Annotated in this window: 55 protein-coding genes and 3 pseudogenes (1 of these 58 running past the window's edge); 30 read left to right on the plus strand and 28 right to left on the minus strand. The window is 69.7% G+C overall.

The annotated features are described in order from the left end of the window. Positions 1–907, minus strand: partial view of an FAD-binding and (Fe-S)-binding domain-containing protein gene (locus ACFU95_RS12005; RefSeq protein ID WP_383825490.1) — the beginning only. The gene continues 2,027 nt to the left of window position 1, outside the view; 907 of the gene's 2,934 nt are visible here — the first part of the coding sequence; its start codon is at positions 905–907; its stop codon lies off the left edge, out of view. A gap of 182 nt (positions 908–1,089) precedes the next feature. Between ACFU95_RS12005 and serC the strand changes: the two genes are divergently transcribed. Further along, complete coding sequence (gene serC, locus ACFU95_RS12010; RefSeq protein WP_383825493.1) at positions 1,090–2,208, plus strand: phosphoserine transaminase; 1,119 nt, start codon at positions 1,090–1,092, stop codon at positions 2,206–2,208. Between the two features lie 65 nt (positions 2,209–2,273). On the opposite strand, the gene ACFU95_RS12015 is transcribed toward serC, so the two are convergent. The 3 genes from ACFU95_RS12015 to ACFU95_RS12025 all read right to left on the minus strand — a co-directional run bounded on the left by ACFU95_RS12015 (position 2,274) and on the right by ACFU95_RS12025 (position 4,483). Continuing rightward, positions 2,274–3,176: a hypothetical protein gene (locus ACFU95_RS12015; protein WP_383825496.1), complete on the minus strand. Its 903-nt coding sequence runs from the start codon at positions 3,174–3,176 to the stop codon at positions 2,274–2,276. Positions 3,177–3,437: 261 nt separating this feature from the next. Further along, complete coding sequence (locus tag ACFU95_RS12020) at positions 3,438–3,617, minus strand: DUF397 domain-containing protein (RefSeq protein ID WP_383825499.1); 180 nt, start codon at positions 3,615–3,617, stop codon at positions 3,438–3,440. Continuing rightward, the gene (locus tag ACFU95_RS12025; protein WP_383825501.1) at positions 3,614–4,483 is read right to left on the minus strand and encodes a helix-turn-helix transcriptional regulator; all 870 of its coding nucleotides are present in this window, start codon (positions 4,481–4,483) and stop codon (positions 3,614–3,616) included. Before ACFU95_RS12025 ends, ACFU95_RS12020 begins: the two co-directional genes overlap by 4 nt. 189 nt (positions 4,484–4,672) lie before the next feature. Here ACFU95_RS12025 and ACFU95_RS12030 point away from each other — a divergent pair, with 189 nt between their 5' ends. Then, entirely contained in the window at positions 4,673–5,098 is a 426-nt protein-coding gene (locus ACFU95_RS12030) for an ATP-binding protein (RefSeq protein WP_383825504.1), read from the plus strand. After that, positions 5,079–5,360, plus strand: coding sequence for a hypothetical protein (locus tag ACFU95_RS12035; RefSeq protein WP_383825507.1), 282 nt, complete (start codon positions 5,079–5,081; stop codon positions 5,358–5,360). The genes ACFU95_RS12030 and ACFU95_RS12035 overlap by 20 nt, the downstream gene beginning before the upstream one ends. On the opposite strand, the gene ACFU95_RS12040 is transcribed toward ACFU95_RS12035, so the two are convergent. Together ACFU95_RS12040 and ACFU95_RS12045 are read right to left on the minus strand one after the other, a co-directional pair. Beyond that, positions 5,350–6,198, minus strand: coding sequence for a helix-turn-helix domain-containing protein (locus ACFU95_RS12040; RefSeq protein ID WP_383825509.1), 849 nt, complete (start codon positions 6,196–6,198; stop codon positions 5,350–5,352). The two genes, ACFU95_RS12035 and ACFU95_RS12040, sit on opposite strands and share 11 nt — an antisense overlap. Positions 6,199–6,216: 18 nt before the next feature. Then, complete coding sequence (locus tag ACFU95_RS12045) at positions 6,217–6,984, minus strand: DUF6879 family protein (protein WP_383825511.1); 768 nt, start codon at positions 6,982–6,984, stop codon at positions 6,217–6,219. Positions 6,985–7,159: 175 nt separating this feature from the next. Between ACFU95_RS12045 and ACFU95_RS12050 the strand changes: the two genes are divergently transcribed. The 3 genes from ACFU95_RS12050 (at position 7,160) to ACFU95_RS12060 (ending at position 8,227) form a co-directional block, all read left to right on the plus strand. After that, on the plus strand, positions 7,160–7,348 hold the full coding sequence (locus ACFU95_RS12050; protein WP_383825513.1) for a hypothetical protein: 189 nt from the start codon (positions 7,160–7,162) through the stop codon (positions 7,346–7,348). A 55-nt stretch (positions 7,349–7,403) separates the two neighbouring features. After that, the gene (locus ACFU95_RS12055) at positions 7,404–7,637 is read left to right on the plus strand and encodes a DUF397 domain-containing protein (protein WP_383825516.1); all 234 of its coding nucleotides are present in this window, start codon (positions 7,404–7,406) and stop codon (positions 7,635–7,637) included. Positions 7,638–7,756: 119 nt separating this feature from the next. Continuing rightward, complete coding sequence (locus tag ACFU95_RS12060; protein WP_383825518.1) at positions 7,757–8,227, plus strand: hypothetical protein; 471 nt, start codon at positions 7,757–7,759, stop codon at positions 8,225–8,227. Between the two features lie 84 nt (positions 8,228–8,311). Here the strand turns inward: ACFU95_RS12060 and ACFU95_RS12065 are convergent, their stop codons facing one another. Beyond that, a complete protein-coding gene (locus ACFU95_RS12065; protein ID WP_383825521.1) occupies positions 8,312–8,890 on the minus strand; it encodes a TetR/AcrR family transcriptional regulator in 579 nt (192 codons plus the stop codon). A 67-nt stretch (positions 8,891–8,957) separates the two neighbouring features. Here ACFU95_RS12065 and ACFU95_RS12070 point away from each other — a divergent pair, with 67 nt between their 5' ends. After that, entirely contained in the window at positions 8,958–9,572 is a 615-nt protein-coding gene (locus tag ACFU95_RS12070; protein ID WP_383825524.1) for a dihydrofolate reductase family protein, read from the plus strand. A gap of 48 nt (positions 9,573–9,620) precedes the next feature. Here ACFU95_RS12070 and ACFU95_RS12075 read toward each other — a convergent pair whose 3' ends face one another. From ACFU95_RS12075 to ACFU95_RS12085, 3 genes are all read right to left on the minus strand, one after another. Continuing rightward, positions 9,621–11,156, minus strand: coding sequence for a cellulase family glycosylhydrolase (locus tag ACFU95_RS12075; RefSeq protein ID WP_383825526.1), 1,536 nt, complete (start codon positions 11,154–11,156; stop codon positions 9,621–9,623). Between the two features lie 163 nt (positions 11,157–11,319). Continuing rightward, positions 11,320–12,147 (minus strand): ABC transporter permease, encoded by an 828-nt coding sequence (locus tag ACFU95_RS12080; protein ID WP_383825529.1) that lies wholly within the window; start codon positions 12,145–12,147, stop codon positions 11,320–11,322. Beyond that, positions 12,144–13,142, minus strand: a complete 999-nt coding sequence (locus ACFU95_RS12085; RefSeq protein ID WP_383825532.1) for an ATP-binding cassette domain-containing protein — start codon at positions 13,140–13,142, stop codon at positions 12,144–12,146. Before ACFU95_RS12085 ends, ACFU95_RS12080 begins: the two co-directional genes overlap by 4 nt. Positions 13,143–13,231: 89 nt before the next feature. On the opposite strand from ACFU95_RS12085, the gene ACFU95_RS12090 reads away from it, so the two are divergent. Continuing rightward, positions 13,232–14,041, plus strand: a complete 810-nt coding sequence (locus ACFU95_RS12090; protein WP_383825535.1) for a TetR/AcrR family transcriptional regulator — start codon at positions 13,232–13,234, stop codon at positions 14,039–14,041. A 49-nt stretch (positions 14,042–14,090) separates the two neighbouring features. On the opposite strand, the gene ACFU95_RS12095 is transcribed toward ACFU95_RS12090, so the two are convergent. From ACFU95_RS12095 to ACFU95_RS12105, 3 genes are all read right to left on the minus strand, one after another. Beyond that, complete coding sequence (locus tag ACFU95_RS12095) at positions 14,091–14,636, minus strand: hypothetical protein (protein ID WP_383825538.1); 546 nt, start codon at positions 14,634–14,636, stop codon at positions 14,091–14,093. Then, a complete protein-coding gene (locus ACFU95_RS12100; RefSeq protein ID WP_383825541.1) occupies positions 14,633–15,259 on the minus strand; it encodes a hypothetical protein in 627 nt (208 codons plus the stop codon). Before ACFU95_RS12100 ends, ACFU95_RS12095 begins: the two co-directional genes overlap by 4 nt. A gap of 117 nt (positions 15,260–15,376) precedes the next feature. Continuing rightward, on the minus strand, positions 15,377–16,357 hold the full coding sequence (locus ACFU95_RS12105; protein WP_383825544.1) for a WD40 repeat domain-containing protein: 981 nt from the start codon (positions 16,355–16,357) through the stop codon (positions 15,377–15,379). A gap of 125 nt (positions 16,358–16,482) precedes the next feature. Here ACFU95_RS12105 and ACFU95_RS12110 point away from each other — a divergent pair, with 125 nt between their 5' ends. Next, positions 16,483–17,175 (plus strand): SGNH/GDSL hydrolase family protein, encoded by a 693-nt coding sequence (locus ACFU95_RS12110; protein ID WP_383825547.1) that lies wholly within the window; start codon positions 16,483–16,485, stop codon positions 17,173–17,175. Here the strand turns inward: ACFU95_RS12110 and ACFU95_RS12115 are convergent. Further along, positions 17,151–17,912, minus strand: coding sequence for an aminoglycoside adenylyltransferase family protein (locus tag ACFU95_RS12115; protein WP_383825550.1), 762 nt, complete (start codon positions 17,910–17,912; stop codon positions 17,151–17,153). The genes ACFU95_RS12110 and ACFU95_RS12115 overlap by 25 nt on opposite strands. A gap of 91 nt (positions 17,913–18,003) precedes the next feature. On the opposite strand from ACFU95_RS12115, the gene ACFU95_RS12120 reads away from it, so the two are divergent. Next, positions 18,004–18,588 carry a Uma2 family endonuclease gene (locus ACFU95_RS12120; RefSeq protein ID WP_383825552.1) on the plus strand — a complete coding sequence of 195 codons (585 nt, stop codon included), beginning with the start codon at positions 18,004–18,006 and terminating at the stop codon, positions 18,586–18,588. Between the two features lie 16 nt (positions 18,589–18,604). Further along, positions 18,605–19,255, plus strand: coding sequence for a 1,4-alpha-glucan branching protein (locus tag ACFU95_RS12125; RefSeq protein ID WP_383825555.1), 651 nt, complete (start codon positions 18,605–18,607; stop codon positions 19,253–19,255). On the opposite strand, the gene ACFU95_RS12130 is transcribed toward ACFU95_RS12125, so the two are convergent. Continuing rightward, entirely contained in the window at positions 19,252–20,184 is a 933-nt protein-coding gene (locus ACFU95_RS12130; RefSeq protein WP_383825558.1) for a nuclear transport factor 2 family protein, read from the minus strand. The genes ACFU95_RS12125 and ACFU95_RS12130 overlap by 4 nt on opposite strands. Before the next feature lie 126 nt (positions 20,185–20,310). On the opposite strand from ACFU95_RS12130, the gene ACFU95_RS12135 reads away from it, so the two are divergent. Further along, positions 20,311–21,303 (plus strand): aldo/keto reductase, encoded by a 993-nt coding sequence (locus ACFU95_RS12135; RefSeq protein WP_383825560.1) that lies wholly within the window; start codon positions 20,311–20,313, stop codon positions 21,301–21,303. Positions 21,304–21,531: 228 nt separating this feature from the next. Here ACFU95_RS12135 and thpR read toward each other — a convergent pair whose 3' ends face one another. Continuing rightward, positions 21,532–22,104: an RNA 2',3'-cyclic phosphodiesterase gene (gene thpR / locus ACFU95_RS12140; RefSeq protein ID WP_383825563.1), complete on the minus strand. Its 573-nt coding sequence runs from the start codon at positions 22,102–22,104 to the stop codon at positions 21,532–21,534. A gap of 26 nt (positions 22,105–22,130) precedes the next feature. On the opposite strand from thpR, the gene ACFU95_RS12145 reads away from it, so the two are divergent. Beyond that, the gene (locus tag ACFU95_RS12145) at positions 22,131–22,649 is read left to right on the plus strand and encodes a GNAT family N-acetyltransferase (RefSeq protein ID WP_383825566.1); all 519 of its coding nucleotides are present in this window, start codon (positions 22,131–22,133) and stop codon (positions 22,647–22,649) included. Positions 22,650–22,711: 62 nt separating this feature from the next. On the opposite strand, the gene ACFU95_RS12150 is transcribed toward ACFU95_RS12145, so the two are convergent. Next, on the minus strand, positions 22,712–23,995 hold the full coding sequence (locus ACFU95_RS12150) for an MFS transporter (protein ID WP_383825569.1): 1,284 nt from the start codon (positions 23,993–23,995) through the stop codon (positions 22,712–22,714). A gap of 108 nt (positions 23,996–24,103) precedes the next feature. Beyond that, a complete protein-coding gene (locus ACFU95_RS12155; protein WP_048581218.1) occupies positions 24,104–24,541 on the minus strand; it encodes a MarR family winged helix-turn-helix transcriptional regulator in 438 nt (145 codons plus the stop codon). A 166-nt stretch (positions 24,542–24,707) separates the two neighbouring features. Here ACFU95_RS12155 and ACFU95_RS12160 point away from each other — a divergent pair, with 166 nt between their 5' ends. After that, positions 24,708–24,890, plus strand: coding sequence for a ribbon-helix-helix protein, CopG family (locus ACFU95_RS12160; RefSeq protein WP_048581217.1), 183 nt, complete (start codon positions 24,708–24,710; stop codon positions 24,888–24,890). A gap of 9 nt (positions 24,891–24,899) precedes the next feature. Here ACFU95_RS12160 and ACFU95_RS12165 read toward each other — a convergent pair whose 3' ends face one another. Continuing rightward, positions 24,900–26,300 carry an NCS2 family permease gene (locus ACFU95_RS12165; protein ID WP_383825573.1) on the minus strand — a complete coding sequence of 467 codons (1,401 nt, stop codon included), beginning with the start codon at positions 26,298–26,300 and terminating at the stop codon, positions 24,900–24,902. A 127-nt stretch (positions 26,301–26,427) separates the two neighbouring features. Here ACFU95_RS12165 and ACFU95_RS12170 point away from each other — a divergent pair, with 127 nt between their 5' ends. Beyond that, complete coding sequence (locus ACFU95_RS12170; protein ID WP_383825576.1) at positions 26,428–26,724, plus strand: DUF2530 domain-containing protein; 297 nt, start codon at positions 26,428–26,430, stop codon at positions 26,722–26,724. 114 nt (positions 26,725–26,838) lie between these two features. Next, on the plus strand, positions 26,839–29,235 hold the full coding sequence (locus ACFU95_RS12175; RefSeq protein ID WP_383825579.1) for a cation-translocating P-type ATPase: 2,397 nt from the start codon (positions 26,839–26,841) through the stop codon (positions 29,233–29,235). Between the two features lie 21 nt (positions 29,236–29,256). Here the strand turns inward: ACFU95_RS12175 and ACFU95_RS12180 are convergent, their stop codons facing one another. Then, entirely contained in the window at positions 29,257–30,168 is a 912-nt protein-coding gene (locus ACFU95_RS12180) for a hypothetical protein (RefSeq protein ID WP_383825582.1), read from the minus strand. A gap of 205 nt (positions 30,169–30,373) precedes the next feature. After that, a complete protein-coding gene (locus tag ACFU95_RS12185; RefSeq protein WP_383825585.1) occupies positions 30,374–31,153 on the minus strand; it encodes a calcium-binding protein in 780 nt (259 codons plus the stop codon). 167 nt (positions 31,154–31,320) lie between these two features. On the opposite strand from ACFU95_RS12185, the gene ACFU95_RS12190 reads away from it, so the two are divergent. Then, a complete protein-coding gene (locus ACFU95_RS12190; RefSeq protein ID WP_383825588.1) occupies positions 31,321–31,557 on the plus strand; it encodes a hypothetical protein in 237 nt (78 codons plus the stop codon). 15 nt (positions 31,558–31,572) lie between these two features. Here the strand turns inward: ACFU95_RS12190 and ACFU95_RS12195 are convergent, their stop codons facing one another. Both ACFU95_RS12195 and ACFU95_RS12200 read right to left on the minus strand, forming a co-directional pair. Next, positions 31,573–34,737 (minus strand): sacsin N-terminal ATP-binding-like domain-containing protein, encoded by a 3,165-nt coding sequence (locus ACFU95_RS12195; RefSeq protein WP_383825590.1) that lies wholly within the window; start codon positions 34,735–34,737, stop codon positions 31,573–31,575. Positions 34,738–35,096: 359 nt separating this feature from the next. Further along, complete coding sequence (locus ACFU95_RS12200) at positions 35,097–37,733, minus strand: FG-GAP-like repeat-containing protein (protein WP_383825593.1); 2,637 nt, start codon at positions 37,731–37,733, stop codon at positions 35,097–35,099. Positions 37,734–38,166: 433 nt separating this feature from the next. Here ACFU95_RS12200 and ACFU95_RS12205 point away from each other — a divergent pair. Next, positions 38,167–38,382, plus strand: a pseudogene (locus ACFU95_RS12205) (ATP-binding protein); the annotation flags it as partial. A gap of 81 nt (positions 38,383–38,463) precedes the next feature. On the opposite strand, the gene ACFU95_RS12210 reads toward ACFU95_RS12205, so the two are convergent. Beyond that, a complete protein-coding gene (locus tag ACFU95_RS12210) occupies positions 38,464–39,078 on the minus strand; it encodes a TetR/AcrR family transcriptional regulator (RefSeq protein ID WP_383825596.1) in 615 nt (204 codons plus the stop codon). 102 nt (positions 39,079–39,180) lie between these two features. Between ACFU95_RS12210 and ACFU95_RS12215 the strand changes: the two genes are divergently transcribed. Then, positions 39,181–40,362 (plus strand): cytochrome P450, encoded by a 1,182-nt coding sequence (locus ACFU95_RS12215; RefSeq protein WP_383825599.1) that lies wholly within the window; start codon positions 39,181–39,183, stop codon positions 40,360–40,362. A gap of 255 nt (positions 40,363–40,617) precedes the next feature. Next, positions 40,618–40,917 (plus strand): annotated as a pseudogene (locus ACFU95_RS12220) (ATP-binding protein); the annotation flags it as partial. Here ACFU95_RS12220 and ACFU95_RS12225 read toward each other — a convergent pair. Both ACFU95_RS12225 and ACFU95_RS12230 read right to left on the minus strand, forming a co-directional pair. Then, positions 40,898–41,107: a DUF397 domain-containing protein gene (locus tag ACFU95_RS12225; protein WP_383825602.1), complete on the minus strand. Its 210-nt coding sequence runs from the start codon at positions 41,105–41,107 to the stop codon at positions 40,898–40,900. The pseudogene ACFU95_RS12220 and the gene ACFU95_RS12225 sit on opposite strands and share 20 nt — an antisense overlap. Continuing rightward, positions 41,104–41,979 carry a helix-turn-helix domain-containing protein gene (locus ACFU95_RS12230; protein WP_383825605.1) on the minus strand — a complete coding sequence of 292 codons (876 nt, stop codon included), beginning with the start codon at positions 41,977–41,979 and terminating at the stop codon, positions 41,104–41,106. Before ACFU95_RS12230 ends, ACFU95_RS12225 begins: the two co-directional genes overlap by 4 nt. 155 nt (positions 41,980–42,134) lie before the next feature. Here ACFU95_RS12230 and ACFU95_RS12235 point away from each other — a divergent pair, with 155 nt between their 5' ends. From ACFU95_RS12235 to ACFU95_RS12250, 4 genes are all read left to right on the plus strand, one after another. Beyond that, on the plus strand, positions 42,135–42,629 hold the full coding sequence (locus ACFU95_RS12235; RefSeq protein ID WP_383825608.1) for an ATP-binding protein: 495 nt from the start codon (positions 42,135–42,137) through the stop codon (positions 42,627–42,629). A 257-nt stretch (positions 42,630–42,886) separates the two neighbouring features. Then, positions 42,887–43,684: a helix-turn-helix domain-containing protein gene (locus ACFU95_RS12240; RefSeq protein WP_383825653.1), complete on the plus strand. Its 798-nt coding sequence runs from the start codon at positions 42,887–42,889 to the stop codon at positions 43,682–43,684. Between the two features lie 52 nt (positions 43,685–43,736). Then, on the plus strand, positions 43,737–44,366 hold the full coding sequence (locus tag ACFU95_RS12245; protein ID WP_383825611.1) for a Uma2 family endonuclease: 630 nt from the start codon (positions 43,737–43,739) through the stop codon (positions 44,364–44,366). Positions 44,367–44,403: 37 nt separating this feature from the next. After that, positions 44,404–44,952 carry a Uma2 family endonuclease gene (locus ACFU95_RS12250; protein ID WP_383825656.1) on the plus strand — a complete coding sequence of 183 codons (549 nt, stop codon included), beginning with the start codon at positions 44,404–44,406 and terminating at the stop codon, positions 44,950–44,952. A 57-nt stretch (positions 44,953–45,009) separates the two neighbouring features. Here the strand turns inward: ACFU95_RS12250 and ACFU95_RS12255 are convergent, their stop codons facing one another. After that, positions 45,010–45,936 (minus strand): DUF3027 domain-containing protein, encoded by a 927-nt coding sequence (locus ACFU95_RS12255; RefSeq protein WP_383825614.1) that lies wholly within the window; start codon positions 45,934–45,936, stop codon positions 45,010–45,012. Positions 45,937–46,295: 359 nt separating this feature from the next. Here ACFU95_RS12255 and ACFU95_RS12260 point away from each other — a divergent pair, with 359 nt between their 5' ends. The 4 genes from ACFU95_RS12260 (at position 46,296) to ACFU95_RS12275 (ending at position 49,835) form a co-directional block, all read left to right on the plus strand. Next, positions 46,296–47,723 (plus strand): MFS transporter, encoded by a 1,428-nt coding sequence (locus tag ACFU95_RS12260; RefSeq protein WP_383825617.1) that lies wholly within the window; start codon positions 46,296–46,298, stop codon positions 47,721–47,723. A gap of 93 nt (positions 47,724–47,816) precedes the next feature. After that, positions 47,817–48,314 (plus strand): DUF2771 domain-containing protein, encoded by a 498-nt coding sequence (locus ACFU95_RS12265; RefSeq protein WP_383825621.1) that lies wholly within the window; start codon positions 47,817–47,819, stop codon positions 48,312–48,314. Then, positions 48,284–48,985 carry a futalosine hydrolase gene (locus ACFU95_RS12270; protein ID WP_383825624.1) on the plus strand — a complete coding sequence of 234 codons (702 nt, stop codon included), beginning with the start codon at positions 48,284–48,286 and terminating at the stop codon, positions 48,983–48,985. Before ACFU95_RS12265 ends, ACFU95_RS12270 begins: the two co-directional genes overlap by 31 nt. Continuing rightward, positions 48,975–49,835 carry a 1,4-dihydroxy-6-naphthoate synthase gene (locus tag ACFU95_RS12275; protein WP_383825627.1) on the plus strand — a complete coding sequence of 287 codons (861 nt, stop codon included), beginning with the start codon at positions 48,975–48,977 and terminating at the stop codon, positions 49,833–49,835. The genes ACFU95_RS12270 and ACFU95_RS12275 overlap by 11 nt, the downstream gene beginning before the upstream one ends. A gap of 78 nt (positions 49,836–49,913) precedes the next feature. Here the strand turns inward: ACFU95_RS12275 and ACFU95_RS12280 are convergent, their stop codons facing one another. Beyond that, positions 49,914–50,297: a cold-shock protein gene (locus ACFU95_RS12280; RefSeq protein WP_383825630.1), complete on the minus strand. Its 384-nt coding sequence runs from the start codon at positions 50,295–50,297 to the stop codon at positions 49,914–49,916. Positions 50,298–50,462: 165 nt separating this feature from the next. Between ACFU95_RS12280 and ACFU95_RS12285 the strand changes: the two genes are divergently transcribed. Together ACFU95_RS12285 and ACFU95_RS12290 are read left to right on the plus strand one after the other, a co-directional pair. Continuing rightward, complete coding sequence (locus tag ACFU95_RS12285; protein WP_383825633.1) at positions 50,463–50,714, plus strand: hypothetical protein; 252 nt, start codon at positions 50,463–50,465, stop codon at positions 50,712–50,714. 40 nt (positions 50,715–50,754) lie between these two features. Next, positions 50,755–50,939: pseudogene (locus tag ACFU95_RS12290) on the plus strand (IS5/IS1182 family transposase); the annotation flags it as partial.

Genomic DNA, 50,939 nt, shown 5'->3' on the forward strand with positions numbered 1-50,939 from the left:
CGACGAACAGCCAGGCGCCGCCCGGCGGCAGCGAGTGCGGCGAGGGCACCAGGTCGGCCGCCATGCCCTCCACCGTCAGCGGCCCGTACGGCAGCAGCCCCCCGGCCGCCTCCGCCGCCGCGTTCTCGTCGGCGTACGCCAGCACGGCGAGCGCACGCGCGCGTGGCGCCCGAACCAGCCGTACGGCCGCCTCGGTGAGGATTCCGAGGGTGCCCTCGCTCCCGCAGAAGGAGCGGGCGACATCGGCGCCGTTCTCGGCCAGCAGGGCGTCGAGCGCGTATCCGGAGATACGGCGGGGCAGTTCGGGGAAGCCGGTCCGCAGCCGGGCCAGATCCCCTTCCACCAGGTCCCGCAGCCCCTCCGGCGCACCGGCCCACCTCTGCCCGAGCCGCAGCCGTGCCCCGCGCGCGGTGATCACGTCCAGTTCCCGCACGCTGTCCGCGGTCGTCCCCCACGCCACCGAGTGCGAGCCGCACGAGTTGTTGCCGATCATCCCGCCGAGCGTGCAGCGGCTGTGGGTGGAGGGGTCGGGGCCGAAGCGGAGCCCGTGCGGGGCGGCGACGCCCTGGAGACGGTCGAGGACGACGCCGGGCTGGACGACGGCGGTGCGGGTCTCCGGGTCCAGGGACACGATCCGGTTCATATGGCGGGTGAAGTCCAGGACGACCCCGGTGCCGGTGGCCTGTCCCGCGATGGAGGTACCTCCACCCCGTGCCACGACCGGCACCATGTGGTCGCGGCACACCTCCAGTACGGCCGCGACGTCGTCGGCGTCATGTGGCGCCACCACACCCAACGGGACGCGCCGGTAGTTGGACGCGTCCATGGTCGTCAACGCCCGGGAGGTGACGTCGAACCCGACCTCGCCCCGGACAACGGTACGCAGCGCAGCTTCTAGATCCCTCATGCCTCCAGCAAACCAGCCGACGCCCGGCATTCCAGCCCGTCCGGCGTTTGAGGACAAGGCCCCTTCAGGGCCGGAGCGGGGGCCTGGGGGCGGCAGCCCCCAGCTCCGACGCCAGCCGAAACGCCGTCTCACCCGACGGACGAGGTTTCACCGAGGTTTCCCGAAACAGCTACGCTCCCTTCGTGGCTGAGATCCAGATTCCCGCTGACATCAAGCCCGCCGACGGACGTTTCGGCGCGGGCCCCTCCAAGGTGCGGACGGAAGCGCTGGACGCGCTGGCCGCCACCGGAACCTCCCTTCTCGGTACCTCCCACCGCCAGGCCCCGGTCAAGAACCTGGTCGGCCAGGTGCGCGAGGGCATCAGCGAGCTGTTCCAGCTCCCCGAGGGCTACGAGGTCGTCCTCGGCAACGGCGGCTCGACGGCGTTCTGGGACGTCGCGACGCACGGCCTGATCGAGAACAAGTCGCAGCACCTGAACTTCGGCGAGTTCAGCTCGAAGTTCGCGAAGGCCGCCAAGCTGGCGCCCTGGCTGGCCGAGCCCACGGTCATCGCCGGCGACCCCGGCACGCACCCGCTGCCGGAGGCCGAGGCGGGCGTCGACGTCTACGCCTTCACGCACAACGAGACCTCGACCGGTGTCGCCATGCCGATCAAGCGCGTGGCGGGCGCGGACGAGGGCTCCCTGGTCCTGGTCGACGCCACGTCGGGCGCCGGCGGCCTCCCGGTCGACGTCTCCGAGACCGACGTCTACTACTTCGCCCCGCAGAAGTCCTTCGCCTCCGACGGCGGCCTGTGGATCGGCGTCTTCTCCCCGGCGGCGATCGAGCGCGCCGAGCGCGTCCACGCGTCCGGCCGCCACGTCCCGGAGTTCTTCTCGCTGCCCACGGCGATCGACAACTCCCGCAAGAACCAGACGTACAACACCCCGGCCCTGTCCACCCTCTTCCTGCTGAACCAGCAGCTGGAGTGGATCAACGGCCAGGGCGGCCTCGCGTGGTCGACGGCCCGTACGAAGGACTCCTCGACGCGTCTGTACAGCTGGGCGGAGGAGTCCAAGCACGCCACCCCGTTCGTCACCGACCCGGCCAAGCGCTCCCAGGTCATCGGCACGATCGACTTCTCCGACGAGATCGACGCCGCCGCGATCGCCAAGGTCCTGCGCGCCAACGGCATCGTCGACACCGAGCCCTACCGCAAGCTCGGCCGCAACCAGCTCCGCGTCGCGATGTTCCCGGCGATCGACCCGGCGGACGTCGAGGCGCTGACGAAGTGCATCGACTACGTGATCGAGAAGCTGTAACGGCATCTCCTACAACCACGAAGGGCGCCCGGCGAGCATGAGCCGGGCGCCCTTCGCATGGCCGCCTACGCCTCGGCGAACAGCTGCTCGGCGGTCTCCACGGTCAGGGAGCGGTCGAACCATGTCCCCAGCAGCTCCAGGTCGACGCAGGCCATGACCCGCTCCCGGTCGGAGTCGGAGACTTCGACGCCCCGCACATCCAGAGCCCGAAGAATGTCCTCGGCCTTCCCCTCGGCCTTCCCCTCGGCCTTCCCCTTCGCCTCACCGTCGCCGTGGACCCGGATCCACGCCTCCTCCATCACGCTGCCGAAGCCGGGGAAGTTCGGGGTGTACACGGCCATCAGTTTCCTCCAATGATCGCGGACCGGACCTTCGTCCAGACCGGCCTCGATGAATTCCGCCCATTCCGCATTGGGCCCCAGCACCGGCGCCACCGCGTCCAGTATGGCAAGGATGCCCGGGTCCTTGGCGTTGATGAGGATGGAGAAGGTGGTGAGGGCCAGGTCCTTCGCCGCCTCCTCCGGGTCGGTGATCGCACGAATGCCGATCGGACCCAGGACCAAGGGGAATACCTCCATGCTCGTATGGAAACGGCGCCCGATGCGGATGGGCTCCGCCGCCCACGCCGCCGTCTTCTTGTCCCGGCACACCACCAACAGAATCGGTGGCAACCGGTACTTGGCATACATGTGCGCCAAGTAGTACGCCCAACTGTTGTGCTTGTCCGGGTCCGGCTGACTCTGCGACTCGACAGCGAGCAGAAACCCACCCTCGTCGTCGGCCGTACGGACCCGGAAGAAGCTGTCCACCCGGCGCTCCAGGGGCCTGATCTCGGTGAGATCTGTGTCGAGCGGCTCGATCGAGCTGTACTCGGGGAACTCGACGCCCGTCTCCGGCACGAGGCGGGCCAAGAGATCCGGCTCCTGACGGAAGATCCGATGCGTGGCGTCATGCTGCGAACTGACCATGCGACGGAACGTAATCGGACGAACACATGTATCGCGGCCGTTCGACCGCATGATCAGCCGTACGAGTGAACATGCCGCTGGCAATTTCCAGCTGAAGGCTGAGCGATCAGTCGCCGTACAGCTCACCACCGGCGCCCCACCGAACCCAAAGCCCGCCGAACCACCCACCTCCAGGAGTTGAGCGGGGTCGCCCCCGGCGTAGAACAGCGAAGGGCGCCCCGGCGGATCACCGCGGGGCGCCCTTCGTCGTGTGCGGGACGACTACACAATCCGCTGGAGAAACTCCTGCCAGCTATCGCGGGAGACGATGAGCAGGGGACCATCCTGCTGCTTGCTGTCGCGGACGGCTCGGCCGCCGGGGGCGGTGTCGGCGACCTCGACGCAGGCGTTCTCCGCGCCCGAGTACGAGGACTTCCAGAAGGGGCTAACAACCTCGGTCACGATGTGTCTTCCTTCAAGCTCCGCAGTATGCCTCGGATGAGCTTCGCGCTCGCGTCCGGTGTCAATGCTGACGATCGTAGTAGGTCGAACGTATTGGCGTAAGCGGCAAGGTCCTCGGCCCCTTCAAGGACAGATGTGCCTCGCAGATTGTCCATGGCGACCGCTTCGACCGTCGGCTCCTCGTCGAAGCTGAAGGAGTAGAAAGCGCAGGAATAGCCCGCCAGTACGCCCGCACTGACCGGCAGTACCTGCACGGTGACGTTCTTCCGCTTCCCGACTTCAAGGATCGCGGACAGTTGCTCCCGGTGAATCTCAACACTCACCAGCGGTTGCGTGAGAACCGCTTCCCAGAGGATGGCCGTGTACGAGGCTCCACCCTCTTCGATCTTCGCCTGCCTCCCCATGCGGACCTTCACCAACTCGGCCGCTCGTTCCGGCTCGATGTAGTGAGGGCTGGCGGCGACAACCGCCTCTGCATAAGCGGGAGTTTGCAGGAGCCCCGGCACCATGATCGGCTGCCACTCGCGGATGTGAGTAGCGTCGTCCTCCAACGCGATGTGATCGACGTAGTCCGGCCTCAGATGCTCGGCATGCTCCAGCCACCAGCCCCGGTTCTTGGAGTGCTTGGCCAACTCCTCCAGCTTGTCCCGCACTTCTGAATCCGTGATGCCGTAGGCGTCCAGCAGCAGCCGCACCTCGATGACGCGTGGCGTGGCGTGCCCACTCTCGACACGGCTGATGCGTGCCTGACTTGACGCGATGATCTCGGCGGCCTGCGGCTGGTCGAGCTTGGCGGCCTGCCGGTACTGCTTGAGCGCCGTACCCAGTCGCCTGCTGCGCACTGTCGGCCGTCCACCTGTAGGCATGGGCCCTCCCCTCTCCTGCGGCAACACTGCCACACCCGGGATTAAACCCACGCGCATATCACTCGATCGAGCGCCATCCGTGCATGTATTCATCGATCCAGGTTGCATCGATGCCGAATCCAAGCCTAGCTTCGTAAGGCGCCCAGCAGAGCGCATCCTTGACGACACGTCAGGAGGTACGGCACCCCCATGCCCGAAACCGAAACCTTCCGCATCCCCAAGCACAGGCGACACGTGTCCACCGCTCGCCAACGCATCCGCAAAGCCCTCGTGAACTGGGGGATCACCGACGAACCCGCCGACAGCGTCTGCCTGTTGGCGAACGAACTCGTCACCAACGCCGTGACGCACTGCCGGATCTCCTACGCCCAGGTCGAGGTCACGCTCACCCTCCAGAACACGGAACTCGTGCTGGAAGTCCACGACCCGGACAGGGACCGGCTCCCTCGGCCACGCGATTCCGGACCGGACGAGGAAGGCGGACGCGGGCTCGCGCTGGTGGAGGAGTTGGCCGACACCTGGGGGCACCGGCAGGAGCCGTACGCGAAGTGTGTGTGGGCCCGGTTCACGCTCACCGAGACACTGGAGAGGGCTCATGTTCCGGCGGGTTTATGACGCGGTCGCCCGACTGCTCAGCCGCCCTGCGGTGGACGAACGGGACCTCGCGGGCGAGGTGAGGGCGCCGGACCCGTACGTATGGCGGCTACCGAACCCTCGTGACGCCCGGTGGCACCGCTGGGCCAAGCGGTGCCGCGCGGCCGGCTATCGACTGCCGTTTCCGCAGGACGAGGAGTGCTGGCCGGCCGCCCTCCCCTCGCGGAGGTCGCTCTGGGAGACGTCCGACGACGTGGTACGGCCGTACGTCCTCAGACCTTGATGCTGCGGCGGACTCGGGCGATTACCTGCTGGGCGTCGGTGCCGTACACGGCCGACTCGGCGAAGGTGTCCCAGACGCGGCGGTAGAGGGCGATCGTTTCAGCGTCGTCGAGCCAGAGTTCGGCGTGCCAGTCCTCGACGGTGACCAAGCGATCATCCAGGATCCAGAACGCACCTCCCGGCGGTAGAGGCAGTGCAGCATCCAGCGGCACGATGCCGAGGTGGATGGTGTCCATGCCCACCACGCCGAGAAGGCGGTCGAGTTGAGCTACCAAAACCTCCGGGGGGCACACCTTCGCCCGCAGCGCCCCCTCCCACATGAGCACCTTCAACTGCCTGCCCGGCAGGTACAGCCACTCCTGCCGCTTCATACGGGCTCGCACAGCGTCCTCCGCGTCCCGTGGAGAGCGTCGGAATTCCGCATAGCGCTCGAAGAGGTTCCTGGCATAGTCCGCAGTCTGAAGCATGCCGTTGACGACGTGGTTGTTCCACACGTGCAGGGTCCGAGATTCGTTGACGAGGGTGTTCCAGTTCTCCTGCACAGGCGCATGCCCCGCCGCCAGCTGGCGCCGCCAGGAACGGATGTGACTCTCGAAACCTTTCAGGCGAGCGCGCAGTTCCGGGAACACCGCTGGCTGCCCTACGACCTCAGCCCATGCCCGGAGGTCGTCATCCGTAGGGGTCTGCCTGCCGTTCTCCAGCTTGCTGATCTTCGACTGCGGCCACCCCAGCCGTCGGGCCAGTTCGGTACCGGTGAGCCGGCCATCAGGGCTCTCGACGCGCAGTTCCCTGAGCCTTCGGCCCAGTTCTTCGCGTGCCCTCTGATAGTCCGTGCTCACCGGTACCCATTCATGCTCCTATGCGCCGCTGTGCATCTCCGCCGTGAACTGCTGCCACGGTACGGCGTGGTGCCAAGCAGCATCCCGGATCATGGCGCAGCGCACCACCTCTGCCGGTTCCGTGATGAGATCGACATGGGTGAGCTGGTCGTCGTCATCGAACTGGAGGAGTGCGATGAGGCGGCTGTCGAACAGCCAGAAGTCCTCGGCGGGGAGGCAGAGCCGTTCCGCGTCGGCACGCCACATGTTGCGGATGTCCTCACCTGTCGCGATGTTCCACCTGGCGCCGTCGAGAAGGTAGCGCTGACCGGTGGTGGCGGGCTGGTCCACAATGCGCACCCGCTCGACACGCTTCCCCTGTGCCGTCTGCGCGCGCATCGTGTCGCGGAACGCCCTGACAGGCGCGCCTTCCGGCCAGTCCTCGACGACGCTCCCGGTCTCGATGAAGCTCTCCCAACGGTCACTGGCTTCATCACTCGCGTACCGCCGCCGGGTCTCCAACCGCCATGCGGTGTGCTCGAACTTGCTGAACAAGCCGCTGAACTCATCCAGATCGATCGTCCGCACCTTGCGCGTCCGCACCTTCGGCGCCCAGTCCACCAGCAGCTCACGAGGCACCACGACCGCGACCTCTCCCTCCGAGAGGTGCTGGAGCTGCGCCACATCAGCGGCGTCCGTCAGCGCAGGACCGTGCACGATGATCTCTCCGCTGTCCAAGTCCTCGTGCAGGGACGGGCATCCGTCACCGTCACTCCCGGTCCCGTTGAAGCGCAACCTACGTGCCATATGACAACTCCCTTGCTCCTCGACGACGTTGCGCACCCAGCCTGTCGCTCCCCCTGAGTGAATGTCCATGCATCCAGAGTGACAGCGCGAGAATAACGGCGAATATTCCACCCCTCGCTCCCCTCCCCCTCCCTACGGTCATCCCCGAAGCCACACCACCCCGGGGAGGCGACCCATGACAACGCAGTTACCCACCGGCTTCGACGCCTGGCTGCTCGACTGTGCCCCCGCCACCGGCTGCGACGTCTGCGCCGCGAACTGGCGGCAGCTTCTCGCCTGCGAGCAGTCCGGTGACATGGCGCAGGCCAGGCGTCACGCCACCGAGATCCGGGACCACACCTCGGGCGTGCACGGACGTGCATAGGGCGAGTGTCGGTCCCCTCCCCGAACTCCACCAGCCGAGCAGGAAGGTGCAAGCAATGCTGAACGGAATCGACCTGTACGCGCTCGACCTCTCCGCCGCCTCGTTCGTCAAGGCATGCGGCGGCAACACCCACCCCGACGGCGAGTCATGCGTGACCCTGGCCCAAATCGGCGCCGATGCCTGGGCCCTGGGCGACAGCAAGCGGCCGGAGGCACCACCGCTGCGCTTCACGTCGGCCGAGCTGCACGCGGCCGGCATCGACCCGGCCCGCTTCGACCTGCCCGCCTGAGGCCCCTCTCCCCTCCCCAGCCGGTCCTGGAACGGCGTACCCCCGACCAGCACCCGACCAGGACCGGCTGCCGCCCCCTCCCCGATCCGCACGTGCGCGCACACCGAACTGGACACCCCGTGCACCACCACGCCTACCTGTGGACGGGCCCCAAGGCCCGCTTCGACCAGGAAGCACTGAGACGCCCGCCCCACCCGGACCCTCCACCCGCAGGAAGCCGACCGGAACTGGTTCAGCGCTACCGCGAAGTGGCCGCGCAGTTCCCGACGTCGGACCTGCCGCCGCTGGAAACGGCGTACTGGCTCGTCAAGCCACGGGCACTGGTGCGTGGCACGTGGCCGGATCCGAGTGCGGCGACGGCGTGGCTCAGTGACCGGTTGACCGAGTACGCACCTCGGTTCGCATCCCCGACCCAGCGCGAGGCCCGTCGCCTCACCGGCCTCACCGCCTCCGCCGCCGAGCGACTGGCATCCGGCGGCGACGTGGCACTCGGCTTCTACCTCGAACGCCCCTCGTACCTGAGCCTGGCCGTGGTGAAGTGCGCCCCGGGACGCGGACTCCGCGACCTCCCGTGCCCGCTGGACAGATGACGGGACACCGCGCGTCGCAACCATCGCCGAGGTCCTGCGCGCCCACCTCTCATGTCATGAACCAGCACAGCAGGGCCCAGTCACCTACTCCCCCGCCACAATGCGCTCCACCGCGGCCGTCACCAGTTGTTCGCGCTCCGCCTCCGTGAAGACGTCCGGCAGGGTGAGCTGCTCGACGATCAGCCAGTTCAGCGTCAGTATGAGCAGTTTGACGGCCGTGGCGTCGCCGGGGAGGCCGGATGCCTCGTGATAGGCGACGTTGGCGTCGACATCGGCCCGGACCCGCTCGGTGAGGACCTTGCGCAGTTCGGGGCGGCGGGTGGCCTCCAGGCGGAGCTCCAGCAGGGCGAGGTAGCCGGTGCGGAAAGAGGCGATGCGGCCGACGAGTTCGCGCATCAGCTCGGCGTAGGTCTCCCGGTCGCGGCCGGCCTCCCGCTGGCGGGCGATCGTGGCCTCGTCGGGCTGGAGTCGCTCGTAGACCCGGGCACCGACCTGGGTGAACAGGTCGTCACGGCTGGCGAAGTAGTTGGACGCCGTCCCGGCGGGAACGGAGGCCCCGGCGTCCACGGCCCGGAAAGTCAGGCCGCGTGCGCCCTCCTGGGCCAGCACCTCGATCGCCGCGTCAACGAGGGCCGCGCGCCGCTGGTCGTTGCGTCTCACCATTGACACCACTCCAGATGTAGTACTACGTTCAAACCACTACAATCAGAGTACTACATGTGGGGGCACCATGCGGAAGCTCGTGTATTACATCGGCGTCTCGATCGACGGCCGCATCGCCGGCCCCGGCGGCGAGTTCGACTTCTTTCCGCAGGGCGACGAGCGGCAGGCCGCCGCCTACTCGGCCTGGATGAACGAGCTGTACCCGGAGACCGTCCCGACCGCCTACCGCGCGGCCGCCGGTGTCGGCGACGCGCCCAACCGGCGTTTCGACACCGTCGTCATGGGTCGCGGCACCTACCGCCTCCCCCTCGACAACGGGATCACCAGCCCGTACGCGCACCTTCGCCAGTACGTGGTGTCCAGCACCCTCAAGCCGGACACCGACCCGGCCGTCACCGTCGTACCGAGCGACCCGCTCGCCCTCGTCCGCGAGCTCAAGGGCGAGGTGGGCGCTGGACGGGAGACCGGGCTGGACATCTGGCTCTGCGGGGGCGGCCGGCTCGCGGGCGCCCTGTTGCCCGAGCTCGACGAGCTGCTGATCAAGACCTATCCGGTCGTCGCCGGAACCGGAGTCCCGGTGTTCGACGGCGCCTTCGACCCCACCGTCTTCGACGTCGCCGAGCGCACCACCTTCCCCAACGGCGCCCTTCTCACCCGCCTCACCCGCCGCCAGTTCGCGTAGTTCGAACGGGCTCCGTCGCCGACGAGGCCAGGAGCCCGTTCACACCGGTCATCCGGCGGCACAACTCACGCTCGGCACACCCCCGCCCCCAGGCGCGCCCCCGAACCCGAAGCTCGCCGAACCGCCCACCGGCACCGCCCCGTTGTGTGCGGCGTTGGAGGCGGTCACCGTCGCGCCGGTCTGTGTGTAGGACGCGTTCCACATGGAGGTCACCCGCTGGGAGCCGGACCAGGTCCAGGTCACCTTCCAGGAGGTGAGCGGCGCCGCCCCCGTGTTGGTCACCTTCACCTCGGCGTTGAAGCCGCCGCCCCAGTCGCTGCTGACGGTGTAGGCGGCGCCGCAGGCACCGTTGCCGCCGGGGTCGGGGTCCGGGTCGGGGTCGCCCCCGCCGCCTCCCGGGAAGCCCGGCGCCTTGATGGCCGCCAGGTACCCGTCCTTCACCGTGTCCACGGTCGACCAGTCGTCCTTGAGGATGCCGCCCGTGTCACCGGAGTTGGGGTTCCAGGACCAGAAGGTCCAGTGGAACGAGTCCGCGCCGTACGTCGACGTCGACCGCAGGTACGTCACCAACGCGGTCAGCCACTTCTGGTCCACCGTCGACTGGAGTGTCGTACCGAACTCGCCCAGCCAGACCGGGGCGATGTTCTGCTTGAAGATGTAACCCCAGTACTTGTCCCACACGCCCGGCATGTTGGCGGGGAACGACGGATCGCTGAACCAGGGCTGCTGGGCCACGCTGGTGGCGTAGTCGTGGGCCGAGTACACGAGCCGGTTCGGGACGTTCAGCTGGACCGGGTACTGGGCCACCCCCATGAGGTTGCCGCCCCACCAGCCGTTGACGCCGTCGTGCGACTGCACGCCCTCGACCATGACGAGGAGATCCGGATTGGCGGACAGGACGGCGTTGCCGGCCCGCTGGGCGGCCAGGCGCCAGTCGCGCGTCGTGTCGCCGCAGCCCCAGCAGGCGGGGTCGTGCGGCTCGTTGTGCAGGTCGATACCGACGACGGTCGGATTGCCGGCGTAACGCGTCGCCAGCGCCTTCAGGTTGGCGATCCACGTCGACTCGGGGACCGCCGTCGTGTACCAGAGCGCGGACTGGCCGGCCGCGTCGGGGCGATGCCGGTCCAGGACGATCTTCAGGCCGATCTGACCGGCGTACGCCACGATCCTGTCCATGACCTGCAAGGACGTCAGGCCCTGGAGGTCGGCGTTCTTGCCGCCGTCGAAGTTGATGCTGTCCGGCAGGGTGCCGGACTTGAGGATGTCGTCACTGAACGGCAGGCGGAGGGTGTTGTAGCCCAGCGAGGTCATCTGGTCGAGCATGCTCTTGTAGTCGCGGGACCAGAGGCCGTGCGGGACGTGGTTGCCGGTCTCGAATCCGAACCAGTTGATCCCGGCGATCCGGACCGGCTGCCCGGACGCGTCCAGGATCTGCCGACCGCTGGTGTGCCAGTAGCCGGCGCCGGCCTCGGCGGCCTGTACGGCGCCGGGCGCGGACGCTTCGGCCGGCTGCGCACCGGCCCCCAGCGGTAGCAGAAGCGCGGCGGCCACCGCGCACAGTGCTCTTCGCAAGCTGCGGAACATGTCCCTTGTTCCTCTCGGGGTGGCGCGGCCCCGGAACGATGGGAGCGCTCCCATACACCGCGCACCTCCCAGGAAACTGACGCACCATGGGCACGTCAAGGAGGTGCGCGGCATTCACCGGTTCACCACCGGCCGGCCGACGGCTCGGCCGCCGGTCCTAGGGTCACCGGCTCAGCTTCTGGAACCGGCGTACCGCCAGCGGCAGGAAGATCGCCGTGAGGATCACCGGCCACACCCCCGCCATCAGCAGCGCGTGCTGCTCGATCCAGGAGCCCCCGGCCACCGCCGCGCCCGGCACCCCGAACAGCTCGCGGCTGGCCGCCGCCGTGGAGGAGATCGGGTTCCAGGCCGCCACCCAGCCCAGCCAGTCGGGCATCAGCTGGGGCGCGACGAAGATGCTGGAGATCATCGTGAGCGGGAAGGCCACGGCGAACAGGCCGCCGGCGGCCTCCGGGTTGGGAACGAGCAGGCCCAGCCACACCCCGATCCAGATCAGCGCGAACCGCAGCCACAGCAGCAGGCCGAAGGCACCGAGGAAGCCGAGACCGCCGTCCGGGCGCCAGCCCATCGCGAAGGCCGTCAGCATCATGATCGCCAACTCGGCGCAGGCGGCGAGCAGATCGGTGATCCCGCGCCCGGCGACGACCGCGGACGAGGCCATCGGCATGGAACGGAAGCGGTCGATGACGCCCTTCGTCGAGTCGTAGACGACGAGGGTGGCGGTGTTGATGAAGCCGAACGCCATCGTCATCACGAACATGCCCGGCATCAGGAAGTCCGTGTAGTTCCCGCCCCCGGGCACCTTCATCGCGCTGCCGAAGACATAGCCGTAGAGCAGCACGGACAGGATCGGGAAGCCCAGCTGCCAGGCGATGTTGACCGGTTGGCGCTGGTAGTGGGTCAGGCCGCGCCGGACGACGTTCCAGACGTCGGCGAGGGCCCAGTACAGGCGGCCGTGCGTGGCCGGGACGGTCAGGTCTACGGCGGTCATGCGACGGGCTCCTTCTCCGCTGAGGGGGTGGACTCGGTGCGGTGTCCGGTCAGCCGCAGGAAGACGTCGTCGAGGCTCGGCCTGCGCAGCCCGATGTCCTCGACCTGGACACCCTCGTCCTGGAGGGTCCGGGCCACCTCGGTCAGCGCGGACACCCGGTCGGTGACCGGGGCGTGCACGCGCGACTCCTCCTCGTCGGCCTCGGGTTCACCGTCCGAGACGCGGGCGACCACCTTCACCACGCGCGGGATGTCGGACCGTTCGGCGACCACGACCTCGATACGGTCGCCGCCGACGAGGTTCTTCAGCCCGTCCGGGGTGTCGTCGGCGATGGCCCGCCCCTGGTCGATGACGGTGATCTGCGAGGCCAGCTTGTCGGCCTCCTCCAGATACTGCGTGGTCAGCAGGACCGTCGTACCGCTCGCCACCAACGCCCGCACCGACTCCCAGACCTCACCCCGGCTGCGCGGGTCGAGTCCCGTCGTCGGCTCGTCGAGGAAGAGGACGGCCGGGGCGAGGATCATCGAGGCGGCGAGGTCGAGGCGGCGCCGCATCCCGCCGCTGTACTTGCCGACGCCCTTGTCGGCGGCGTCGGTCAGGTCGAACTGGTCCAGCAGTTCCGTGGCGCGCAGCTTGGCCCGCCTGCCGCCCAGGTGGAAGAGCCGGCCGAACATCTCCAGGTTCTGCCGGCCGGTGAGCACCTCGTCCACGGCCGCGTACTGCCCGGTGAGCCCGATCCGCGCCCGCACCTCGCGCGGCCGGCGGGCCACGTCCAGTCCGGCCACCGTCGCCCGGCCGCCGTCCAGCTTGACCAGCGTGGACAGGATGCGTACGGCGGTGGTCTTGCCCGCGCCGTTGGGCCCGAGCAGGCCGTGCACCGTGCCCTCCCGTACGGCCAGGTCGAAGCCGTCCAGGGCGCGCTTCTCGCCGTAGCGCTTCTCCAGCCCTTCGGCCCGCACCGCGTATCCGTCGCTCCCGACGCTTCCTTCTGTCATGGGGTCCCCCTCTCGGATAACTGAGTACACCGTACCCGATTGCGCGTACAGCGTACCCAGTTTTTCCCGAAGGACTTAAGCTGAAGTGCATGACGAGCGGCAAGGGCGGTACCGGCGGTACGGAGACCAGTGGCAGCGGCGATATCGTCCGCACCCTGGAGCTCCTGTGGGAGACGGGCCGGCGGCCCAGTCGCGGACCCAAGCCGGCCCTGACCCTGGACCAGATCGTGGAAGCGGCCGTCCGGGTCGCGGACACCGAGGGGCTGGAGTCGCTGTCCATGCGCCGGGTCGCCGCGGAGCTGGGCACCGGCACGATGTCGCTGTACCGCTACCTCCCCGGCAAGGCCGAGCTGCTCGACCTCATGCTGGACCGCGTCCAGCGCCCCTCCGAGAACCCGGCCGACCTCGGCGACGGCGGCTGGCGCTCGGCACTGGCGGCCATGGGCCGCGCGACCCTCGACCTCTACCGCCGCCACCCCTGGCTGCTCCAGGTCAACCAGTCCCGCCCGATCCTGGGCCCGAGCGCGCTCGACGGCATGGAGAAGGTGCTCGACCGCATCAAGCCGATGGGCCTGCCCGACCCCGAGCTGGTCTCGGCGATCATCATGATCGACGGGTACGTCGTCGGGGCCGCGCGCACCCGGCTGTACGCGCAGGAGGCGGAGCGCCGGACGGGCCTGACGGACACGGAGTTCTGGCAGGCCCAGACGCCGATGCTGGAGAAGATCATGGCGTCCGGCCGCTACCCGCTCCTCGCGACCCTCGACGAGGACACCTGGGGCCCCGACTTCGACCACTTCGAGTTCGGGTTGCAGCGGATCCTGGACGGGCTGGAGGTGTTCGTCGCGCGGCGCGCGAGGTCGGCAGTGGGTGCCGACGGGGACGAGAGCCAGGGATGAGACCTGGGGACGGGACCGGGGAACGAGGCCTGGGGACGGCCGGCAGCCCCTAGGGCGTCGGCTCCGCGACCATGGCGATCCAGCTCAGCAACCCCACGGGGACGGCGACCAGGACGGCGTAACCCACCCGGTCGGCCACCCGCTGGCGCCGCGAGGGTTCCCGGCGATGGTCTTCGCCGCGTCGGTCCGCCCCGCGCGGCTTGATCGCCTGGTACGCGAGGACCGCGAGGACGGCCACGCAGATCGACACCTGCCAGAGCTCACCCACGACGCCCCAGAACCCGACCCGCTGGAGCGTCTCCGGCTCGATACCCTGCCGCGCCGCGAACTCCGTACCGTCCGGATAGTCGCGTCCGGTGTCCTTGAGGGACACGTAGTCGGCGGCCGTCGCGCCGTCGGGCGTGAAGTCCCCGTGGCAGTCGTATGCGGAGTGCTTACCGCTCAGGTCGGTGTCGTAGCAGCGCTCCACCTTGTACGTGCCCGGGGTGCCGTAGATACCGGCGGACAGGGCCATGTCGGCGGTCGCGGTGACGCACCAGAAGGCCATGACGAAGGCGAGGACGACACCGCTCGCCCAGCCGAGAACGCGCTTCATCCGCCCACCATGATGTTCGGTTCCTTCTCCAACAGCCGGGAGATTCCGGCCTGTTCGGCGAGGAGGGCTCGCTGCGCACCGGCCTGCGCGCGCTCCCCCTCGTACTTCGCCCAGGGCGCGGGCTGCACGAAGAGCATGGCGTTGCTGCCCGGCACGATCATGACGCCGCCGAAGACCGGGTCACCGGCGAACCAGGCGCCGCCCTCCTCGGCCTCCTCCGGCCAGCGGCGCACCGTGGAGGCGTTGACCGCACGCAGCGAGGGGGCCCCGTGCTGCCCGCGCACCGAGAGCCGGATGGTGAACACGGTGCCGAGGTACTTCCACTCGGAGCCCTTCTTGGACACCCGCGTCCGATACTCCAGGGGATAGGTGCGCAGCACCTGCCCGCATGCCCTGAGCCGCGAGCCGTGGCGCAGCCGGAGCATGAGGAAGATCAGGACGAGGAAGGCGGCCGGGACGGCGAACGCGGGCAGGGCCGCGTCGTACCCGACCGTGTGCGCCACGAACGGAACCGCGAGCAGACCCGCGGCGAGCGCGAGGCGCGAGGCTGTGTGCCGGTACAGCAGCGTGCGGTTGTGCCGGAGCACCTGGGCGACGTCGGGTGGCACGGGCGGGTTGTCCATGCGGAGCGGGATGGTCCTTCGCGCGGAATCACAAGATCGGCGGGCAGGGTCCGGGTGACGCTATCAGGGCCCGCGTCAGCGCCCACTGCCGTGCTCGCGAACCTGCGCGATCCCCTCTCATCCCCTCCGCAACAGCCGCCGGAGCCCGAACACCACGACGACACCGACGAGTACGGCGATGCCTCCGACCTTGAGGTCTCCGGTCCTGCCGCCGTCGCCACCGTCGTCGGACGAGGCCGAACCACCGCTGCTGGAGGACGAGTCGGAGGACCCGGCGTCCCCGGGAGCGTCCTCCGCCACCACGGCGCTGCCGACTCCCTCGCTGCCGAGCATGAGCTTGGTGCCGTCGGTCGAGTAGCTGGCGGACTCGCCCTGGCCGAGGGGCACGCTGATGCGCTCCAGCCGCTTGAGTTTGCCGCCGTTCCAGTCGTAGGCGACGCCACCGAAGTAGCCGCGTACGGCGAGGGTTCTGCCGTCCGGGGAGAAGGCGGCGTCGGTGGCCCACATGTCGACGGGGACGGTGGGCTTGAAGACGTTCGTGCCGGAGGAGGAGAGCTCGGCCGGACCCTCGTACAGGTGCCCGCCGTCCTCCTGCTTGTCGATGATGTAGACGCGCCCGGTCTTCGGGTGCACGACGAGCGACTCGGCGTCGCGGCTGCCGTCGGTGTACTTCACCACGTACTGCGTGGCGCGGATCGTCCGGTCCTTCAGCGTCCTGGGCTCGGGGAGCCGGTAGATCCACACGTACGGCCACCGCACGCCGTCGTTGTCGCCGATGTCGCCGACCCAGATCTCGTTGTCCGGCCCGATGGAGATCGCCTCCACGTCGCGCGGGGTGCCCACGCCGGTCATGGTGATCCGCGCGACGGTCTCGCCGGTGGCGCTGTCGACGGCGTAGAGGTAGGCGCCCTCGTCCTGGTCGTTGTGCGTCCAGTAGATGCCCGGGTGCTGACGCGAGGCGGCGAGGCCGCTGGACTCCGTGATGCGCGGGTCCTTGATCGTGAAGTCCTCGGTGCCCTTGCCGTCGGCGGCGGAGGCGGGCAGGGCGCAGGCGCCCGCGAGCAGGAGTCCGGCGAGAAGGGCGATCGGTCGACGCATGCCCCCAAGCCTGCCATCCGGCTGATGTTTCGAAGGCCGGGTCGGCGGGGGCACTGTCGGCGGCGTGTCCGGCTTCACACCACTCCCGCCCCTACCCTCCGGTAGCGATCGTCCATCATGAGCGGATGCTCAGGTTGATGCCCGTCGGCGACTCCCAGACCATCGGCAGCGCCGGCGAACACACGTGGCGCTACCGCATGTGGCAGCACCTGCGTGAGACGTACGGCGGCCCGTTCGCCCTCGTCGGCCCGCGCGAGACCCTCTACGACAAGGCCGTGGACGCGCCCACGTCGTACGAGTACGCCGACCCCGATCCGGCCTTCCCCCGCGCCCACCTGGCCGGCTGGGGCGAGGGCTGGCTGCACATGGCGCCGCTGATCGGCGAGGCGGTGCGGACGTGCCGGGCGAATGTGCTGCTGGTGTCGCTGGGCCTGATCGACCTCGGCTTCTACACGAACGCCGAGCAGACGGCGCGGAACGTACGGGCCTTCGTGGCCGAGGCACGGTCGGCGAACCCGCGGGTGCGGATCGCCGTCCTGCCGGTGATCCCGAACGTCCGCGCCGAGTCGGAGGAGCCCTTCGCCGCCGAGGTCGCCCGCTTCAACGAACTCCTCGCGAAGGCGGTCGCGGACCTGGACGAGCCGCGCTCCCCCCTGCTGTTGGCATCCCCGCCCCCGTCGTACGACATCCATCTCGACACGTACGACGGCACGCACCCGAACGCGAGCGGCGAGCACAAGATCGCGGGGGCGTTCGCGGAGGCGATGCACCAGGCGTGGGACCTGGGCGAGCCCTACGCGCTACCTTTCGCCGCCTGATCCTCGATCGCCCGCACGAGGAACCCGGCGCACGGGCGGACGCCGGGGGCCAGGGTGTCGTCCCAGCGCTCGGCCTCGTCGCCGCGGTACACGGCTCGGGCGTGGGCCAGGACGGGCCGGTGTTCGGCGGGGAGCCGTGGGAGGACCCAGTCGGCGGCGGCGTCCTTGGCACGGACGGCCCCCGTGGCGAGGGTGGTCCAGATCCGGGCCAGGGTGAGGAGGACGTTGCGGGTGTCGGTGTCCAACTCGGCCACCAGCTCGGGCACTCCGGCGACGATCGCCCGCCGCAGGTCCTCGTGCGGAACGGGGTCGAGGACGTCGGCGGGCGGCGGACCGTACAGCGGGGCGTCCGCGAGCAGGACCATGGTGAGGAGCGGGGCGAGGTCGGGGCTGGGCTCGGGGCCGGGGACGACTCCGCGCTCGTACTCGTCCCGCAGCCACTCGCCGTACAGGAAGTCGCGGGTGGGCGGGAAGCGCCACGGCCGTACCTCGTCCTGTACGACGACGATGAGCTCGACGGGGCGGGCGGCTCCGCCGGACACCTTCAGCAACTCCTGGACCAGGAAGCGGCGTTGGGCGTGGGTGGCGGGTTCGCGTACGACGGCCAGGACGTCGATGTCGCTGTGGGGGCGCAGGCCGCCGAGGGTGGCGGAGCCGTGGAGGTAGATGCCGAGGACGGTGTCGGGGAGGGTGCGGTGGAGGAGGGGGAGGAGGTGCTGGGTGCCGGGGGCAGGCATGTGAGCTTCCTCTCCGTGTCACGGTCACTGTGCGTATCGTTGAACTGCGCGGCTGCACTCGTCCATGGGGCAGCCGGGGAGGAGCGCCACGATGACCGTCCTTGAAGACAGGATCGAGATGGCCGAGGAAGACGACGAGCTGACTCTGGACGCGCTGTTCGAGTCGCTTGAGCGGACCACCCCCGAGGGTTACAAGGTCGAGATCGTCGAGGGGACCATCTTCATGTCGCCGCAGCGGGACACGCACTGGGAGATCATCGCCGACATCTACGAGCAACTGCGCACCAAGTACCCGCGCAAGCGCGTGAAGTCGGATGTGCGTATCGACTATCCAGGGCACCTGAACGGCTTCGCCTCGGACGTGACTCTCGTGGCCGAGGATGCCGAGAAGGCCCCGAGTGGGCTCTGGCGCTGCCAGGACGTCGTTTTCGTCGCCGAGGTCATCTCGAAGAGCACCGCTGCGAACGACTATGGCCCCAAGAAGGCCGCGTTCGCCATCGCCGAGATCCCCGTCTACCTCGTCGCCGATCCCTACCAGGGCAAGTGTCACCTCTACACCCAGCCCAAGGACGGCGAGTACATCACAGAGACGTCAGTCACCTTCGGCGGCGACGTCGACATGACCACCACCCTCCTCGGCCTCACCCTGAAAACCGACGAGTTCCCCCGCGACTGATGACAAGCTGAGCGGCATGGCCGTCATCCACCACACCACCCTCAAGCCCACCAAGCTCGAACTGCTCGCCTCCTGGCTGCCCACCCGCCCCTGGTACGTCGGCACCGGCGAACCGGCGTTGACCAAGGCGGGCGGCTTCCGGCTGGACGATCCCGAGGGCGAGGTCGGCATCGAGTTCATGGTGGCCACGGACGCCTCCGGCCCCGCCCCGGTCCACTACCTCGTGCCGCTCACCTACCGAGGCGCTCCCCTCGACGGCGCGGAGCACGCTCTCGTCGGCACGATGGAGCACGGCGTCTTGGGCCCGCGTTGGGTCTACGACGGGCCCCACGACCCGGTGCTGGTCGCCCAGTTGCTCGCCCTGTTGGAAGGGCGCGCCCAGGCCATGGCCCAGAGCATCACCGACACCCCCGACCACGAGGTCACCCACGCCTGCACCGGTGACGGCCTCCCCACCGGGGACTGGGCCGCCACGGCCACCGACGACCAGGACGGCACGGAGCTGCGCGGCTCCGACGGTACGGCGGTGCTCCGGCTCCACCGGGTGCTGCGGCCCGCCCAGGAGGCTCCCCAGGACGCGGACGGTCACGTCACCGGCGCCTGGCAGCTGCCGGACGGCACCCGGGCGAGGGCTGTGTTCGCCGCCCTTGGCAACTCCCTGTCCTAGAACATCCCGTTGTCGTTCGCGGACGTGGCCGGCACGTCCTGAAGCACATCCCAGTGCTCCACGATCTTCCCGCCCCGCACCCGGAAGAGATCCACGACCGCCTGCCCTCGCTCCCCCGGCACGTTGACGTAGTGGCTGTGCACGGCGACCAGGTCACCCTCGGCGATCACCCGCTTCGGTGTGACCTTCAGCTGCGGGAACGCCTCGAAGTACCCGCCGAGCCCCGCCTTCACGCCCGCCACGCCGTCCGCGATGTTCGGGTTGTGCTGGTGGTACTCGGACCCCCAGTAGCGGTCGACGGCGGTCAGATCCTTCCGCACGAGCAACTGGTCGAAGGCCTTGGTGACCAGCTTCTCGTTGTACGCGGTCAGCCACGGCGCCCCCGGCCGCTCCGTCCGCGGCCAACTCTCCGTGGAGAACATGTCGTTCCCGTTGGCGGAGCCCTCCGGCACGCTCTGCCCCACGTCCCAGTGCTCGGCGATCTTCCCGCCCTGGAAGCGGAAGATGTCGAAGACCGCCTGGCCGCGCGTGTCCGGCGTCATCACCACGTTCGAGTGCACCAGCACCAGGTCACCCTCGGAGATGACCCGCCTGATGTCGTACTCGGCGTCCGGGAACTGCTGGTGGACGGCCTTGCCGAGGTTCTTCAGCGTCTCGGCGCCATCGGGCGCGAGCGGGTTGTGCTGGATGCAGTCCGGGCGGACGTAACGGTCGACGACGTCCGTGTCGCCCTGCTCGAACACGCCCTTGAGGACGCGGGCGGCGACGTACTTCTGGTAGGCGAGGCGCGCCTGTTCGCCGTACCCGGCGTGGTGCGCGGCAGCGCTCGGCGTGGCCGCTGTCGCGGGGGTGGCGGCGACCGGGACGGCGAGGGCCGCCGCGGCGAGGGCGGCGACAAGGGCCCTGCGGGCAGGCGTGGTGGGGGTCACGGTGCTCTCTCTCCAATCAAATTGAAAGTTCAAGCTAACGCTCACGAAAGGAAAGCACTAACCAACAGTTAGCGTCAAGGTCGAATCGCTTGCCTAGAGCGCACTCCACGCGACTAGCGTGCTGGCATGAAGTACACGCAGCTCGGACGCACGGGACTCAAGGTCAGCCGACTCGTCCTCGGCACCATGAACTTCGGTCCGCACACCGACGAGGCCGACAGCCACGCGATCATGGACGCGGCGCTGGACGCGGGCATCAACTTCTTCGACACGGCGAACGTCTACGGCTGGGGCGACGACAAGGGCCGTACCGAGGAGATCATCGGCAACTGGTTCGCCAAGGGCGGCGAGCGCCGCGAGAAGGTCGTCCTCGCCACCAAGGTGTACGGCAACATGGGCGCCGACGGCGAGGCGTGGCCCAACCACGACAAGCTGTCGGCCGTGAACATCAGGCGGGCCGTCGACGCATCGCTCAAGCGGCTGCAGACCGACCACATCGACCTCTACCAGTTCCACCACGTCGACCGCGCCACCCCCTTCGACGAGATCTGGCAGGCCATCGACGTCCTGGTCCAGCAGGGCAAGATCCTGTACGCCGGGTCGTCCAACTTCCCGGGCTACAAGATCGCCCAGGCCAACGAGACCGCCGCCCGCCGCGGCGGCACCATCGGCCTGGTCAGCGAGCAGTGCCTCTACAACCTCTACGAACGCCGCGCCGAGATGGAGGTCATCCCGGCCGCGCAGGAGTACGGCCTCGGCGTCATCCCGTGGTCGCCGCTGCACGGCGGTGCGCTCGGCGGCGTGCTGAAGAAGGAGGTCGAGGGCGGTCGACGCAGCGCGGGGCGCGCCGCGGGCGCCATGTCAGGCCCCGAGGTACGCGCGAAGATCCAGGCGTACGAGGACCTGCTCGACAAGCACGGCCTGGAGCCCGGCGAGGCCGCCCTGGCCTGGCTGCTCACCCGCCCCGGCGTGACCGGCCCGATCGTCGGCCCGCGCACGGCGGAGCAGCTCGAATCCGCCCTGCGCGCGGTGGAACTGGAGCTGAGCGAGGAGCTGCTGGAAGGGCTGGACGAGATCTTCCCGGGCCCGGGGCCGTCTCCCGAGGCGTTCGCCTGGTAGGCGAACGGGTCGGCGCGGGGGCCCTCGGTCACTTGCCGAGGGCCGCCGCCAGCGCCACCAGCACGAACATCAGCACAAGCGCACCGGCCATGATCCGGTTCCGGGTTTTCGGGTCCACGGGACCGAGCCTAACCGGCCCCCGCGAGCACCCGACCGGCGCCCACCTCGTAACGAGCCCGCCCGCCCAGCACCACCGACGCTCCCCACCCCCGGCCCCACGGAACCGAGCTAGCCGCCCCCTCCGAGCGGCCAACGGGCGACCGCCTCATAGCGGGGCTGCTCGCCCGCCACCCCGGACGTCGGCAGGTTGCTGCGGACCAGCGCGAGGTCGGACACCGTCCAGGTCCGGCTGGTGAAATCGGCGAGGGCATCGACATACGGCCGTACGTCCAGCGCCGACCGGCTGCGTGCCACCGTCAGGTGGGCCTTGTACCGCCGGTGCTCCCCCATCGGCACGCCGGCCTTCCGCGCCGCCGCCTCACCGCGGTCCGCCAGCAGCCGCAGGGTCGCCAGGTCTCCGTCGGCGCCCGCCCACAGCGCCCGCCCGTGCCCGAACTGGCCGCCGCCGCGCAGCGCCAGCGGGAAGGGGGCCGTGCGACGGGCCGCGCGCTCCAGCCGCGCCGACAGGTCCGGTACGAGGTCGTCGTCGACCTCTCCGTAGAAGGCCAGGGTGAAGTGCCAGCCGGGGCGGCCGGTCCAGCGCAGCCCGTCCGCACCGGGCAACTTCCTCAACTCGGCCACCTCGGCGGCCAGTTCACTGGTCACGTCCTCGGGCGGCAGCACGGCGGCGAAGAGTCTCATGGCATCCAGCCTGGCACCATGACGGGATGGAGATCACCATCAGGGACGGCGGACGCGACGACATCCCGGCGATACTCGGCATGCTCGACAGCTGTGTGGAGTGGCTGGCCGGGCAGGGGCGCACGGGGCAGTGGGGGACGAAGCCGCTGTCGGAGAACCCGAGGACGGTGGAGTCGGTGACCCGGCACATGGACGAGGGCAGCGTGTTCATCGCCGAGGCCGGCGGAGTCCCGGCCGCCACCCTGACCCTCACCGGCGCCCCCGGCGCCTATCTCTCCCACCTCCCGCCGCCCGGCGAGCCCGAGCGCTACATCCACTGGCTCGCCTCCGACCGCCGCTTCAAGGGCCACGGTGTGGGCAGCGCCCTGATCACCCACGCCGCCGAGGAGACCCGCCGGGCGGGCGTCTCCCTGCTCCGGGTGGACTGCTACGCGGGCGCCGACGGCAAGCTCGTCCGCTACTACGAGAACAACGGCTTCGTCCGCACGCAGACCTACCAGGGGACGGACGACTGGCCGGGGCAGGTGCTGGCCCGCAGGGTCTGAGCGCCTGCCGGGCGGCCCTACCGGCGCGGCAACCCGCCGCGCCGGTGGAGCGGCCACGGCGCTCACGCCACCGTGGCCAGCCGCTCCGGCTCCGGCTCCCGCTGCCGCGGTACGAACCCCATGTGCGGATGCCCGTGGTTCCAGCCCACCGACAGGCGCAGGCCGCCGACGCGGGCCAGGAGCAGGGCGATCGTCACGGCGGCGGTGGCGGTGATCGCGCCGCCCACCGCCATGCCCGCCCGGACGCCGTACGCGTCCGTGATCCAGCCGGCGATCGGCGCGCCCAGCGGCGCTCCGCCCATGAAGACCATCATGTACAGGGCCATCACGCGGCCCCGCATGCTCGGGTCGGTGGACATCTGGATGCTGCTGTTGGCCGTCACGTTCACCGTCATGCCGAACATGCCTATGGGGGCCATGAGCAGGGCGAACAGCCACAGCGAGGGGGCGAACGCGGCGGCGATCTCCATCGTGCCGAAGGCCACCGCCCCCACGATCAGCACCCGCATCCGGGCCGTACCGCGCCGGGCGGCGAGCAGCGCGCCCGCCAGGGAGCCGACCGCCATCAGGGTGTTGAAGAGGCTGTAGGAGCCGGCGCCCGCGTGGAAGACGTCGTCGGCGAAGGCGGAGAGGTAGACGGGGAAGTTGAAGCCGAAGGTGCTGACGAACCCGGCCAGGGCGATGGTCCAGATCAGCTCAGGCCGTCCGGCCACGTAGCGCAGCCCCTCCCGCAGCTGGCCCTTGCCGCGCGGCGCCCGCTCGACGGCGTGCAGCTCGCGGGCCCGCATCAGCAGCAGACCGGCGATGGGCGCCACGAAGGACAGGCCGTTGGCGAGGAACGCCCACCCGGTGCCGACGCCGGTGATCATCAGGCCGGCCACGGCGGGGCCGATCAGACGGGCCGACTGGAAGTTCGCGGAGTTCAGACTGACCGCGTTCTGCAACTGGTCCGGGCCGACCATTTCGGAGACGAACGACTGACGGGCCGGGTTGTCGACGACGGTCGCCAGACCGACGACGAAGGCGGCCAGGTAGACGTGCCAGACCTGGACGTGGCCGGAGAGGGTGAGGACGGCCAGCGCGACGCCGGTGACGGCCATCGAGGTCTGTGTGACGAGCAGCGTGCCGCGCTTGGGCAGCCGGTCGACGAGGACGCCGCCGTAGAGGCCGAAGAGCAGCATGGGCAGGAACTGGAGGGCCGTCGTGATGCCGACGGCGGTGGCGGAGCCGGTGAGGCTCAGCACCAGCCAGTCCTGGGCGATGCGCTGCATCCAGGTGCCGGTGTTGGAGACGACCTGGCCGAGGAAGAAGAGGCGGTAGTTCCTGACCTTCAGTGAGCTGAACATCGAGGAACGGGGCTTGGGGACGGGCGGGGAGTTGTGGGTGGTCGGTGCGGGTGCGGAGTCTGCTCCGGGTCCCGGACTCAAAAGGGTTCGCCTCCTCGTGAACGCTGCTTACAGGTGTGCGAGCTTCTCCAGCACGGGGGCGGCTGCGCGGATCTTCGCCCACTCGTCCTCGTCGAGCCCCTCGACCAGGGTGGCCAGGAAGGCGTTGCGCTTACGGCGGCTCTCTTCGAGCATGGCCTCGGCCTGCTCCGTCTTCGTGACGACCTTCTGGCGCCGGTCCTCGGGGTGCGGCTCCAGGCGGACCAGTCCCTTGGCCTCCAGCAGTGCGACGATGCGGGTCATCGACGGAGGCTGGACGTGCTCCTTGCGGGCGAGCTCACCGGGGGTGGCCTTCCCGCAGAGGGAGAGGGTGCCCAGCACCGACATCTCGGTGGGGCTCAGCGACTCGTCGACCCGCTGGTGCTTGAGTCGACGCGACAGCCGCATCACGGCGGAGCGCAGGGAGTTCACGGCGGCAGCGTCGTCGCCATGGGTAAGGTCCGACATGTTCTTTAGCGTAACTCATTACTCTCGCTAAAGACCACTCGATTTCACCAAAGGACACGCATCGATGCCCGTGACACCGGCCACCGAATCGAGACATCACTCATTTGGGTGATCCGGCGGCGGAACGTGACACACCGCACCGAAGAGTGCCGCGACCCTCGTCTCCATGGGGACCAGCGTGCTCAGCCTGCGGATAGACCACGAGCTGCTCGAACGACTCCGGGAGCATGCGGCGAAAAGAGGAATGAGCGTCCAGGACTATGTCGTCCGGACGCTCATCCGTGATGACTTCGACGAGCGGTTCCAGTCAGCGGTCGAGGAGACCGAGAAGTTCTACGGCCTCACATGAGACCCGGGCCTACGTGAGACCCAGCGCCGGCATCAGGTAGTAGAAGCCGAACACCGCCGCCACGACGTACATCGCGACCGGCACCTCACGGCCCCGCCCGGCGGCCAGCCGCAGCACCGCGAAGGTGATGAAGCCCATACCGATGCCGTTGGTGATCGAGTAGGTGAACGGCATCATCACCATCGTCACGAAGGCCGGGATCGCGACCGTGTAGTCGGCCCAGTCGATCTCCTTGACGGAGTTCGCCAGGATCAGGAAACCGACCGCGAGCAGGGCCGGGGTGGCCGCCTGGGACGGGACCATGGTGGCGACGGGCGTCAGGAACAGCGCGACGCCGAAGAGGGAGCCGGTGACGACGTTCGCGAAGCCGGTGCGGGCACCCTCGCCCACGCCGGCCGTGGACTCCACGAACGCGGTGGTGGCCGAGGAGGAACTCGCACCGCCCGCGGCGACGGCGAGGCCGTCGACGAACAGGACCTTGTTGATCCCCGGCATCTGCCCCTGGGCGTCGGTCAGCTTCGCCTCGTCGCTGACGCCCATGATCGTGCCCATGGCGTCGAAGAAGCAGGACAGCAGGACCGTGAAGACGAAGAGGACGCCGGTCAGCGCGCCGACCTTCTCGAACCCGCCGAACAGGCTGACCTCGCCGATCAGGCCGAAGTCAGGGCTGGCGACGGGGTTACCGGGCCACTTCGGGGTCGTCAGGCCCCAGGACGGCACGTTCGCGACGGCCTCGATGACGACCGAGACCACGGTCATCGTGACGATCGAGATGAGGATCGCGCCGGAGACCTTGCGGACGATGAGGGCGAGGGTGAGCAGCGCGCCCAGGACGAAGACGAGGACCGGCCAGCCGTTGAGGTGACCGTCGCCGCCGAGCTGGAGGGGCACGGTCGTCTGGGCGACGTCCGGGATACGGGAGACGAAGCCGGAGTCGACCAGCCCGATCAACATGATGAACAGGCCGATACCGATGGAGATGGCCTTGCGCAGGCTGTAGGGCACGGCGTTCATGACGCGCTCGCGCAGACCGGTGGCGACGAGCAGCATGACCACGAAGCCGGCCAGGACCACCATGCCCATGGCGTCCGGCCAGGACATCCGGGGCGCCAGCTGGAGCGCGACGACCGAGTTGACGCCGAGTCCGGCGGCGAGCGCGATCGGCACGTTGCCGATGACGCCCATGAGCAGCGTGGTGAACGCCGCCGTCAGGGCGGTGGCGGTGACCAGCTGTCCGTTGTCCAGCTGGTGGCCGTACATGTCCTTCGCGCTGCCCAGAATGATCGGGTTCAGCACGATGATGTAGGCCATCGCGAAGAAGGTGGCGAGACCGCCACGGACCTCGCGGGGCAGGGTGCTGCCCCGCTCCGAGATCCTGAAGTAGCGGTCGAGTGCGCCGTATGCGGGCATGCTTTGGCTGTTCCTACGAAGAGAAGTGGTCAGGCATAAACCGTTTCAGTATGAACATATAAAGCCGGGAACGGCGATCTCCGCGCGTAGATCCGCGTGGATCCGATCGCCTCGTAAGCTGTCCCCCATGGCGAAGTGGACCCCCAAGCACGAGGCGCCGGAGCCCCTGGAGGGCCCCGTGGTCGCCACCATCACCGGCGGCACGATCCTCTGGTTCGTCCTCTTCGTCGTGCAGCTCCCCTTCTACGGCTGGTTCGACGACCGCGACCTCACCTGGTGGGTGTGGACCTGCCTGGCCGGCGCCGGGCTGGGCCTCATCGGCATCTGGTACGTCCGCAAGCGCGACGCGGCACTCAAGAGGGCGGCCGCGACGGGGACGACGAAGCCGGAGACCGAGCAGTCACCGGCACCGTCGGCCGACTAGGGCACCACACGCCCTGGCCGCCCTACGACCCCGGTACGACACCCGTCCTCCCCAGGTCGGAACTTCCGTGCACTCGGCGGGTGAAGCCGTAAATCCGCACGTACCGTCGAATGCATGACGCATGCCGACGCGGGCACCGAAGTGGACCACCCCGTGCACCCCGCCACCGCCCCGGTGGCGACGGGCGGGCTGACCGCCGCCGAGGTGGCCGAGCGGGTCGCGCGGGGGCGGGTCAACGACGTGCCGGTGCGCAGCAGCCGGTCGATGGCCGACATCGTCCGCGCCAACGTCTTCACCCGGTTCAACGCGATCATCGGCGTGCTCTGGGTGATCATGCTGTTCGTCGCGCCGATCCAGGACAGCCTGTTCGGCTTCGTGATCCTCGCCAACACGGGCATCGGGATCATCCAGGAGTGGCGGGCCAAGAAGACCCTCGACTCGCTCGCCGTGATCGGCGAGGCCCGGCCCGCGGTGCGGCGGGACGGGGTCGCCGCCGAGGTCAGTACGTCCGAGATCGTGCTGGACGACCTGATAGAGATCGGGCCGGGGGACAAGGCCGTCGTGGACGGGGTGTGCGTCGAGGCCGACGGGCTGGAGATCGACGAGTCACTGCTCACCGGGGAGGCCGACCCGGTCGTCAAGCGCCCGGGGGATCAGGTGTTGTCCGGCAGTTTCGTCGTCGCCGGGGGCGGCGCCTTCCAGGCCACCAAGGTCGGGCGCGAGGCCTATGCCGCCCAGCTCGCCGAGGAGGCGTCCCGGTTCACGCTGGTCCACTCCGAGCTGCGCTCCGGCATCTCGACCATCCTCAAGTACGTGACGTGGATGATGATCCCGGCCGCGACCGGCCTGATCATCACCCAGCTGGTCGCCAAGGACAACGCGCTCGACGACTCGATCGCCCGCACCGTCGGCGGCATCGTGCCCATGGTCCCGGAGGGGCTCGTGCTCCTCACCTCCGTGGCCTTCGCCATCGGCGTCATCCGGCTCGGCCGACAGCAGTGCCTGGTGCAGGAACTCCCCGCCATCGAGGGCCTGGCCCGCGTCGACACCGTCTGCCTCGACAAGACCGGCACCCTCACCGAGGGCGGCATGGACGTCACCGAGCTACGGCCCCTGGGCGGCACCGACGAGGACTACGTCCGCAAGGTGCTGGGCGCCCTCGGCGAGTCCGACCCCCGTCCGAACGCCTCCCTGAAGGCCGTCATCGACGCCTACCCGGACGCCGAGGACTGGCGCTGCACCGAGTCCCTGCCCTTCTCCTCCGCCCGCAAGTACAGCGGCGCCACCTTCAGCGAGGGCAACGGCGAGGCCAGCACATGGCTGCTGGGCGCCCCCGACGTGCTCCTGCCCTTGGACGACCCGGCCCTGGCCGAAACCGATCGGCTGAACGAACAGGGCCTGCGCGTCCTGCTGCTCGCCCGCGCCGGCCGTGACCTCGACGATCCCGACGTGGCCGAGGGGGCCAAGCCCGCCGCCCTCGTCGTACTGGAACAGCGGCTGCGCCCCGACGCCGCCGACACCCTGCGCTACTTCGCCGAGCAGAAGGTCCGCGCCAAGGTGATCTCCGGGGACAACGCCGTGTCCGTGGGCGCGGTCGCGAACAAGCTCGGACTGACCGGTACGACGGTCGACGCGCGCCGGCTCCCCCAGGACAGGGACGGGATGGCGACTGCCCTCGACGACGGCACGGTGTTCGGGCGGGTCACCCCGCAGCAGAAGCGGGACATGGTGGGCGCGCTCCAGTCCCACGGGCACACCGTGGCCATGACGGGCGACGGCGTGAACGACGTCCTCGCCCTGAAGGACGCCGACATCGGCGTGGCGATGGGCTCGGGCTCGGAGGCGACCCGGGCGGTCGCGCAGATCGTGCTGCTCAACAACAGCTTCGCGACGCTGCCGTCGGTGGTCGCGGAGGGGCGGCGGGTGATCGGCAACATCACGCGGGTCGCGACGCTGTTCCTGGTGAAGACGGTCTACTCGGTGCTGCTGGCGCTGATGGTGGTGTGCACGCAGGTGGAGTACCCGTTCCTGCCACGCCATCTGACCCTGCTCTCCACCCTCACCATCGGCGTCCCGGCCTTCTTCCTGGCCCTCGCCCCCAACAGGGAACGCGCGAGGCCCCACTTCGTACGGCGGGTCATGCGGTACGCGATCCCGGGCGGGCTGGTGGCAGCGGTGGCGACGTTCGCCACCTACCTGATCGCCCGTCACCACTACACCGGCGCGGGCGCGTTGGACGCGGAGACCAGCGTCGCCACCCTGGCGCTCTTCCTGATCTCGATGTGGGTGCTGGCCATCATCGCCCGGCCGTACACCTGGTGGCGGATCGCGCTGGTCGCCGCGATGGGCCTCGGGTTCCTGCTGGTGCTGGTGGTGCCGTGGCTTCAGGAGTTCTTCGCGCTGCGGCTCGTCGGGGTGACGATGCCGTGGATCGCGGTGGGGATTGCCGGGGTGGCGGCGGTCGCCCTGGAGTTCACATGGAGGTGGGTCGACCGCCGTTTCCCTGCCTAGAGGGGAGGTGTCCGGCCGTGACTACTGCACGTCGACGAAGTCACCCGCGGCGCTGACCGACGGGGTCGTCGTCGTGCCGGCGAAGGTGTAGCGGAAGTAGCCGTCCTCGGTGGCCTTGACCGTGGTCTTCAGCTCACCCGTCGAGTTCGTCTTGATGGTCTTCACCGTGGTGTAGGTGTTGCTGTTCTTCTTGCGGAACTGGAGGTTCACCGGCTGGACCGTGTAGCCGTGGTACTTGTTGTCCTCCCAGTTGGCGCGGGAGAGCTTGCCGGTGACCGTGATGGTCTTGCCCTTCTTCACCGGCTCCGGCGAGGCGTTGACCGTCAGCTTGGAGAAGCGCTGCATCAGCGTGGAGCCGAGGCCGCTCTGGCTCTTGTAGCCGACCTTGGTGATGTCGAAGGTCTCGCCCTGCGGGTCCTGGCCGTTGAAGGCGGTGGCCTCCGCGGCGGCCCGCCACGTCCCGGCGTCCGCGTTGACCAGCTCGTGGTCACCCGGGTAGACGTCGATGGTGCCCTTGCAGTTCGCGGTGGTCTCGGAGGTCGCGGTGCACTTGGCCGCCTTGTTGCCGTAGAGCATGTTGTCCGGCGAGGTGGCGGAACCCCGGTAGATGATGGGGTCGGTGACGAAGTCGGCGGCGTTGATCTTGACCTCCGCCCCGTGGGTCAGCGTGTACGTCACCGTGGTGGAGACGTGGTTGGTCGTGCCGACCTTGACCGCCTTGGCGATCTTGAAGTTGGAGAAGGAGACGTTCAGGGCGTACGGCTTGCCCTCCTCGGCGGCGGCCCTGCCGGACGCGGCGAGCGCTGCCTGGCGGATCTTCGCGACGTCCGCGCGGTAGGAGGCGGCGGAGTCGTCGGCCTGGGCGGCCGGCACGGCGAGGGCGGAGAGGGCCAGGGCGCCGGAGACGGCGGCCACGGTGGCTCTGATGCGCATGCGTTCCCCTGGTACGGAAAGGGGGCCCCGCTGGTCTTGGTTCCCTGCACTGCTGGTCACATCGGGGCCCGGGTGATCGTGGGACCTGTTGGTCCATGTGATCAGATAGGCGACGGGCGTTGCCGGTTGTGCGGTGCGGGCGAAATCTTAGTGAGCTGCGTCACGAAACCCCGTCTGTGGCCGGGAGTTCGTGACGCGGGCGCGACTACTGCACGTCGACGAAGTCACCCGCGGCGCTGACCGCCGGGGTGGTCGAGGTACCCGCGAAGGAGTAGCGGAAGTAGCCGTCGACGGACGCGGTGACCGTGGTCTTCAGGTCACCGGTGGAGCTCGTCTTGATGGTCTTGACGGTGGTGTAGGTGGTGGCGCTCTTCTTGCGGAACTGGAGCTTCACCGGCTGGGTGGAGTAGCCGTTGTACGTGCCGCGGTCCCAGTTGGCACGGGTCAGCTTGCCGGTGACCGTGATGGTCTTGCCCTTCTTCACGGGCTCCGGGGAGGCGTTGACCGTCAGCTTGGAGAGGCGCTGCACGTTGAAGCTCTTGGCGTTGTCCTTCTGGACGTAGTCGGCGTCGTTGCCCGCCGCGATCGCCCAGACCTTCCAGCCGCCGGCCACGCTGTTGATCAGGTTGGCGCCCGGCTCCAGGTCGAAGCTGGACTTGCAGTTCGACGTCGTCGCGCTGACCACCGTGCAGGTGGCGCGGCCGTCGCTGCTGTTGGCGACGGCGCCGGAGTCCGAGCTGTCGATGTTCGCACCGTGGTACAGGATCGCCTGGGCCCAGTCGACGCCCGAGCTGTCCTTCACGGTGAAGGAGACGGTGATGGTCTTCTTCGCGGTCGAACCGACGACCGCCGCCTTGCCACCGTTCACCACGACGTTCGAGATGGTCGTGTCGCCCTCGACCTCGTCGGCCTGGGCGGCCGGCATGGCAAGAGCGGAAAGGGCCAGGGCGCCGGTGACGACGCCGAGGGTGGCACGCATGCGCATGTGTTGTTCCCCACGTGGAGTGATCAGAGGGTCTGTTGACCCGCGTGATCAGATTCGCGAGGCGTGCGAATGGTTGTACGACTCGTGAGAAATTCGTGCGGGAAATTTCAAGATCGGTGGGATCCTCGACGGGCCCCGCCGATCCGCGCAGCCCGGAAAGCAATGCCGTGACCGTTTACTTCCTCATCGTCCGCTATCTCAAGGACGATGACTGGCCCGATTCGACCACCGACGTCACCGAGGTCGGCGGGGAGGCGTTCGGCGAACTCCTGGGGGAGCCACCGGACCAGCTGGTCCACGTCTATCCGCTGACGCGGGAGCACGCCGAGCGCGTCCGGCAGCTGACCGGGATCACGCTCGACCTGGAGAGGTACGACTACTTCCTGGAGACCGAGGCGGACTGACGGCTCACGGGATCGTCAGTCGAACCAGCGGTCCCGCGCCAGCTCCGCCGTCCGCGACGGATCCTCCAGCAACGCCGCCACCTCGAACCGCCGCGGCCACTGCCCCGCCGCCCAGGCGAGCCCGGCCGCGACACCCTCCAGCGTGGCGGCGTGCAGGGCGCCGTCGGCGGTCAGCCGCCAGTCGATCTCCACACCGTCCACGACGAGTTCCTCGTGCTCGACGTACGACTGCGGGGTCCGCGCCCCGAGCAGCACCCGCACCGACTCCGGTACGTCGTGCTCGGCGCCCTCGCTCGTCACCTCCCCGGTGACGGACTCGCTCAGCCGCCGCACCTGGAACAGCTCGGCCAGCTCGGCGGCCCGCGAAGGCCGCACCGGCAGCAGCGGCACACCCCCCGTGAACGGCAGCAGGTCCGGCGAGTCGACGACCACCGCGTCCGCCGCGTCCACGACCTCGACGCGCCCGTCGATGACGGCCCGCAGCTCGTCCGGCAGGGTCACCTGCTCGGGGTCCAGATCGGCCAGGGCGCTGTACAGGGCGTGCAGTTGGCCGGAGGTGACGGAGCGGTCGGGGTCGGCGAGGCGGTCGAGGAGTTCGGCGGCGCCGCCCGGCTCGTCGAGCAGCGCGGCGACGGAGGTGCGCACCCCGAGCGCCCGCAGCACCTGCTCGTCGTCGAAGCCGGTGGCGTCGGCCTCGTCGTACAGCCCGCGCAGGAGCGGGTCACCGCCGGAGGCGAGCAGCCCCGCCGGGCGGCGGCCGTCCAGCACCGGGTTCCCCCGCAGCCACCAGGCCGTGTACGGCCGTACGACCTCGTGCGTGCCGTCCGGCAGCAGGATCCGCATCTGCTGGGTCAGCGCGTCCCGCAGGGGCGGCTGGGCGAGCAGGGCGAGGGCCTGCGGCCACTTGTCCTCGTCCACCAGGTCCAGGTCGCGTACGGCGATCAGCTCGGTGGCGACCGGCGGTACGGGGGTATCGGGGAAGCGGTCGAGGATGTCCTCGCTCCAGACGTCGACGGCGTCCAGCAGACCGGCGTCGTCGGGCTCGGCGAAGTCGCCCTCGCGTGGCTCCAGTTCATCGGGGTCGAGGACGACGTCCGTGGCCCGGACGAGGGCGAAGTTGGCGAGGACTCCGCAGGCGGCGAGCGGCTGTTCGCCCCACTTGTCCGCCAACTCGGCGTCCACGGTGGCGAGTTCGTCCTCCCGCATGACCTGGTGGAAGGGGCTTCCGCGGAGGACCAGTTCACCGGCCGGAACCAGTTCCCCCTCCTCGTCGGGCAGGGCGAGCGCGCCGAGCCACGGCTCGTCCCCGGGCTCCAGGTTCGCGTCCCGCACCAGCGCGAGCACGGTGTCGGCCAGTTCCTCGGCGTCCGGGACGTCCTCCTCCCAGTTCACCCCGCCGTCGTCGTCCAGGGAGGCGGCGACGGCGGCGCGCACCTGGGGCGTGGTGAGGACCGCGCGGGGCGTGGCCGGCAGGGCGCCGAGCTTCTCCAGGAGCGGGTGCGCGGCGTCCGGGTGGGCGACCTTGAGGCCGAGGCGGGCGAGGATCTCGGGGTCGACGGGCGCGCCGTCGGAGGTGGGGAGCAGGACCTGCCGCGGCCCGATGGTGGTGCGCCCGTCGGCCAGCGGCACCGGCAGCCCGGACAGGCGGTCCGGGTCGACCCCGGCGAGGCTGTCGTAGAGCCGCCGCCACCAGTCCGGATCCTTCTCCAGCCCGGCCAGCCGGTCGACGGCGTCGGTGAGCGGGACGCGGGCGACGCCCAGGGTCCGCAGCTCCACCCGGCGTTCGAGCCCGGCGGGCAGGAGGGTGGGCAGCACCTCGGCCAGCACCCGCACGGTGTCGGCACCGGCGCCCTCGACGACCTCGGCGTCACGGGGGCGCAGGGACTCGGGCAGCCCGGAGTCGTCCTCGTGCGCTTCGTCCACCGGCTGGGACAGGCCCTGGTGGGCGGGCGGCAGGAAGGAGGTGCGGGGCAGCCGCTCCAGGACGGCCTGGCGCAGGGCGCCGTCCAGTTCGCCCTTGGCGAGCGGGCCGGGCACGAGGCCGATGACGCCCTCGCTCACGGGACGCCAGTCGGCGAGCAGTTCGGCGTACGCGTCCGCCGCCCGCTGCACGAGGAAGTCGGTCAGCGGGCCGGGGGCGGCGTGGCGGCGGGTGGTGTCGAGCGGGAAGGAGGCGATGAGGAGGGCGGGGACGCCGAGAGGCTCGTCGCTGGGCGTGGGCGCGTGCACGACGGGGGCGGTGCGGGGCCGCGCGGGCGTGCTGTCGGCGGCGTTGACGGGCACGGCCCAGGTGAGCGACCAGTGAGGGCGCAGGCGCTCCTCCACCGGGCGGTCGGCGAGCAGGTCGGGGGTGAGCGGGCCGCCCGCGGCGGACGTACGCCAGTGGGTGACGCCCTCGACGCCGTCGCGGGAGTCCTCCACGACCGTGAAGGGGCCGTCGGTGCGGCGGCGCAGCGTGCGCGGCTCGTCGTCATTCACCTCGATCACGACCTCCTCAAGCCCGGGCAGGGCGAGGAGGAGGGCGTCGTCGACGGTGTGCAGCAGCCGCTCGGCGAGGTCGGCGGCCGCGGTGTCGCGCAGCGGGAGGATGACGGCGGTGTCGTACGGGTCCGGGGCGGTGCCCTCGGCGGCGAACGGCAGCCGGAGCACGGGCACGTGGCCGTCCCGGCGCCTGATCTCGTCCCCCAGCCCCGGGCTGTGCCGCGCGGTGTCCCGGGCCAGCTCCCGGGCCTCGGCCAGGGACCACCGGACACCGCCGTGCCGCCCGACCACGGCGGGCTCGTCGGTGACGGAGACGACGGCGGCGAACCCGACGCCGAAGCGCCCCACGGAGGCCGTGGAAGCCGCGTCCCGCTTGGCCGAGGCGCGCAGGGTGGACAGCGACTCGACGCCGCCCGCGTCGAGCGGGGCACCCGTGTTGGCGGCGACGAGAACACCGTCCCGGAGGGTGAGCCGGAGCCTCCCGGCCACCCCGGCCCGCGCCGCGGCGTCGGCGGCGTTCTGGGCGAGCTCGACGACGAGCCGGTCCCGGTACCCGCCGAGGACGAGGTCCTCCTCGGCGTTGGCGTCCTCCCGGAACCGGGCGGGGCTGGTCGCCCAGGCGTCCAGGACACCGCGCCGCAGCCGGGCCGTACCGAAGGGGTCGGCGCCTTCGGCCGCGGGCCGCACGAACTTGCTCACGTTGACTCTCCTCATCGCCGTCGCGATGAAGGTACCGCGCGAGAGAGCGATGGCGTCCCGCCCACCCTGCCGCGGTCCGAGCCGCCAGGTGGACGGCCGACCGGGTGGCCGCCGGGTGAGGGCAGCGGATCGCTCCGGTGGGGTGGTGGCCGCTCTGCCCGGCAGGCGGGCAGCGGCGGTGCGCGGCCAGGTCGCCGGGCGGAGTTCGCATCGCTCCGGCCGTCGGCTCACAGCCGCCCCATCCGCGAGCCGACGGCCCAAGACGTCCTGCGCGTGCGCGGCAGGGCGGAGGACACCCTCAGTGGTGCGACCTGGCAGCCGGGGCCGGCGTGGTCGCCGAAGGCTGCCAGGCCGCACCCTCACCCCTGCGGGGGCTCTGCGGGCTCGCCCCCCGATCCGTCGGGCGGCGGGGTGTTGCCGCCGCGGTTCAGCCAGGCGCGGACCGCGCCGCCTTCGTAGACGACGAGATAGTCGGCCTTGCCGTCGCCGCTGATGTCCGCGAACTGCACGTACTTGCGCGGGTACCGGGAGGCGTTCGCCCAGTGGTACACGGCCTTGAAACTGCCGTTGCCCCCGCCGCCGCGGTTGAGGAAGGCGTGTACATCCCCTTCGGCGCCCACCTGGAGGTAGTCCGCCTGGCCGTCCCCGTCACCGTCGGCGAACCGGACGGCCGCCAGGGACGAACCCCGGGTACCACCGGCCCAGTTCAGCCACAGTGGCCAGGAGCCGGCCTGCGGATCGTCGCTCACGTCGGGGGCGGTGGGGTCCCACTGGTTTCGGTAGACGTGGACCGCGCCCTCGGCGCCGACCCGCAGGATGTCGTCACGCCCGTCTCCGGTCACATCCGCGAAACGGAGGTTGTCCCGGCTGAAGGACTCCTCACGGAACACGACCCCGAAGGAAACGAAGTCGAGTGCGCCGCCGGCTCCGGCCCTGTTGAGATAGGCCCGGATCTCGCTGTCCGGGCTGACGACGAGGTAGTCGTCGCGGCCGTCTCCGTCGAGGTCGGCGAAGCGCACCTGCTCTCCGGGGACCGTGCCCGCCGGCTTGTACACGCCCACGTCCACCCAGTCAGGCTGCCCGGGTGTGCCGACCATGTTGACCGACGCGCGGAAGCTGCCGTCCTGCCGGACCTGGAGGTAGTCGGCCCGCCGGTCGCCGTCCAGCTCGGTGATCACGGTGCGGCCCGGGGCGCCGCCGTAGCCGGGCGCGATCACACCCAGCTTGCGCCACCCCTCGCCCAGAGCCGTTTCGCCGGATCCGACGCCGGAGTCCGCCGGATCGCAGTCACCTGGGCCCTTCTCCGGCAGTGGGTCCTTGATCCAGCCCTTGTCGGCCGCCTCCACCACACCCTCGTACCAGGCGTCGGCCATCTTGGCGTAGCCCGCGTCCGTGGGGTGGGCGTCGTTCTCCAGCCCGTCGCTGACCGGCACCCGGTCCATGTCGACCAGGAGCACGTGCTTGCCCTCTTCCCGCAGGTCCTTCACCACGCCGGGGAGAGCCGCGTTGTAGGCGTCGATACGCGGCTGGAGCCCTGCCTTGGCCGTCGGGATGAGCTGTGCTGCCAGCACCGTGGCCGCCGGGGAGTCCGCGAGCACCTGGTTGATCAGCTTCTTGAGCCGGGTGGGCGCGGAAGGGAGTTGGTATTCCTGGTTCATGTCATTGGTGCCGGCGTGCAGGGTGATGACGTTGGGCTGGTAACGCTCCACGCTGCAGTCGGCGAAGACCGCGATCTCGTCGATCCGGTCGCCGGGGTGTCCCTCGTTGTCCGGGTCGCTCATGCTGCCCGCCCGCACAGATCCCACGAAGTCGACGTTCCTCGCGGTCCTGCTCAGGTGGTCGTACAGCTCGTCGCGGAAGCCGTTGCGGTCGGAGCTCGCCTCGCCCCAGGTGATGGAGTCACCGAGCGGCATCAGGCGGATGTCACGCTTGCGCAGCGCGGAGCCGTCGGGATCCGTGCCTCCGGGCGGTTCCTCGATGTCCTCGAAGCGCCAGGCGTACGACTCCTTCCTCATCTGCAACGCCGGGTACCTCTCCCCCGGCTCGTCTCGCGGCCCGGCGGTCAGTGCCTCATCGGCGTCAGGACTGATCAGCTTCCCGTTGGAGAACGACCAGTCGGAACTCTGGTCCAGCACGTCACACGACGCGAATTTGATGGCGGCACCGAAACCGTCCGAATCGCGGCCGAGGCAGTCGTCCCCCATTTTCAGCTTGTACGTGCTTGGCCGCCTGCTGTAGAGGACCGTGACCGCATAGCCCTCTTCCCAGTACGACGGGACCAGGCGCGGAAATACCGGCGACCCGGCCACTCTTGCCATGACACGGTCCGGCCAGTCGTCGTGAGTGGAGTGGAGCCGGTACGTGTAGCCGGGACTCGGGTCGCCGCACTGCGAATCCTCGGCGAGTGCGGCCGCCCGCGCCGGGGGCCTCGGAAGGAGACAGCCCGCGGCGAAGACGAGGGCGTAGCGGACGAACCAGTGATCAGAATTGAGTCCGCGGCGGCTGACACGGAAATTGCCCTGGCGCAGGTTGCTGGTGAACATCCAGTCGAGCCTCCCACCCCCCTCATGGGTCGGATCGTCCGCACGGACCATGGTGCGCTGCAAGTCCGCATGCATCGCATCAGGGTCCCGGTTGAAGTCGGCCAAGACCATCCAGTCCCTGTTCGGCGCGTTCATCAGCATCCAGTGGCGCGCCCGGTCGATGATTTCCTCGGAGTCATTGGGGCTGCCACCGTTCGAGGAGGCATGGGCGGTGAAATACCAGACCCCGCGGATCTCCACACCCAACATCGGCCGGTTGCCTCCGGGGGCGTGGTTCACCGGCAGCAGCACCGCATCCGTGGCGTGATGCCGCGTCACGAACGCCAGACCGTTGCGCTGCTGGCCCGTGCCGGCCCAGTAGATCTGAACAGGGTTGGGACGGGAATTGTCGCCCTCATGGGTTCCCATGTCCCAGATGAATTCGTCAACCAGCCCCGGGGGGCGGTCGGGCATGATCCGTTCGCTCAGAACTGCTGATAGCGGCGGATGGTTACCCGCCTCCTGCAATGCCAGAATCTGTACGCCATCGCCATCGGGATCTGCGCCTGCGCCGACCCTCGGACTGAACCGCCTCTGGATAGCGGTCCGCCATCGGTTCTCCCGCTCCGCGCCCTCTCCGATGTTCGCTCCCCGCATGTTCCACGAGCCGAGCACCAGATCGTCGGGAACGGCTGCCACCGCCGGCGGGGACGACGACACCGCTGTCAGGAGGGTCGCCACGATCGCCCCGACCATGAAGGCCGATAATCGCCGGTGCCATCCGAGCGTGCGGGTCATCGCATCTCCCTCGCAGTCAACGCTTCACTCCTCGCGAGCACCGTTCCGGGCCGCGTCGGACTTCCACGGGCGAGGGACGCACCGAGCGGAAGCACGGTTCCGGCAGGCATTCCAGGTGCTGACCGAACGCGAGGAGAAGAACAGCGTCGCCATCGCCTCTAACGAATCGTTTGGCGGGTGGACCAGGACGTTCACCGATCCGCGGCTCTGCGCGGCCATCGTCGACCGCCTCACGTTCGGCGGGAACATCATCGAGACCGGCACCGACTCCTACCGGCTCGCCGGCGCCCGGGCCACCCGGGCGCAGAGCGCAGCCTCAGGCTGACCCGTCCGAGCCTCAAAAACCGGCCAGAGACTGCGTTCACCGCTATCCGTGCCACGACCGAGTGCGCGTGCGCTTGACACGCTAAGCCGGGCGGGGGAGCGAGTTGAGGCCGTCGATCGCGATGTCGGTGGCCCTTTGAACGGCTTTGTAGGTCTGCTCCGGCCGGTTGCCCCGCTTTTGGCATGCGGCGACGACGACCTTGATCGCCCCGACCAGCGATCCCACCGCCGCGGCGGCCTCGACGAGGTCCAGCTCGGGGCAAGCCAGGTGGAGCGCTTCGGTCAGCTGTAGCTGGATGTCGAACAGCAGGTGCAGTTCGCGCGCCTGAAGCGCCGGGACCGACGCGATCAGCCGGGTCCGAACTGGGCCGACCTTCCGCGCCAACTCCGAGTCCGTGTCCGCGAAAACACTCTGGTCGATGACGCGCCGCATCAGATCGGCCACCGGCTCGCCGGGCTGCCGTTCTCCGATGATCTCGACCGCGCGCTCCAGCCGCGACCTGTCGTCGAAGAAGACGATGTCGTCCTTGCTGTCGAAGTAGCTGAAGAAAGTCCGTGTCGCGATGTCTGCGGAGGCCGCGATCTCCGCCACGGTTGTCTGCTCGTAACCCTTCTCGGCGAACAATCGCAGGGCGCCTTCGATGAGCGCTTGCCTCGTGCGCATCTTCTTCCGCTGGCGCAGCCCGGGGTCGCTCATCACAACAGCACCTTACCGCATGCGATGTAATTTTGCATTCATTGACGTTTTGCATCAAGTGCTGTTTTATCGGGGAGGTCCGTACCGACCGAGGAGCGGCCCATGGAGAGCACGTCCCCGGCAGTAGTCATGCCCACGGCCCGCCAGAACCCGTTCGATCCGCCCGAGGAACCGCGCCGCCGGCAGGGGCTCGGCCCAATCCATCGGATGACCTACGTCGACGGTGGTCAGGGGTGGTTGGTGACCGGCTACGCCGCAGCGCGGGCGATCCTGGCAGATCCCCGATTCAGCGTCCGCCCGGACCACATGCGCTCACCGATTGCCCAGCCGGCGACGGCGCCCGTGCCGCCGGGATTCTTCCTCCGCATGGACCCGCCCGAGCACGACCACTATCGGCGGTTGCTCACCGGTGACTTCACGGTGCGCCGGATAGAGCTCCTCGAACCGGAGATCGAAGCGATCGTCGATGACCAGTTGAACGCGATGGAGCTCGCCGGGGGCCCGGCCGACCTGTCCAAGGCATTCGCGCTGCCGATCCCGTCACAAGTGATCGGCGAACTGCTCGGGGTGCCCTACTCCGACAGGCAGGGGTTCCAGCGGAACGCCGCCACGCTCTTGAACGTCGACCTCACACCGGAACGCCGGCATGAGGCGGTCAGGGAGCTCATGGCATATCTACGGGACCTGCTGCGCCACAAGCGTTGCTGGCCAGAGGAAGATGTGCTCAGCGGGCTCGCTGCGCACGAGGGACTTACTGCGGACGAGAGGGCCGGACTGGCGCTCCTGCTCCTGATCGCCGGGCATGAGACGACGACGAACATGCTTGCGCTGGGCACTTTCGCTCTGCTGGCCAACCCCGCACAGTTAGCCGAGGTCCGCGGCAAGGAGGAAGACGCCCCTGCAGTGGTCGAGGAGCTGCTGCGTTACCTCACGGTCATCCATCACGTGGTCCGCGTCGCGCTCGAGGACATCGAGCTCCACGGCTGCCTGATCAAGGCCGGCGAGTCCGTCACCGTCGCACTTTCCGCGGCGAACCGGGACGCTGACCATTTCACCGACCCGGACGCACTTGACCTCACCCGCTCCACGGCCGGACACCTCGCGTTCGGTCACGGCCTCCACCAGTGCCTCGGGCAGCGACTGGCCCGCGCCGAAATGCGCATCGCCCTCCCCGCACTGCTTCGCCGCTTCCCGGCACTACGTCTCACTGTCGCGCCCGAGGAAGTGCCCCTGCGGTCGGCCATGACGGTCTACGGCGTGCATGAACTTCCGGTCACCTGGTAGGCAGATCAAGGTCGAGAAGAACGACGTGTGCTCGGCGACTTGCAGCGCGACGTCTGTGAGTTTGAGCAATGCCCCTTCACTGCCGGCTCCCCACCGCCATCCGGCCCTTCAAGCACCGCCCGCATCGGACCACGATCGTCTGGATCAAACTCACCCAGGCGCACGGCATGGATCAGTTGCGGCCTCCGGTGTTGTCACTTCTCATCGACACCTTCAGATAGGCGTCGTTCGCCCGCCGACGCACCATGCCCGGGACGGACAACTTCCAGCACCGGCGGCACCCTGGTGATGCCCATGACCGTCCTGGTCGAGGAGTACTGGCGCGAGATCAGCACGGGCCTGGCCCACCATGCCATTCCGGTACGCCACTTCGTCCTCCACGCCGACCAGGAAACCCTGCGCGGACGCATCGCGGGCGACACCGTACTCGGCCCCAACTCCCCGTTCCGTCTCAAGTACCTGGAGCCCTACGCCGAGGCGGCCCGCACATGGCTGCACGCCGAGGCCGAGGCCGCCCGGCAGATCGCGGAGGCGGTCACTGGGACGCGTACGTGACGAAGGCGGACCATGCCTGCGGGGCGAGGGCGAGACGGGGGCTGGAGTCGCGGTACTTGGAGTCGCGGACGTGGATGGTGGCGGGGGTGGGGGCGACTTCGATGCAGGACTCGCCGTTGGTGCCACCGCTGTAGCTGCTCTTGAACCACGCCAGTTCGGAGGCGTCCCTGGTGGGGGCCTTGCGGATCATGTCTCTCCCAGCAGTTGCTCAATGAAGGTCAGCGACTCCCGTGGCGGGAGAGCCTGCGCCCGGATAATCCCATATTGCAGCTCGATGATGCGCAGCTGTTTTGGTTCGGTGGTGGGCCGCCCATTGAACAGTCCGTCTGCGCGGGCCACTGCTGTCCCGTCCGAGAACTTCAGCAGCTCGATCCTTCCGTCCAGCCCCGGATGCGGCTCGGTGTTGGTCGGCATGACCTGAAGCGTGACGCTGTTCAACCGCCCTACCTCCAGCAGACGTTCGAGCTGCCGTCGCCAAACCATTGTGCCCCCAACCTGGCGCCGCAGCGGGGCCTCTTCCAGCACGAAATGAATCGACGGAGCCGGATCCCGCTCGAACACCGACTGCCGGGCCAGACGCGCAGCCACCATGCGGTCCACATCATCCGGCGAGTAGGGCGGCTGCGCTGCCCCGATCACAGCCCGCGCATGCTCGGGCGTCTGCAACAACCCAGCAATGATGTTGCACTCGTACACGCCGATCTCGACCGCCTGCGCCTCCAGCTTCCCCAGCTCCCGCACCTTCTTCGGGTACCGGACCCTCTTCACGTCCTCCCACGTCGCCGAGATCAACCCCCCGGCTCCCAACACCTCATCGGCCTTGTCCAGGTACTCCTCCCGGGGAATCCTCTTCCCGCCCTCGATCTTGTAGACGAGGTCCTCCCCGTACCCGACCGCCATCCCGAAGTCGGCGGCCCGCATCCCCACCGCCTCCCGCCGCAGCTTCAACTGCCGCCCCACGGTCGCGATGACCGCGACGCCCCACTCGTCGTCCGGATCCACCTCCCAACCCGGCTCGTCCGCCTCGCTCTTGAGCCGACCCGTGTCCACCTCGACCGACATCCGTACCCCTCCGTTCGTGCCACCGCGATGCAGCAGCGCCCTACCCGCAAGCCCGTCCCGACAGCCTGGACACCACCGGACAAGCTCCGGACAGTCACTCGACGCACCCGCAGAGTCACTGTTCACAGTAAGCACGCCCGACCACGCTGAGTGACGTGAACCAAGAAGCCGCCACCCCCACGCCGCCACCCGCCCAACTCGACAACCCCATCCGCAACTTCAGCGTCCAGCTGTCCCCCAGCCCACGCGGCGCCCGCCTCGCCCGCCTCCTCGCCACCGAACAACTCCGCAGCTGGGGCCTGTCGTTGGACCCGGCGAAGCACATCGTGGCGGAACTGGCAGCCAACGCCGCCGTCCACGCCCGCGTCCCCGGCAGGGACTTCCTCCTGCTCCTCTACGTCGTCGCCGACACCCTCCGCATCGAGGTCACGGACACCTGCGGCGACGTCCTCCCACACCCCCAACACGTGCCCCCGGAGGCCGAGTCGGGCCGTGGGCTGCTGCTGGTGGAGGCGTTCGCGGACCGTTGGGGATTCTCCGAGGGCCCCGCGCCACGCAAGACGGTGTGGGCCGAAATCACCGTGCCACCGACGTCCAGAAATCCATGCTGCGGTGCCACGGGCGATCCCCTCAAAGAAACACGAGGTTGAAAGAACCCCACCAAACCCCACCCCTCCCTCCCGCACGCAGCGCAAACTCACCCTCTCGGGTGAACATCCCCAACTCGGCTGGATTCGGGACAGGTTGCCGGGCTTACGCTCGCCGCAGCACCACCGCAGATATGCCCCAGACATACGACGGCCCTCGCAGGGACTGGCATCCCATTGCGAGGGCCTGACCACCAAGGAAGTCAGACCTTCCCGATGGACACCAAAACCCTAGCGCGCCCACGCCCGCCCAGTCCCGTATCGCGGGCAAAAACCACCCCCACGCGGGCGGCCTGGTCCACGACCACACCCGCCACACCACCCGCTTCACGGTGATCGGCAACCACCTCGCCCAGCACGCCTCCCTCTCGGGACTCGCGATCGGCCTGGGCGTCTGCATCCAGTCGCTCCCCTCCGGCGCCCGCGTCGACATCAAGACCCTCGCCGCCCGCTTCCCTGAGGGCACGACCCGTATCGCCGCCGCCTTACGCGAGCTGGAGACCCACGGCTACCTGCGCCGCGAGCGCCAACGCACCCCCACCGGCCGCATCGTCACCCGCACGATCTCCTGCAACCAGCCCGGCAGCAGCCGCGCCGAGGACCACCCGACCCCAGCGCGGAAGAAGCGAACTCCCGCGCCCCGAAAGCCCCTGCCCGCCGTACCGAAGCCCGCCTACCCGGCCCCGCCCCTCCTCCAGACGGCCACCGACCTCCTCGCCGGCCTCCGCCACCACGACCCCCGCCTCCTGCTCAGCGAGCGCGACACCGCCCACCTGGCCCCCGGCGTCGCCGCCTGGCTCGAACGGGACGTCACCCCCACAGCCGTACGCCACACCCTGACCACCGACCTGCCGACCGAGCGCTTGTGCCGCCCGGCAGCCCTACTGGCCCACCGCCTCACCACCCAGCTACCGCCCCCACCCCCGTTCCGCGCCCCGGCCCCACCGTCGCCCGTCCGCCACCCCCTCCAGACCTGCGAAGCCTGCGACCGCGCCTTCCGCTCACCCGCCCCCGGCCACTGCCGCGACTGCCGATCCGAACTCCTGGAGGCCGCCTAGCATGAAAGCGACGATCCTTGCCCCTGGGCACAGACCACGAGGAGCGAGCGCCATGACCATCGCCCCGGACAACGCGCGACAGGGTGCTTCCCACCTGTACCGAGCCATGCGCGACTTCGTGGAGTCCACGGACGGCACCCTCCCCGGCAAGTTCGAGATCACCAAAGAAGGGATCGTTCACGACATGATGTCGCCAGGAGGACCCCATGAGGTAACGGCGGCACACGTCAGCCGCCGCCTGGAGACCCTCATGCCGGATGACTTGCTGGCGCACAACGGCACACCCGATGTGGAGCATGAGCCTGAGGGCATCATGCGCCACCCTGATGTCATGGTGATCGCGTGGACCGACCTGAACGTCCAGGGATCCATCGACCCCCGAACCGTCATCGCGGCCGTCGAGGTCGTGTCCCGCTCCAACCCGGACAACGACTGGGTGAGCAAGATGCGGGACTACCCCCTGATCGGCATCCCCGTCTACGCCATCTTCGACCCTCGCACCGGCACCGGCGCCGTCCTCACCGACATCCACTCCACCCCGACAGGCCCCCGCTACGCGACCCGCAAGGACTTCGTGTACGGCGAGGACGTCACCATCGCGGACTGGACGATCTCGACCGAGAACCTGCCCCGGTACAAGGCCGAAGACGCGGGCGACGCCGGCGGGCAGCCGACGTCCTGAACCCGAGGAAGCCGTGACCGCCGAACTTCCCGACTGGATGGTCCCGCCCAGGCCGAGCGGCTGGGAAGCGGACGACCTCGGCCACCTCCCCCAGACACCCCGGCACACCGAACTCATCGACGGAGCCCTGATCTTCAGGATGTCGCCGCGGCGGTCCTGGAACTCCCGGCTGGTGGAGAACCTCACCTTCGCCCTACGGCAGACAGCCCCGGCAGGATTCGAGACCGAGCGCGAGATGACCGTCCGGCTCGACAAGAAGAGCCGCCCGGAGCCCGACATCCTGGTCACCACCGCCGCGTACGACCCCGACCGCACCTGGTACGCACCCGCCGACGTCGCCCTGGTCATCGAGGTCGTCTCTGAGGAGTCGGCGGACCGCGACCGGTCCCTGAAGCCCTTCAAGTACGCGCAGGCCAGGATCCCCCACTTCTGGCGCGTCGAGGACGAGGGCGGCGTCCCCACCGTCCACACCTACGAACTCGACACCATGACCGGCGCGTACGTGGCCACCGGAATTCACCGTGACCGCCTGACGGCCGCCGTCCCCTTCCCGGCCGACATCGACCTCAAGAACCTCGTGCCCTGACCCTGACCCTGACCGGGCCGGGCCGACAGGCCGTCGCCGCGTGCCACGAGTGGCGTACTACGAGTGCCCCAGCTCCGCCGAGTCCTCGTCCGCCCCCACCGAGACCGACCCCGAGTCGGCCGCCGGCCGCAGCGGGAACGGGTCCACCCGGGTCTCGTCGATCACCGGCGGAGCCGGACGCGGCGGCGCGGGCATCACCGCGGCCTCGGAGTGGCCGCCGCAGCCGTACGTCAAAGACACCACCCGGCCGTCCGCCGGGGCGAACTCGTTCGCGCAGACGCCGAAGGCCTGGCCCAGGGAGCCGCCGATGGGGGCCAGGAAGCCGCAGGTGACGCAGGAGGCCGGGGCCGCCTGGGCCATGGGGGTCTTGGCGCCGTAGGACTCCTCCCAGCGGTCCGCGGCGACGTGGAGGCCGTAGCGGGACAGGACGCGGGCGCGGCGCATGCCCAGTTCCTCGGCGACGGAGGCGATCGAGCCGCGGGAGGGCGCGACGGAGAGGTTCGCGGGGACGCCGGCTGTGACCTCCGCGTCCTCCGCCTCCACCAGCTCCGCCATCTCGTGCGAGACGGCCGAGTCCGGCAGCGGCTCGTCCTCGCCGGAGTAGCCGGGCTCCAGGCGCAGGTCCTCGGCGTCCGTGGGGAGCAGGTCGCCCGGCCCCATGTCGCCGGGGCGCAGCCGCTCGCTCCAGGGCACCCACTCGGGGGCGAGGAGGGCGTCCGGTCCGGGGAGCAGGACCACCTCGTCCAGCGTGACGACCTTCGCGCGGGACGCCCGCGCCACCGTCACCGCCCAGCGCCAGCCCCGGTACCCGAGTTCCTTGCACTCGAAGTAGTGCGTGACAACGCGGTCGCCCTCGGACAGCAGGCCCGCGTGCTCACCCACCACGCCTGGCGCGGCGGCCTCCTCGGCGGCGCTGCGGGCGAGGTCGACGGCCTCGGCGCACAGACGGTCGGGGGTGCGGCTTCGCGTTGTCGCTGCGCTCACAGGTATCGCTTCTCTCCTACGCCGTCTCTCGGGTGCGGCTGCCTGAAGGCGGTGGAGCAGAACGGAGCGGACCTGTGGGCCGCGTCGACGTCCGCATCCGAATCGCGCTCGGGCGCACCTACGTCATCCATTGTGCGGGATGGCTGAGATACGCACGCTACCTGCTCGCGGGCGCTGGGCCTACACCGACGGTCCATTCACCGCCGCGCGGCGGTGGCGGAACCCTGCCTCAACCCCGTCTCAACCCTGCCTCAACCCCTGCCGCAGAGCCGATGGCAGCCCTGCGCGGATCTGAGACCTTGCCCTCCATACGCGCCGTAACCGCACTACCCGCCCCCACTTCGGGGCACTATTGCGTCGTGGCAACCGCGAAGCAGCCCGGAGGAGCCACCGGCATCGGTGGTGCCAAGGGCGGCCGCAAACGAAGCGGCGGAACGGGCCGGAGGCGCGGCTCCTTCCGCACGGTCGGCCGTGCCCTGCACTTCCCGTTCAGCGGAACCGCCCGCGGCATCCGCAAGGCCACCCACGCGCACGGGGCGGGCGAGTCCGGCCTCGGCAAGCTGATCGAACTGCACGGGGTGAACGGCGCCGGCGACATGATGATCACCGTCGCTCTCGCCTCCACCGTCTTCTTCTCCGTCCCCACCGACGAGGCGCGCGGCCGGGTCGCCCTCTACCTCGGCATCACCATGGCGCCGTTCACCGTCCTCGCGCCGGTGATCGGCCCGCTCCTCGACCGCCTGCCCCATGGCCGGCGCGCCGCGATGGCCGGGGCCATGTTCGCCCGGGCGATGCTCGCGCTGGTCCTGTCCGGGGCGGTCGTCACGGGCAGTATCGAGCTCTATCCGGCCGCGCTCGGGGTGCTGGTCGCCTCGAAGGCCTACGGCGTCGTCAGAAGCGCCGTGGTGCCCCGACTGCTGCCACCCCGCTTCTCCCTGGTGAAGGCCAATTCCCGGGTCACCCTGGGCGGCCTCCTCGCCACCGGCATCGCCGCGCCCGTCGGCGCGGGCCTCCAGGCGCTCGGGCCGCGCTATCCGCTGTACGGCGCCTTTGTGATCTTCATCGCCGGGACGTTCCTGTCCTTCACCCTGCCGTCGAAGGTCGACTCGGCCAAGGGCGAGGACACCGCGCTGCTGGCGGCCGACGAGCAGCATCTGCACGGGCCGCACCGCCAGCCCGTCAAACGCCCCGGGCTGCGCACGGTCGGCATCGCGGTCACCCACGCCCTCGGCGCCAACGCCTCCATCCGCTGCCTGACCGGCTTCCTGATCTTCTTCCTCGCGTTCCTGCTGCGCGAGCACCCGATGTCCGGCCAGAGCGCGGCCGTGTCGCTGGGCATAGTGGCCGTCTCGGCCGGGGTCGGGAACGCGTGCGGTACGGCGGTCGGCGCGTGGCTGCGATCCCGGGCGCCCGAGATCATCATCGTGACGGTCGTGGGCTTCGTGCTGCTCGCGGCGCTCACGGCGGCGATCTTCTTCGGCGCGATCCTGGTGGCGTTCCTCGCGGCGACCGCCGGGTTCGCGCAGGCGCTGGCCAAGCTGTCCCTGGACGCGCTGATCCAGCGGGACGTGCCCGAACTGGTCCGTACGTCGGCCTTCGCGCGCTCCGAGACGCTGCTGCAGGTGTCCTGGGTGCTCGGCGGGGCGATCGGCATCGTGCTGCCGCTGAAGGGCTCCCTGGGCCTGCTGGTGGGCGCGGGGATCGTCGCCATCGGCTGGCTGACCACCATCAAGGGCCTGATCGGCTCGGCACGGCACGGCGGCCACAGCCGGCCCCGGGTGGCCTGACGGCGACGTGACGCGCGCGTGCCCCCCACATGCCGCCCGGCACGCCGCCCCCCACATGGAGAGAGCGTCACACGGGCCCGATAATCTTCGCCCATGACCACGCTGCCCCGCGGCGAAGCCGCTGATGTAAACCGCGCTGTGCGACGCCGCCGCGCGCTCGCCGCCGCCGGCGCCGTTTCCGCCGGACTGCTCGCCCTGACGGCCTGTGACAAGCCGACGCCGCTGGCGACGGTCACCGTCGGCACCTCCTCGGTCCACTCGGAGGCCACCTGTGGTGGTGAGGGCGAGGCCCTGAAGGCCGCCGACCTGGCCGGCTGCCTGAAGGACAAGGGCATCGAGTCCATCAAGGTGGACCCGGACGACACCGTCCGCTTCGGTGTCGACCCGGAGATCGCCGACGAGGGCTGGACCATCCTCATGAACGGCCAGCCGCTCACCGACTCCAGCACGAAGACCTACCGCACCGTCCCGGGCAGCGTGTTCTTCAACGCCCAGTACGGCGCCAGCGGCGACTCGACGCTGGTCTCCATCAAGGAGGGCGAGCAGGACGTGACGGGCCTGTGGTCCTTCAAGCTCAAGAAGGACAGCTGACCACGTCCGCCGTACGACTCCTGGTGGCCACCGCCGTCCCGGCTGAGCGGGACGCGGTGGCACAGGCGCTCGACCTGCCCGGCGTGGACGTGATCGCCGTCGGCGTGGGCCCCGCCCGGGCCGCCGCCGCCACCGCCACGGCCCTCACCCGGGCCGCCCTCGAAGGCGCCCCCTACGGCCTGGCCGTGTCCGCGGGCATCGCGGGCGGCTTCGCCCCGCACGCCCCCGTCGGCTCCCTCGTCGTCGCCGACGAGATCACGGCCGCCGACCTGGGCGCGGAGACCCCCGACGGCTTCCTGCCCGTCACCGAGCTGGGCTTCGGCACCGTCACCCACCGTCCGCCGGAAACACTCGTACGAGACGTCGTGTCGGCCACCGGCGCCCGCCCCGGCGCCGTCCTGACCGTCTCCACCGTGACCGGCACCGCCGTGCGCGCCGCGCGGCTGCGGGAGCGCCACCCCACCGCCCTGGCCGAGGCCATGGAGGGCTTCGGTGTCGCCGAGGCCGCCGCCGCGCACGGCACGCCCGTGCTGGAGCTGCGCGCCGTCTCCAACCCCGTCGGCCCGCGCGACCGCGCCGCCTGGCGCATCGGCGACGCCCTGGCGGCCCTCACCGGGGCCTTCGGGAAGCTCGCACCCGTCCTGGAAGGTTGGCACCCGCATGACCGGTGAGCAGCAGCGGCAGACCGTGCGGATCGCGTACTCCCCCTGCCCGAACGACACCTTCGTCTTCGACGCCCTCGCCCATGACCGCGTCCCCGGCGCGCCCACGCTCGACGTCACCTTCGCGGACATCGACATCACCAACGGCATGGCCGAGCGCGGCGAGTTCGACGTGCTGAAGGTGTCGTACGCCGTCCTGCCGTACGTCCTCGACGAGTACGCCCTGCTGCCCTGCGGCGGTGCGCTGGGCCGGGGGTGCGGCCCGCTGGTGCTGACGCGGGAGGAGGGGGTGGACCTGACGGGCCGTACGGTCGCGGTGCCCAGCGAGAGGTCGACGGCGTATCTCCTCTTCCGCCTCTGGGCGGCGGACACACTGCCCGACGGCGTCGGCGAGATCGTCGTGATGCCGTTCCACGAGATCATGCCCGCCGTGCGGGACGGGAAGGTCGACGCGGGGCTCGTCATCCACGAGGCGCGCTTCACGTACCAGAACTACGGCCTGCACAAGCTCGCCGACATGGGCGAGCACTGGGAGGCCACGACGGGTCTGCCCATCCCGCTGGGCGCGATCATCGCGAAGCGGTCGCTGGGCGCACCGAAGTTGCTGCTCCTGGCCGACTCGATCCGCACCTCGGTGCGGGCCGCCTGGGACGACCCCGAGGCGTCGCGTCCGTATGTCATGGAGCACGCCCAGGAGATGGACCCGTCCGTCGCGGACCAGCACATCGGCCTGTACGTCAACGAGTTCACGTCCGACCTCGGCGAGGACGGCTATGCGGCCGTACGCGGACTGCTCACACGCGCGGCGGCCGAGGGGCTGGTTCCGCCCCTCGGCCCGATGGCGTTGGATTTCCCGTAAGTTCGCGAAGCCCGCGAAGTTCTCTGGAGTCCGTAGAGTCCGCCGAGTCCGTTAAGTCCGGTAACTCCGCGGAATTGCCTATACGTCGAGCTGGTCGGCGACCGCCCGCAGCAGCCCGGCGATCTTCTTGCCGGCGACCTTGTCGGGGTAGCGGCCCCGCTCCAGCATCGGCGTGATGTTCTCCAGGAGGGTCGTCAGATCCTGGACGATGGAGGCCAGTTCGTCCGGCTTCTTTCGCTGGGCGGCCGCGACCGAGGGGGTCGGGTCGAGAATCGCGACCGAAAGCGCCTGGTCACCGCGCTGACCGGCGACCACTCCGAACTCCACTCGCTGTCCCGGCTTGAGTGTGTCTACTCCGGCGGGGAGGACCGAGGAATGAACGAAGACGTCACCGCCGTCGTCGCGGGAGAGAAAGCCGAAGCCCTTCTCGCTGTTGAACCACTTGACCTTGCCGGTAGGCACGTCTGTCCTCGTCCTCGTACTCGTCGGAAAACTGCTTCTGAAAACGGCTCTTGATAGCACTACAGCGGGTCGACCATGACCCGCCGCTACCAAGGCTAATGCTCCCGGAGCCGGTGACAAGACGTCGCCCGGTTGTTCCTTCGCGCAGGGAACTACCCTGGTCCGGTGCGTGACAAAACCCAAACGAATTCCGCCGCTCCCGGTGACCGACTGATCCGTGCCGGTGCGGTCGTGTTCTTCATCGGTGCTGTGGCCACTCTGGTCACCGTGGCCCCGTTCCTTCTCGGTACGACGCCATTTCCCACATACATGTTCGGACTGAGCATGCTCATGGGCGTCGGATTCCTCGTCGCCGGTGCGGGGGTGCTCCGCTCGGTCGCCGCGGGGCGGCGCCAGGCGCGCGGCGCGGGCGGCTAAAGCGCGTTGCAGAAGGCCGTGATCTGGGCATTTCCCTTGTATGCGTGGGGTGTTGAGGGCTGAGCCGTTGTGGGTGGAGACGTTCACGGGGCTACGCATGACGCAGTTCGAGCGGCTGCTGAAGGCGGTCCGGGAGCGGGGTGGCGATGGGCCGCGGATCGGACGGCCGTGGTGTCTGCCGCTTGCCGACCGGGTGCTGGTGGTAGCGGTCTACTACCGCACGAA

It is taken from the genome of Streptomyces sp. NPDC057623 (assembly GCF_042800355.1).
In the GTDB taxonomy this organism is placed as follows: domain Bacteria; phylum Actinomycetota; class Actinomycetes; order Streptomycetales; family Streptomycetaceae; genus Streptomyces.

Bases quoted from the DNA above. Each gene is read 5' to 3' on its own strand.
- ACFU95_RS12265 (WP_383825621.1), top strand. From the start codon at position 47,817: ATGACCACGCTGCCCCGCGGCGAAGCCGCTGATGTAAACCGCGCTGTG.
- ACFU95_RS12170 (WP_383825576.1), top strand. From the start codon at position 26,428: ATGGCGAAGTGGACCCCCAAGCACGAGGCGCCGGAGCCCCTGGAGGGC.
- ACFU95_RS12030 (WP_383825504.1), top strand. From the start codon at position 4,673: ATGCCCGAAACCGAAACCTTCCGCATCCCCAAGCACAGGCGACACGTG.
- ACFU95_RS12180 (WP_383825582.1), bottom strand. From the start codon at position 30,168: ATGCGCATCAGAGCCACCGTGGCCGCCGTCTCCGGCGCCCTGGCCCTC.
- ACFU95_RS12175 (WP_383825579.1), top strand. From the start codon at position 26,839: ATGACGCATGCCGACGCGGGCACCGAAGTGGACCACCCCGTGCACCCC.
- ACFU95_RS12145 (WP_383825566.1), top strand. From the start codon at position 22,131: ATGGAGATCACCATCAGGGACGGCGGACGCGACGACATCCCGGCGATA.
- ACFU95_RS12065 (WP_383825521.1), bottom strand. From the start codon at position 8,890: ATGGTGAGACGCAACGACCAGCGGCGCGCGGCCCTCGTTGACGCGGCG.
- ACFU95_RS12225 (WP_383825602.1), bottom strand. From the start codon at position 41,107: ATGATCCGCAAGGCCCCCACCAGGGACGCCTCCGAACTGGCGTGGTTC.
- ACFU95_RS12275 (WP_383825627.1), top strand. From the start codon at position 48,975: ATGACCGGTGAGCAGCAGCGGCAGACCGTGCGGATCGCGTACTCCCCC.
- ACFU95_RS12135 (WP_383825560.1), top strand. From the start codon at position 20,311: ATGAAGTACACGCAGCTCGGACGCACGGGACTCAAGGTCAGCCGACTC.
- ACFU95_RS12080 (WP_383825529.1), bottom strand. From the start codon at position 12,147: ATGACCGCCGTAGACCTGACCGTCCCGGCCACGCACGGCCGCCTGTAC.
- ACFU95_RS12045 (WP_383825511.1), bottom strand. From the start codon at position 6,984: ATGGCACGTAGGTTGCGCTTCAACGGGACCGGGAGTGACGGTGACGGA.
- ACFU95_RS12230 (WP_383825605.1), bottom strand. From the start codon at position 41,979: ATGTCGGTCGAGGTGGACACGGGTCGGCTCAAGAGCGAGGCGGACGAG.
- ACFU95_RS12095 (WP_383825538.1), bottom strand. From the start codon at position 14,636: ATGAAGCGCGTTCTCGGCTGGGCGAGCGGTGTCGTCCTCGCCTTCGTC.
- ACFU95_RS12110 (WP_383825547.1), top strand. From the start codon at position 16,483: ATGCTCAGGTTGATGCCCGTCGGCGACTCCCAGACCATCGGCAGCGCC.
- ACFU95_RS12070 (WP_383825524.1), top strand. From the start codon at position 8,958: ATGCGGAAGCTCGTGTATTACATCGGCGTCTCGATCGACGGCCGCATC.
- ACFU95_RS12120 (WP_383825552.1), top strand. From the start codon at position 18,004: ATGACCGTCCTTGAAGACAGGATCGAGATGGCCGAGGAAGACGACGAG.
- ACFU95_RS12115 (WP_383825550.1), bottom strand. From the start codon at position 17,912: ATGCCTGCCCCCGGCACCCAGCACCTCCTCCCCCTCCTCCACCGCACC.
- ACFU95_RS12105 (WP_383825544.1), bottom strand. From the start codon at position 16,357: ATGCGTCGACCGATCGCCCTTCTCGCCGGACTCCTGCTCGCGGGCGCC.
- ACFU95_RS12050 (WP_383825513.1), top strand. From the start codon at position 7,160: ATGACAACGCAGTTACCCACCGGCTTCGACGCCTGGCTGCTCGACTGT.
- ACFU95_RS12185 (WP_383825585.1), bottom strand. From the start codon at position 31,153: ATGCGCATGCGTGCCACCCTCGGCGTCGTCACCGGCGCCCTGGCCCTT.
- ACFU95_RS12025 (WP_383825501.1), bottom strand. From the start codon at position 4,483: ATGCCTACAGGTGGACGGCCGACAGTGCGCAGCAGGCGACTGGGTACG.
- ACFU95_RS12215 (WP_383825599.1), top strand. From the start codon at position 39,181: ATGGAGAGCACGTCCCCGGCAGTAGTCATGCCCACGGCCCGCCAGAAC.
- ACFU95_RS12015 (WP_383825496.1), bottom strand. From the start codon at position 3,176: ATGGTCAGTTCGCAGCATGACGCCACGCATCGGATCTTCCGTCAGGAG.
- ACFU95_RS12085 (WP_383825532.1), bottom strand. From the start codon at position 13,142: ATGACAGAAGGAAGCGTCGGGAGCGACGGATACGCGGTGCGGGCCGAA.
- ACFU95_RS12245 (WP_383825611.1), top strand. From the start codon at position 43,737: ATGACCATCGCCCCGGACAACGCGCGACAGGGTGCTTCCCACCTGTAC.
- ACFU95_RS12210 (WP_383825596.1), bottom strand. From the start codon at position 39,078: ATGAGCGACCCCGGGCTGCGCCAGCGGAAGAAGATGCGCACGAGGCAA.
- thpR (WP_383825563.1), bottom strand. From the start codon at position 22,104: ATGAGACTCTTCGCCGCCGTGCTGCCGCCCGAGGACGTGACCAGTGAA.
- ACFU95_RS12035 (WP_383825507.1), top strand. From the start codon at position 5,079: ATGTTCCGGCGGGTTTATGACGCGGTCGCCCGACTGCTCAGCCGCCCT.
- ACFU95_RS12075 (WP_383825526.1), bottom strand. From the start codon at position 11,156: ATGTTCCGCAGCTTGCGAAGAGCACTGTGCGCGGTGGCCGCCGCGCTT.
- ACFU95_RS12155 (WP_048581218.1), bottom strand. From the start codon at position 24,541: ATGTCGGACCTTACCCATGGCGACGACGCTGCCGCCGTGAACTCCCTG.
- ACFU95_RS12100 (WP_383825541.1), bottom strand. From the start codon at position 15,259: ATGGACAACCCGCCCGTGCCACCCGACGTCGCCCAGGTGCTCCGGCAC.
- ACFU95_RS12125 (WP_383825555.1), top strand. From the start codon at position 18,605: ATGGCCGTCATCCACCACACCACCCTCAAGCCCACCAAGCTCGAACTG.
- ACFU95_RS12200 (WP_383825593.1), bottom strand. From the start codon at position 37,733: ATGCCCGACCGCCCCCCGGGGCTGGTTGACGAATTCATCTGGGACATG.
- ACFU95_RS12090 (WP_383825535.1), top strand. From the start codon at position 13,232: ATGACGAGCGGCAAGGGCGGTACCGGCGGTACGGAGACCAGTGGCAGC.
- ACFU95_RS12165 (WP_383825573.1), bottom strand. From the start codon at position 26,300: ATGCCCGCATACGGCGCACTCGACCGCTACTTCAGGATCTCGGAGCGG.
- ACFU95_RS12160 (WP_048581217.1), top strand. From the start codon at position 24,708: ATGGGGACCAGCGTGCTCAGCCTGCGGATAGACCACGAGCTGCTCGAA.
- ACFU95_RS12250 (WP_383825656.1), top strand. From the start codon at position 44,404: ATGGTCCCGCCCAGGCCGAGCGGCTGGGAAGCGGACGACCTCGGCCAC.
- ACFU95_RS12150 (WP_383825569.1), bottom strand. From the start codon at position 23,995: ATGTTCAGCTCACTGAAGGTCAGGAACTACCGCCTCTTCTTCCTCGGC.
- ACFU95_RS12055 (WP_383825516.1), top strand. From the start codon at position 7,404: ATGCTGAACGGAATCGACCTGTACGCGCTCGACCTCTCCGCCGCCTCG.